Raw genomic sequence first — 55,834 nt, 5'->3', positions numbered from 1 at the left:
CTTCGCTATTTAGCGAAGGACGCTTCGCAAATTATCCGAAATACATGCGCATCTGAGCTGGACTTCAGTATTAGCGAACTTTGCTTCGCTGTTTTGCGAACCAGGTTCGCTAATGAGTCATTTGAGAGCGTAAGGAGGTACGTCCATGACTTTCCTTTGCTATTTGCGAAGCAGGTTCGTTATATATTGCCCGAGAGCGTAATCGGACGCGTTCATGCCTTGATTCATTGTTTCGCGAACCAGGTTCGCTAATAAGTTACTTGAGAGCGTAATGCAACACACGTTCATGGCTTTCATTGGCTGTTTTCCGAAGCAGGTTCGCTTAGCGGTTCATACCAATCATGCGTGTTCGCCATTCTACTGTGTCTTTATACGCAAAAACTATCAGAGTACATCCTCGCGAAAGTATGCTACTCCCCTCCGGCGCGCCCGAGTGACCGTGCTGCGTCCAGCAGCGATTGCGTGTAAGGATGATGGCCGGGGGAATGAATGGCGGAGGAGGCGAAACGCTCGACCAATTGCCCTTCCTTCAACACCGCAATCTCCTCGCATAACCCGGCTACGAGCGAAAGGTCGTGGGTAATGAAGAGAAGCGACAAGCGCTGCTCGATTTTTAGCGTATGAAGCAGTTCAATAATCTGATGCTGGTGAAGCAAATCTAGATTCGATACGATCTCGTCGCATACGAGCAGCTTTGGCTTCACGACGAGCGCTTTAGCAATGCACGCCCGCTGATATTGTCCGCCGCTCAACCGTCCGGGCTTCTCGGCAAGCAGATGCAGCGGCAATCCAACTTTACCGGCGTACTCCGCTATCCGCTCCTTGCGCTCGATTTTACCCATGTCCGTAAATCGGGACAACGGCTCTTCAAGGCTTTGCGCGATCGTCATTCGCAGGTCCAGCGATGCCGTCGTATTTTGGAACACGAACTGAATTTGCCGGTACCAGTCCTTAAATGCAGCAGTCCTCTTATAAGGAGCCGCGCAGCCATTGAACCGAACCTCCCCCGTTCCGGGACGCTCCAGCGCCATAACGATGCGGGCGAGCGTGGACTTGCCGCTGCCGCTTTCACCAACAATGGCTAATGAACCGCCGCTTGGGATAGACAACGAGATTCCGTCCAGCACGGTTTTGCTTCCGATAACCTTCGATATTTCATCGATTTCCAGCATGTACGTATACACCACCATCTCCTGCAGTGAAGCGAAATGAGGACCGGCACTCCAGCAGTTGCTTCGTGTACACATGCTTAGGCTTGCGCAGCACTTCTGCCGCCGGGCCCTGCTCGACGATCTCCCCCTGCTTCATGACCGCAATCGTATCCGCCAGCTCACCCGCCAGCAATAGATCATGAGTAATGAACAACATGCCTAACTGTTCTTCCTCCACAAGCTCCTTCAGTAAAGCGATGATCTCGGACTGCGTCGTCAAATCCAGCGCACTCGTTGGTTCATCTGCTATAAGCAGCTCCGGCTTTAATAGAAGCGCCATCGCTATCATGACCCGCTGGTTCATGCCGCCGCTTAATTGGAACGGGTAGCTCTTCATCAGCCGGTCTGCGTCTTTCAGCGACACTTTGTCCAGCATTGTTCTGGCGCTGATCTCCGCGGCATGCCGTGTTACAGACAGGTGGCTGCGCAGCAAGTCAGTCAGCTGCCTGCCAATCGGAATAGCCGGGTGCAGCGCCTGCTCGGGATGCTGATAAATGACGCCGATCCGCCTCCCCCTTACCTGCCTCCACTCCCGCTTGCCATACCCCGACATCGCTTCACCTCCAAATGAAAGCTCTCCTGACATTTGCAGTCCGGACGGCAGCATGCCGAGCAGCGCTTTGCCCGTGAGTGTCTTACCGCTGCCGCTCTCGCCGATCAGACACAGCGTCTCCCCCGCATCCAACGAGAAATAACTTTCCTTGACGAGCACGCGCTTATTGTCTTTTGTACTAATCGTAAGCTTATGGACTTCCAACAACTCCGCCACTCCCATCATCCGCTAATTCATTTATAACCGGCTCCGCAGCTTTTCTCCGCAAATCTGAAACGCAACAGCCGTCATAAAGATCATCAATCCCGGAAAAAAGCCCATCCAAGGCGCAATCTGCAAATAGTTTTTGCCGTCCAGCAGCATCACGCCCCATTCCGGCGAAGGCGGCTGAGCGCCCAGCCCCAGAAAAGATAACCCCGACAATGTCAAAATAACCCGGCTGACGTCCAAAATAATGAGCGTCAACACCTGCGGCATAACGTTCGGTACAACATGTCGCCATATCGCATGAAAATCGAAGGAGCCGCTGACCCGGCTGGCTAGCATATATGGCTCCTTTTTCACATCATGAACGAGGCCTCTGATGATCCGCACATATTTGGCCCACCAGGACAACAAGATGGCGGCATAAACATTTTCCATCCCAAAGCCTAAAAAACCGATAATAACAATCGTCAACAGCAGGTTGGGAACGGCCGTGAATAGATCTGCAACGCTCATCAGCAGCATATCCAGGCGGCCTCCGTAAAACCCGCTTACCGTACCAAGAACGAGGCTAATGATCATAACCAGTCCAAGAACGCCGAGCGCAGGAAACACCGAATACGGAATACCCGCAAGCACGCGGCTCAACAAATCCCGGCCCAAATAATCTGTTCCAAAGGGATGATCATGGCTCGGCGGCTGCAGCTTGGCATCATAATGCGGCTCGTAAGGATCAAACGGCTGCAGCCAAGAAGCCAGCATACCAACGACAAGCAGCCCGGCTAGAAACAGCAGCGCCGTCGTTGTCCATTTATTTTCAAGCGCAAACGAAGTAAACCTCTTCACAGCTCCCACCTCTGTTTATCCAGCCTTACACGCGGATCGGCCGCATAATAGCCAAGATCGGTCATGAAATTCAAGATGAAGATCGCCGCTGCCACCAGCAAGCTGCAGCCCTGTATGGCTGGAAAATCGCGATTGTAGATCATGTCCAGCATATAAGTTCCGATCCCTGGAAAGCTGAACACGTTCTCGATCATGACGGCCGCGCCGAAAAAGCCGGAAAAGCTCGTTCCGACCACCGTCATTACCGGAATCAGCATCGACCGAAGCAGATAGGACGGGTACAAAATGCGCCGCCGCAAGCCGCGTGCCCTCGCCGCCTCCATAAAGAAGGCATGCTTGTATTCCAATGTGAAGGAACGGACCATCCGGACAAAATATGCGCCTTGAACGAGACTAATCGCCGCTACAGGCAGCACGTAATGATTCGCCGAACCGCTTCCGATAATCGGAAACAAGGGCCATATCACGCCAAAACCGAGCATGAGCAAAATCGCCAGCCAGTACAGCGGAACGGAAAGGCCTAGTATGGAGCCTCCGTAGACGGCGCGGTCCAGCAGCGTATTTTCCCGGATGGCGCTGACAATCCCAAGTGGAACCGAGAAAAGAATGGTCACGATAAAAGAACAGGCAATCAACAGCAGCGTCGGCTGAAGCCGCGATGCGATTTCCTCCATAACGGGCTGATCCGTTACAAACGAATTGCCCAAATGGCCCTGCAGCAGTTCAAGCAGCCAAGTGACGTATTGCTGGACAAATGACTGATCCAGGCCCCATTTATGCTCGTAGAGTGCAACCAAGCTCTCGTCGGGAACGGCCCCGATCCCCTGCAGCAGCAAAGCTGCAGGATTGCCGGGGGCAAGCCGCATAAGCGCGAATACGAATAACGTCAGCAAAAACAAAGTAAAGACCAGCAGACCCAACCTGCCAACCGCATAGCGCAGCATTTCTATTCCTCAATCGTCAGCTGATGCCATTCGACCGGATTGTCTTCAATATCGCCAAAAATGAAGTTACCGATCTTTTTGTTATGGATAAACGTCTGCTTCGTATAATAGATCGGCACCGTCATCGCTTCCTCATGCAGCCGCTTGAAGATCCGGTCGAAGATCGCCTGCTGCTCCGTCTTCGAAGTTGTTTTTGCGATATCATCCAGTTGCTGCGTCAGAGTTGTATCCTGATAGGCGACGCCTGGCGTTTTATCCGTATGATAGAACAGCGATGTCAGGAAGCGGTATGGCAGCTGCGCATCCGTATACGTCCGATAGAGAAGCAGATCATACTCCTTGTTGGTCCACAGCGTATCATAATAGGCCGCACGCTCCAGATTGGCGATCTCCACCTTGATGCCGATATTTTTCATCTCGCTTTGGAAAATCTCGGCCATCTCTTTCCACTCCGGATATTCCTCGGTCTGAATGACCAGACGAAGCTGAATCGGCTTGCCGTCTTTTTCATATTGCTTGCTGCCCGCATTCCATTGGTACCCGGCAGTCTCGAGCAATTGCTTAGCTTTATCAGGATCAAAGCTATAAGTAGGCTGATTAGCAGGCGTAACGAAAGCGACCGTACTTTGGAAAAGGCCGGACACATCAGCGCCTTGTCCGTTCATCATTTTGCTGGTGTCAGTACCGAGATTAATGGCCTGACGGACATTTTTATCCGCTAGGAAGGCGTTTTTCTGGTTGATGACCATGAAGTAAGACATCGTGCTCGCATGCTGCTCGATTGCGTACTTCGCGTTGTTTTCGAAAATAGGCAGACTCTCATACGGGATGTTCCCCACTTCTCCCCCGGCAATGTCGATCTCGCCATTCTGCAGCGCAAGCACGCGGGCCTGCGGGTCGGTAATGACCTTGAACACCAGCTTGTATGGAGACGGCTTCTCCTTCCAATAATGCTCGTTGGCGGTCAGGACGGTTTCCGCTCCCTCCTTGAAACTGTCTAGTTGCCATGGACCGGTGCCGATCGGCTTCACAAACTCTCCATCCGCAGCACCTGCAGGATTAACCGCATTGGGACTCATGATCCGAAAAGGACGGGCTTGGCTAAGCTCCAGCAGAGCCTGCGTCGCCATCTCCTTGAAATGGAGCACAACGGTATGGTCGTCTGGTGTTTCGACTTTATCCAGCTTCCTAGCAATTTCTAGTGATGCATTCTCCTCATTTGCCACGGTTCGTGCCAATGAGAATTTCACAGCTTCAGCATTGAACGCGCTGCCGTCGGAGAATTGAACATTTTCCCGCAGGTGGAAGGTGTACGTCTTGCCGTCCTCCGACACTTCCCATGCTGTTGCCAGTCCCGGCTCGATCTTGCCGCCTTCCCCAAACTCAACGAGCGGGTCGTAGATTGCGCTATGGACGGCTCTCGCTCCGTTGTAGGTGGAGGCGTCGATTTTATCCCCTTTAGAATCCTGAGTAACCGCAACTGTGATGCGCTTGGCGGCCGTTACCTCCGGTTTATTCGTCGATGCTGCTGTACCCGGCTCCTTACCCGATTCCGTCTGCGACGAGCAGGCCGCCAGCAATAGAAGGAGTATTGTACTGATTGTAATGGCCGATCTTCTGAATGATTTTGACATGATGTCCTCCCGGAAAATAGATATAAAATGCAGCTGAACAAGTAGTGCTTGACTTCGATATCCAACTGATGATAGATTTTAATCGTAATAATTACTATTAGCAAGCTTTATTTTTTATAACGGATTTATCTGAGATTTTTACATGAGGAGAGATTCTATGACGATCAGCAAAGAGCAGCAATTGGAGCATCAGCAATATTGGGATAAGGGAGCCGATATCTACGAGGAGATCGTGGAGCAGGAATTTGCGGATGAGTCGGCTGAGAAATGGACGGCGATTCTGAGCAAGCTGCTTAAGGATAAGCAGGGGCTTCGAGTGCTGGACGTTGGCGCTGGGCCGGGCTTTTTCAGTATTTTATTGACGCGGTTGGGACATCAGGTCACCGCTATTGACTCCTCCTCAGAGATGATAGCCAAGGCGAGAAAAAATGCAGAAAAACACGGCTGCGATATTCGCATCGTCCAGACAGATATTTTGGAATATGAGCCGGATGGTGAATTCGATCTGATCATATCCCGCAATGTTACGTGGTTTTTGCCGAATCCCGTTGGCGTCTACCGGAAATGGCATCAGTGGCTGGATGAGGACGGGCAGACGATTATTTTCGATGGCAACTGGAACTTGTTCTTGACTGATCCGAAGGAAGCTGCCTTGTTCCAAGCGGCCAAACAGGAAGCGGTCGCGGCAGGCTATGTGCCTTATCGTTCGGAGGAAGAAATCTCGGAGGGCGATCAGATTGCCTTAACACTGCCGCTAACCTATGTGAAACGCCCTGCCTGGGACATCGATATACTGAGCCATATCGGCTTCGCCAATGTGACTGCCTGGCATGGATTCGATGCCGGGCTGTATAGTCCGGCAGAACAGGTGCTGAACCGCCATCGGCCGATGTTCGCTATTGTGGCGAGCAAGTGATGACAGGTAGTGACATCATAACTCTCGCATAGCGAATGTTGATTCACTCTTTTGCGAAGCAGGTTCGCTATATGCCCCCTCCTGACGAATCAAAATGCAAAAGTGCAGGTTGTCAGCCGGTTTTTTGGCGATTTATCGCATCTAAATGCAAAAGTGCAGGTTGATTGGCCGAAAACGCCCCAAATGGGCGAAATATAGGTGTTTCAAATGTACTTTTGCATTTTGAGGGGCATTTTAGGCGATTTGAAGCTTATCAAAATGTACTTTTACATTTTGTTCCTTGCTTTGCGCAGGAAGGCGTGCATTGGGGGTTAGTTAGTTAGTTCGTTCGAGTAAATCGCGGACAGCGAGCTTCTAGAGGCAAGTTCGCTCGGGCGCACAAGGCGAGACTAATAAGTTAGTGTGTTCGAGCTGGTACGGACAGCGAGCATCTAAAAGACAGGCTAGCTCAGACGCGCATAAGCGAGCAACTGAGTTAGTCTGTTCGAGCTGGTGCGGACAGCGAGCTCCTAGAGGAAGGGTTACGGGAACGCGCAAAGGGCGCCAGCCAAAAAAGCCGTCAGTCCACGGATGGACTGACGGCTCTTCGCTGTTAGGCAACTGTAATTGTATGCGTCTCGCCTGACGCGACTTCTACTTCGGCCACGAGATATGTGCGGCCGAGCTCGTCACGTTCTACACTCGTCTCTATGGCATGGCCGTTATGGCTCAACGCCTGCCCTTCTGCTGCTTCCGTGCGGAATTTGGCTTTCCAGCGCAAAGGTGCTCCGGAAAGATTGCTAAATTCCGAATGAGCCGCGCCCTGATGCTTGACTCCAATTACCCTGCCAAGCACCGGGACATTCGACAGCTCTGCCCAGGCCAGCTCTCCTGCCAGCTTAGCCTCGGTCGTCACGCCCGAAATACCGTCTGCCGAGATGCCCATCAGGCCGGATACCACCGCGCCCACCGCTGAGTAAGATACTTCAGGATACTCGCGGCGGTCAAGGCCAGGCTCCATCAACGCTTTCAAGCTGCGGAGCGCCTCTTGGTCCTTGCCTCCACGGTGATACGTTTCCGGCAAGTAGGACATGCCCTCCACATTGGAAGCGCCTCGCGCGATCGCTTCACGCAGCGCGCCTTCCCGCTTATCCGCATTATCGATAACGCCGTAGTAGAGCGGCAGGAATTGGCCTTCTCCAGCTTCAGATGCAATGAAGTCGCCCTTCTGGCTCAGAGCAATATAGAAGCAGCCGTTGCTTTCATCCCACCATTGCTCCTCAAGCCGCTTCCGCAGCTCAGAAGCTTTGGCCGAATATTCGACGGCACGTGCTTCTCCTTGCCCCGTTAACTTCACAATCTCGGCATACGCTTCATACCCGGCGATCATGATGGCAATCAGATCGGCACCAATTCTCGCATACTCGCCCGCTTCATTATAGGAAGCCAAGCCGCGGCGTCCATAGGCCGCCTCGTATTCAAGAATGCCGTCTCCGTCTTTATCCCAAGTCTTCACGTATTCCGTTACGGACAAATCGTAAAACTTGCGCAGCACCGGGTTATCCAAATACGAACGGTCGCCCGTCCACAAATATTGGCGGTAGCAGGCATCGATCACATCGAAGTTCGCCGGCAGGTTGTACCAGAAATCCTGGTCATTCTCATAGTCGACCGGAGCCGGGATATTGCCGCCCGTAATCTCCCAGTACGTGCAATAGTCTCTCGTCTCGCTAATATTTTCAGCGAATTTCTGCATCATATTGCGAGTGTGCGCCTGCAAGCCCAGAACTGCTGCCCCGAGGCTTTGATGGGAAACGTCCCGCATGCAGAACGCCTCTCTGCCTGGCAGGGCAGCCTCATACCAGAGGCCGACAGGGTCTTCGCCATGATGCGCATAGGATAGCGCCTGATCTTTCGCCCATTCGAATCCGGCATTCAGCGCTTCATCATCCGACTGGAATGCAATTGCGCCTAAGGAATTGTTCATGTTGTTCGTCATCATCGATTATCCTTTCACAGAGCCGATCGTCAAGCCGCCGATAAAGTATTTTTGCAGGAACGGATAGACAAGCAGGATTGGCACCGTAACGAAAATAGTTGTCGCCGCACGCAACGTCAAAGGCGTCATGCTCTTGAACTTTTGGAACAGCAGCTGCTGATCCATAATTTGCTGGGATGCTTCCACTTCGAGGAGCAATCGCCGCAAATAGACTTGAAGCGTATCGAAATGGCCGCTGGAATTGTACAGCACAACATCGAACCACGCATTCCAGTGACCGACCGCCGAGTAGATCGATACGGCAGCAAATACCGGCAATGACATCGGAATAACCAGGCTTAGATAGATTTTCATCTCCGAAGCCCCGTCAATTCTCGCAGACTCGAACAGCGCATCAGGCAGCTCGGAAATATACGAGGACATCAACAGCATGTAGTAAGCGCTAATTAGCGAAGGAATCCAGTAAACGTGAAAGGAATCCGTCAGCTTCAAATTGACCATCAGCAGGTAGATTGGAATCAGGCCGCCGTTAAAGTACATCGTAACGAGGAACAGAATCCGCATAAACTTGCGGCCGGAGAAATGACGGATGCTTACGATGTAAGCAAGCAATCCTGTCACGAACAAACAAGTAACTGTTCCTACAGCAACCCGAAGGACAGACCAGCCGAAGCCTTCCAGCAGTTTATCGTTCTGAAGCAGAAGCTTGTAAGCATCCAAGGAGAACTCCCTCGGGAAAATGTAGATCCCGCCTCTTGCCGCATCCGCCCCGTCATTCAGGGACAAAGCCAGCAAATTCAAAAACGGGTAAGCCATAATGATGCCAAACAGCAGTAAGACAACGACGTTCACGATGTCGAATAGCCGTTGAGGAATAGTTGTCGAACGTTCGCTCATCCTTATTGCTCCTTTCTAGAAAATCGCAGTTTGCATATAGCGTTTCGAAAGCTTGTTCGCCACGATGACCAATGTCAGTCCGATTAAGCTCTTCATTAAGCCGACCGCCGTACCGTAGGAATAGTTGCCGAACTGAACGCCGAACCGGTAAACGTACGTATCGATAACCTCGTAGTAGTCTCTTGTTGTCGGACTGCCGAGCAAGAGCTGCTGCTCGAAGCCTGCGTTTAGAATGCCGCCAAGCGCCAAGATGAACAGCAGGACGATCGTAGAGCGGATTCCTGGCAGCGTGATATGCCAAGCGAGTCCAAAGCGCCCGAGTCCGTCAACCTTGCCTGCCTCATATTGCTCTCTGTCGATGCCCGCTATTGCAGACATATAAATGATGGAGCTGAAGCCGACATCCTTCCAGACATTACTGGAGGTCAAGATCGCCCAGAAGTACTTGCCTTCTCCCAGAAACTGAATCGGATTGTGAATAAAGCCGAAACGCTGCAGCAAATCATTGATAATTCCGTCATTGCCGAGCAGCGTAAACGCGATGCTGGCGACAACGACCCAGGAGATAAAGTAAGGAATGTAAGAAAGCGACTGAATCGTTTTCTTGAACGCACGGTTTCTCACTTCATTAAGCAGCAAAGCGAGAATGATCGGCGCAGGAAATCCGATGAGCAAATTAAGCATACTAATAACAATCGTATTGCGCATAATCATCCAGAAATCAGGTTCCTGGAAAAACCGAATAAAGTTGTCAAGCCCTACCCAGTTCCCGAACATCGTCTGTCCGGGAACGTAGTTTTGAAAGGCAATGATCAAACCGTACATCGGGAAGTAAGAAAAGACGAGCACCCACAGTATGATAGGCAAGCTTATCAGCCAAATTTGTCTCTCTCTGGAAAAGCGTCTAAGTTGGTTCATCATTCGGCTTCCCTCCAGCTATCCGTTTATTTCAGCTTTGCAAGATTCTTTTTATATTCTTCCGTGCGGTATTTCTCGATGTCGCTCAAGCCGATTTTTTGCGCTTTGCTGCGCAGGTCTTCGAAGTTTTTAACCGCTTCTGCTTCGGATTTCGACATTACGATCTTAGCGAAGCCAGTTTTGATCAGTTCTTCGATCTGCTGATTTTTAATCGTCAGCGGGTTGTCGTTGGCAAAGATTACGCGGCGCTCTGTGCTTTCATAGATGGTGTCGCCGACATTGTCGAGCATAAGCTTTTTCCACTTGTCATCTGCGTTAAAGTTCTGGTCATACCAAGCCGTGCTCTTGTTGTCGTCGCTGAGCAGTCCTTGCGGATACGCCAGCCAGAAAATGTTGCTGCCGTTAGCAGCTTCCGTTTTCTCATAATCCAGATCTCCAGCGAGCAGAGCTTGCTTCGCCGTATCATTGAACGACCATTTGCCGCCTTCTTCATAGTTCCAGTAAGAATCGGTGATGTTCGGAATACCCCAGCCCATCAGGCGAGTACCCATTGGCGTCATCGTGAAATCAAGGAATTTAATGATGTCTTCAGGCGATTTTGCTTTATCCGTCAGGACGGTGTAGTTCCAGCCATGCGTATCTTTAGGCGACAGGTATGCTTTTTCTGCACCTTCCGCTTTGAAAGCAACTTGAACATAACGTTTGTCTTCCTTGTAGTTCGGATCAGTTGTACGCCATACTTCATGGCCCGCATTCCACGACTGCCACCATGGACCGATATGTCCGGCAATCCGCTCGTTAGAGAACTTCGTTCTCCAGTCTTCGAACTTATTGACGAATGCATCAGGATCCATCAGACCTTCAAGGAAGAAACGGTTGTAGAAAAGAACAGCCTGCTTGCCTTCTTCCGTATTCAGCCAGTGCGTCAGATTATGGTCGGCATCTTCTTTGTAGCCGTCTTGCAAGCCCCAGAAGCCGATCGCATTGTTGACCTTCACATCCGCGTTCCACGACAAAGCGTATGTTTTCTCGCCGTTGGCGTTAGTCGGATGCTTCGCTACCATTTGTTTCAGCACATTGTAGTAATCTTCCGGCGTTTTGATCTCCGGCGCGCCCATCTCTTGGTACCAATCCCAACGGATATGAGCCGTGAAGTCCGGGATCGGCAGGTAGCCCCAGCCGCGTGGAATGCCCCACAGCTTGCCGTTCTCATCCAGGTAGGAAGCATAACGGTCGCCCAGCGCTTTCTTAATGTTTGGACCGTATTTGTCTACGAGAGGAGCCAGGTCCATAATTTTGTTTTGCGCTTTCCATTGCGTAATCGCAGAATCATCGAGCCCTGCGATCACTTCCGGATAGTCGCCGGATACAAGCATCAGGTTCAACTTTTCCTTCGGTTCCACATCAAGCGTCGTCCGTTTAATATCAACGTTGAACTCCTTCAACAGGTAATCGTGAAAAGCAGCCTGCTTTTTCTCGATTTTATCCGGATTGCCTTTCTCCGCTTGATAGAAGTGGATTTTCGTCGTTTTGGCCGGAAGCTGCCAGCCGAATGCGTTTACAGAAGTTTGCCCGGTCGAGCCTTCTCCCGCTCCGTTATCCGATTTTCCTTCATCGTTTTGCGCTGTGCCGCATGCCGATAAAATCAATACGGTTCCAACTATTATGGTCATCAGAAGAGCGACTTGCCGTTTCATAGATGAATCCCCCTAGTTAAATAGATATGTCCTTGCAAAAGCTATTGTAGTAAACGAGGAACCCCATGAGAATGGCATTTTCGTTCTGTGTATGTCGTTTTCATTAGGAATGTTAGCGGTTTCATAAGTGCTGCATATTTTTACGATATTCTGTTGGCGTGAGTCCGATCTGCCGCTTGAACCTCTTCGTAAAATGAGGGTAGTCGGGATAACCGCAGCGCTGACCCACCTCATAAGTCTTCAAATCGCTGTACTGGAGAAGCTCTTTGGCATGCTCCATGCGGATGTGCGTCAAGTAGGCGATGTAAGACATCCCGGTCTCCTCCATCAGCATATGATAGAAGTGAGTCTGTGAGATGCCAAGCGGCGTCAGCACCTTCTCCAGATTCAGCTCGCTGTCGGAAAAATTCTCCTTCAAATAATCGATCGCTTGCTGAATCACACTGCGTTTTCCCCAATTCCGCTTATCCCGAATCTCATGCAGCGCTGCCTCAAGCCAAGCCGAGAACGATGCCGCAGCTTGTCCGTAATCGGAAGCATCGAAGGGAAATGCCCACGCATTAAGCTGATATTGCGGCTGCAAGCGAGTCTGAATCAAGGAAGCGGCATCACGAAGCAGCGAGACTCTCTCCTCGGCTGCAACGTCGGAATCATCGAGCAGCCGCAGCAGCCCGCTCACATCCTCGCGGACGCCTGCTTCGTTAACCATCCATAGCTCGTTGCCGATGCGCTCCGCCGCCAAGCTGATCGGAGCAATCAGCTTGTTCTTGATCATGGCCGACTGGCGCGACTTCATGAAACGATTGTAGCGCTTCTCCACGAGCCGCAGTACCTGCTCCTGGCGCATTGGCTTCAGTATATAGTCAACTACACCATGCCTCAGTGCTTCCTGCGCATATTCAAACTCGCCATAACCGGACAAAATAATAATATCCATCTCAAAGCCGTCTTGGCGGAGGTGCTGAATCAGCTCGATTCCGTCCATAACCGGCATGCTGATGTCGGTTATGATCAGATGGGGCTGCTCGCGTTCCGCCGCTTGCAGCGCTTCCGCACCGTCAGAAGCTTCTCCCACAATCCGATAATGCGGGCTTGCACCCGTTAGAATTTTTCGCAAGCTTTTTTTGCTCATCGCTTCATCGTCAACGAGAAGAATTCTGTAGATCATCACTGTCCGCTCCTTTGCTTTCATTCTGCTCTGATTCCAAAGGCAATAAGATATCGATACAAGTGCCGTCTTCTCCGGATGTTGAGATAAACAAGCCGTAGGGCTCGCCGAAAAGCATCCGAATTCTAGTATGCACATTGATCAGCCCGATAGACATTTTGCCATCCTGCGGCGGTTCATGATTCATCAATTTGTCGAGCGGCAGATCGAACAGATCATTGTATGCTTTGAGCACAGACTCGTCCATTCCCTTGCCGCCGTCCTCGATCGAGATCAAGCTCCCGGCCGCAACGTTCATCTCGGATATCCGAATATAGTTCGGCGGTATTTTATGCTTCTGAAAGCCGTGCTTGAAGCTGTTTTCCACGATTGGCTGCAGCATGGAACGAACAGCCAGCGTACGGCGGGCATACCGCTGCTGAATGTCGATTGTATAGTTCAAGGATTCGAAGCGTTCGGACTGGATCGCCAAATATGCTTCGATATGCTGCTTTTCATCCCACAAACTGACGATGTCATTCGGGTTCTGAACGTTGTAGCGGAACATATCGCCAAGCGAGACGATCATCCGGCTAATTTTATCGTTGCCCTCCACTATGGCGCTAGAATTAATGAATTCCAGCGTATTATATAGGAAGTGAGGATTAATCTGCGCCTGCATGGCATGAAGCAGCGCTTCCTTCTGCTTGACCTCCAACTCCTTCTCCCGCAGCTCAGAGACATGAACGATTTCAACGAGCCGCTTTAGCTCCTCTACCATCTTGTTGAACCCGCGGTACAGACTGCCAACCTCGGCGCCTTTGTTCTCCGGTGCCCGCACGCTAAGCTCGCCAAGCTCTGCGCGCTTCATGAGGCGCAGCATCGTCAGCAGTGAATTGCTTAATGAATACATAACGGCGCTGGCAATGAGCATGACGATAAAGAACAGCACCAGAAATAAAATAGTGGAGAGCCGGCTAACCTTCAACAAGGATTCATTGAGCTCACTGAGCAGCACTTCTGAGAATAGTGTCAGACCGGTGCTGCTGGAACGGAAGAAGACGACAAGCTTATTGCCTTCATCCGTCGGCATCGTGAACGTGCCACGCCACTGCTCCCCCATCGCTTCCTGATAGGCTTCGGGAATCAATCGCTCCGCGCCATAGCCGTTCGGGTGGTAAGCCGTCTTTTGCTCCGGATCTGCAATCCAGATAAAGCCGGTTTTGCCGATGCGGACGTTTTGCGTAATATTGATCACTTCCGTCAGCTTCAGATCGACAATGAGCATGCCGCTGCTGTCCTGATTGCCGTTCAAGCCGTTGAACTTAAATGCCATCGCCAGAAAGGTCGGCCCGCCTTCTTCCTTCTCCAGCCCCATAATGGTAAACTTGCCATTCTCTTTAATCCGGGAATTATATAAACTGAACCGCCGTTCCGCGGACATGTAGCTGGAGGAAGATACGGCGATCCCTTTGCTCGTGACGAGCGAAATACCGTGAATATCTTCCCGGTTGGTCATAATCGGATTGAACAGCTTTTTTTCAACTTGTTCAGATATCTGAAAACGTTCGAATGATTCCGTCAACTCATCATTGAGAAAAGTCGAGGTCAGCTCATTGACCAGCAGCGGATACGTCCATCGCTGTACTTCTTTGAAGTACGTGTCCAGATGATCGTTAACCTGATTAACAAGCTGAAAGCTGGAGTTTACCGCATTTTCCTTAATCGCCTTATACGATTTCTCGTACCAGAATTGGCCGAGCAGCGGCAGCGGGATATATAGAACCATCATTAGAATAATTATTTTTTTACGCAGCGACGCTTGTTTGAATATGGACATGCTTGTCCGTCCCTTCGTGCAGAAATTCATGCTAGCCCTCCTATTATAGAGGATATTGCTGCAGACGAAATTGGATTGGAATCGTTTGAAAGCGATTGATAATGATTTTGACATATTCGTGATGATTTAGACATATCGGGTGAAAAAACATTTTCAGCCTTGCAAAATCGCATGAAAAAGCCGGACCCCAGCGGTCCGGCTTCGTGTTTCCGCCGTAAGGGCGGCTTCTATAGAAAAGCATAAAAACTATATACATTCCGATTGCAAACCGCTCCGTGTATGCTGAATGCCGGACATCTCTTTGACTCCTTACCTTCCTCGTAATTAAGATGAGCCCAGCATTGCAATGGCAAGCGCAACAAATGCAGCCGCTTGGCAAGCTAGCAAGACGAGCAGAAAGCTTCTTAGCTTTATTTTCCAATGAAACAATGCAACCGTTTGATGTTCATTTCTCTCTTTTGCTCTTAATTGGTTCCCTATTATAAGCAGCCCCGTCAAACCAATGAATAATGCTGCAATCCCCATTGTACCAACCCCCTAAGCTTCTAAATCCATAATTCATAACTACTTTATAGTACTAATAGTTAATTCCGCTAAAATCCATTTACCCCTGCTTTCCACAGCACTCTTTTCAATATAAGGACAATAAAAGAGGAGCCTCATCAGGCTCCTCACTCTCACTGCCAAACCTATTACTTCGAAGCGGCCCACTCATCCAGCTGCTTCTGCTTCTCCGCGATCACTTTTTCGATGCCCGCCTTCTTCAAGGCATTGTTGAACTTCGGCAAGTTTTCCGCAGGGTCCAGCGTACCTGTCTCCAGTCCCATCGCATATTGCTGGATGACGTTCTCGATCGCCGCCAGCTCCGTCTTCACCGGCTCCGGGTTGTACATGAAGCCCAGTGCCGCTGATTTCTCTGCCCCCCGGTTGAACTCATCCATCTTCTTCCAAATGTCAGGGCTGTCGGTTTTCCAAGGATAAGCCAGCAGCTGGTTGCCGAACATCCAGCCCTGTCTCAGGTTATACCCGCTATTGCTGGCATCTACGCCATCCGCAAAATCAATCGTGCCGTTCTCATTCACCTTGTAGTGCTTGCCTTCAATGCCCCAGTGAAGCAAATTAACGATTTCCTTATCCGTATACAGCAGGTTCAGAAACATCATCGCCCGCTCCGGGTCCTTGGACGTCGTAGCAATGGCCAGCATCGCATTCGTAATCGTCAGCGTATTCATCTTGGCCGGTGCGAGCTTCACTTCCGTCAGTTCCGTTCCGACCGCGTTGCCTGTCTGCGTCGTAATGCCAGGCTTGCCTTTATTCGGCGTGGAGAATCCGATATTCGCCTTCATATAATCCCGGCCGGTTTGCGAAGTAGTAGCAATATCCTTCGGAATATAGCCGGCCTTATACCATTCATGCAGCGTGCTGACAAACTTGGCGTACTCATCGCTCTCATACAGATTGACCACGTTGAGCTTGCTCGTATCCGTCAATACGCCGATCATATCGCTTAACGGATCAATCGTAGTCAGCAGCAGCGGATACGCAATCGATGCACCGCCCGAGGCCTTGCCGATCAGCGACAGCTCCGGCCGAGCCGCCTTCATCTTCTTGTAGATCGGCTCCATCTCTTCGAGCGTCTTCACGCCGCTGACGTCGATATTGTTTTGCTCCAGCATATCCTTCCGGAACAGCATCGTTGGATACGAGGCAAAGTCCCGGATACTTGGGATGCCGTAGGTCTTGCCGCCGATCTTGGAAGCGGCCAGTACGTCCGGATCAAATGCCGCAACAATGCCCTGCCCCGCCGTCTGCAGCAAATCGTCCATCGGAATGAGCTTTTTCTGCGCGACTTCAGAGATATACTGATTTTCACCCGTGAAAATAATGTCCAGCTTATCATTGCCCGAGAACATCAGCACCTTCTGCTGCGTCCAAGCCGCAGGCTCGATTCGCTTCAGCTTAATCGTAGCATTGATCTTTTCCTTCGTAATTTTGCTGACAGCCTCCTCAACCAGCCCGAGATCACGCTGATTGTCTCCCCAGAACGCCAGTGTAATTTCATAAGGCTTCAGTCCGCCTTCCTCTTTTCCTTTCCCGGGCTTCTCTTCGCTTCCATTAGAGGATGAGCTGCACGCGCTCAGAACCAAACAAACCGACAGCATGAACAGCAAAGCGTGAACCGTTTTCTTCTTATACATCATGTAAGACCTCCCTTGGATTTTCATAACAGGTGTTGTTGAATATCCTTGAACAATGGAGATGAAACTTGCCGATTCTCTTGCTCTTGCTTCTCTCTTGCTGCCTGAAGGGGCGGCGGAAGCAACCCCAACTCTTACAATGAAATGCCGCTACCCGCCTTCTCCCCTGCTCGTCACGTTAGCTGAGGCTGTTTCCTCATTCTCAGCCACATGAACAAGAACCCAATGACGCCGGCTACCGAAATAGCCGCGCATATTTGATACATCATCTGCGGCCCCAGATTGTCGAACATCCATCCGCCGAACAATCCCGCCACGATGCCGGAAATGCCGCCCCAGGTCAATGCGTAAATCGCTTGGCCAGTCGCCCGGTGTTCGCCCGGAATAAGATGTGCGGATAGACTTGTTCCGACATAGTAATAACCGCCAAACGTAATACAATGAAGAATTTGGATGAAAATGATGTGAATCGGCCCGCCGACTACCGACATCAGCAGCCACCGGATAACGAATAGGATGCTGATTAAGACCAGACAGCCGAGCATCATCTTCGTCGATTTTTTCAGAAAGCGGTCAAACAGCAGAAAAACAGGAATTTCAAACACAGCCGATAGAAACACAGACCAGCCGATCAGCTCATTCGAGCCGCCTAAATTGGATATATACAGCGACACGAAGGTCTGATTAATGGAGTTCGGCACCGAGATCAAGACACCCAGAATAACAAAGACGAAAAACACTTTGCTCGAAATCATCACCTTCCAGTAGCTTTGCCGCTCCCCCTTTGGCTTCGTCGTCACTCTGCCTCGCGGCAGGCCAATCGTGAACAGCAGGGTCACGACCATCATCGCACCGTACAGCACCCATAGATTGAGCAAGCCCATCCAGCTCAGCACCGGCCCCGCCAGCACCGCGATAATCGCCCAGCCGAGCGAGCCCCACAGACGGAAAGCGCCGAATTTATGCTTCGTATTCTCGATAGCGTTCAGAATGAGGCTGTTGCTCTGAGAAAAAGTCGGGCTGTTGAAAAAGAAGAAAATAAGCATCAGTACAAAGATCAGCACATACGACCGGGTCTGAAAAACGATCACCGTTGCGATCAAGTTGCCGATCAGCAGCATAATCAGAATGCGCTTGACGTTCTGCGTCCGGTCGCTCCAATAGCCCCAGAACGGATTCGCAAAGATCGAGATGAAAGGCCCGCCGGCCATGATCATGCCGATCTCAATTTTGCTTAAGCCGATCTCTTGAAAGTACAGCGGGAAAAAGGAGGTCAGAATCGCAATCGTACCGTATAAGAAGAAATTAAATCGTTTCAGAACTGCAAGCGACTTATTATTGCCTTCAATTGATTGTTCCGTCATCGGATGAATCCTCACCCCTTTCTTGCACGGATATTAGAGCGTAATCGCTGTCGTCAAAGAATGCTCTACGATCTCGTCGCCGCTTACTTCTCTGCCCAGCCGGTCTGACAAGTAGATGCCTTCGCTGACCAGCATCGTCTGCAACGCGATATGCGCCGTCGGCAGCAGTTCCACACGCCCTTGCAGCGCCGCCACCCAATGATGCTGCGACGATTGATAAGCATCATAATCCGGCTTCAAATGATTCCAGCGTCCGTCCATTTCATCGAGATTGACCATACCGTTAATATCGATATCGCAAAGCGTCGTATGGAAGCTGAACGGAGCGAGCACCGCTTGGTCAGAGTAAGCCGGCAGCTTTACGCCGCCTTTGTTGCCGACGATGCTGCAGCCCTCAATACTGCCAAGATGAATACTCCAAGCTTCATAGATGTCCAGCGTGGCGCCGCCCTCGAACTTCACGAAGCCAAGGCCAAGCTCCTCCACATCGAATACCGCCTGACCGGCTCTCGCCGCATCCATATCCATCTCGCGATAGCCCTTGCCGGATATCCGTGCTACTTTAGGCGTATCGAGCAAGTACAGCATTTGGGCAATATGATAGACGCCCATATCGATAAGCGCTCCGCCTGCGGCGATATCCTTATTGAGAAAAGCCGGCGTACCGTAGCCGTCGATGAAGGGACGGCCTCTCCGGCGATGGCCGGTCGCCCGAGCGTGATACAGCTTGCCGAGCATCCCTCCGTCAATTAGAGCCTTCGCCGCTTTCGTTTCCTTGCGGTACAGCGTGCCCAGTTGAATATGCAGCTTCTTGCCGTAGGCTTTCGCTGCCTCCAGCATCTGAACGCCGTCGCTGTAAGAGCCGGCTATCGGCTTCTCGCAATAGACATCTTTGCCAGCCTGGAAAGCCGCAATCGTTACCGGCGAATGCAGGTTGTTGTGCAGACAGACATCCACCGCTTCAATATCGTCCCGCTGCAGCATCTCCTTGAAGTCGGAGTAAACATTCGGAATACCGAACTGCTCCGCTACCCTTTGCGCTTCCTGCACATTGACGTCACAAATCGCTACGATTTCAGCATCTGCAATATTGGCATAATTCCTCAAATGTGCTTTGCCGATCAAGCCGGCTCCCACGATTCCGATACGTACTTTTCTGCTCATTCCACTCATCTCCTTTAGTTAGTTAGGCTTGCGGCTGCGGCTCGCGTACACTGGCCAAAATCCGTTTCACGGATGCAATCGCCCATTCCATTTCCATATACTGATTCGCCGGGGAGTTGTATTCGATGCCCCAATAGCCGTCATAACCAGCATCCAGCAGCGTCCGGACAAGTGACTCCGCTTTATCAGAGGCCACCGTTTTGCCGTCGAAATGCGTATGATAAACCCATGGCGCTACCAGCGCATCGCCAACTTCCTCATCCACTGCCCAGCGGCCCATATGCAGCAGAATGCCAAAACTCGGATGATTTACGCCCTCAGCCAATTGCTTCAAATAGTTCGGATCCTTCGAGGACCCCATATGATTTTCCGGTCCAACGATCATGCCAAGATCAGCGGCAAGCTGGCTAAGTACCCGGAACTGCCTTATGTTATAGTCAAGCTGCTCTTCCGTTGCCGGATCGGAGCTTTTATCTCCCGTATCAATGCGGACCGTTGCAGCTCCAAGCGTAGAGGCAATTTTCATATAAGCCTCGGCGTTGCCGAAAAGCATTTTCCGCTTCTCGGGGTCAGCGTCCCAGAGATGAGCGCCATCGACTGCGATGTTAATAACCTTCATGCCCTTCTCATCAATCGCTTCACGAACCTTCCGGATATACGAATCGTTGGGCAGTGTAAAGATATCCTGACGCGCCTTGTCGAACGTTCCGTTCCACAGGTCTACCGTGTCGAGCCCGTACCTGTATTTCGAGGATTCCAAATAGCCGAACGTATCCATCTTTCCTTCATTCATCGTGTTGTTAAAGGAATAGCCGCCAATGCTGATTTTCATATGCTTACCCTCCCTGGTCTGTTGTTGGAACAATCTTGCCGTTTATATGTGCTTCCTTTCCCCGGGCCGCCCGCCCCACCACCTCCTCTCCAAGCTGCCGCCACTTTCTCTGGCTAGCCTTTAATTGCGCCAACCGTTAAGCCTTTGACGAAAAACCGCTGGAAGAACGGGTAGGCAATCAGAATCGGCAGCACGCCGATTACCGCAATGGCAATACGCACCCCTTGTGTTGGAATCGCCGCGCCTTCCACTCGCGTTGAATACTCGACATTTTCGAGCAAATACTGGACATTGAGCAAAATCGTATTAAGCAGTACTTGGATGCTGTACAAGCGGCTGTCCGATACATAGATCAAGCCATTAAACCAGTCATTCCAGTAATTAATGACCTGAAACAATCCGACTGTCGCAATAACGGGCAGCGACAGCGGCAAAATCATTTGCAGAAAAATTCTGAATTCTCCAGCCCCGTCGATATGCGCCGATTCCAGCACCGCACCTGGAATGGATACGGTAAAGAAGGTTCTTAGCAAAATGACGTAAAAGGCGCTGACCAGCAACCCGGGAACGATTAAAGCGAGCAAGGTGTTGTCGATGTTGAATACGTTGGCGTAAATGAGATAGGTCGGTACGAGCCCTCCGTTAAAGAGCATCGTGAAGAAGACGAGAAAGGAGAAGAAGCCGCGAAACGGCAAATCTCTCTTGGAAAGCGGATAGGCCAGCAGCGTCATAATCGCAAGGCTTGCGAACGTGCCGACGGTCGTCACGAGGAATGAAATGCCGTATGCATTGAAGATATCGCTTGATTTTTCAAAAATAAACTTATAACTTTCCAGACTGTACTGGCTTGGCAAAAAGGAGTAGCCCTCCCGGATAATGACCATTTCGTCCGTAAACGAGGCCGACACCAGCAGCAAGAACGGGATCAGGCAGAAGCCGGAGATCAATGCGAAGATGACATTGATAATGCTTTGCTCCACTTTGTTGGATCGCAAAGGTTACGCCTCCTTAGAACAATGAATTGTCCGGGTTTATTTTTTTGACCACGTAATTGGTGAAGAGAATGAGCGCAAAGCCGACGATTGATTGATAGAAGCCGGCAGCCGATGCCATTCCGATATCTCCGTTTTTCAGCAGCGCGCGGTAGACGTAGGTGTCCAGAACATTCGTTGTCGGAAGCAGCGGACCGGAGTCGAGCGGTACCTGATAGAACAAGCCGAAGTCAGCGTGAAAAATTCTTCCGATCTGCAGCAGCGTCATAATGACAATAACTGGCGTCAGGGCGGGCAGCGTAATGTGCAGCACTTGCTTGAGCTTGCCGGCGCCGTCGATCTTGGCGGCTTCGTAATATTCGTGATCAATCCCGACAACAGCGGCGAAGTAAATAATGCACAGGTAGCCGACGCTATGCCAGATGTTCACGATCGTCAGAATAACCGGCCAATACTTGGGCTCCGTATACCACATGACTGCATCCTTGCCGAAGAGCGGCATAATCGTATTGTTGACGAAGCCGGTCTCCATGCTGAGCAGCGAGAATACGAGGTAGCCGACAATGACGGTTGAGATCAGATAAGGCAGCAGTATTGCGCTTTGATAGAACCGCCGCAGCAGCTTGTTCTTCAGCTCATTCAAGAGAATGGCGAGCCCGACGGAAATGATGAGATTCAGCACGATGAATACGGTATTGTACAAAATCGTATTTCGCGTAATGATGTAAGCCTCCGACGTCTTGAACAGATACTCGAAATTGCGAAAGCCCACCCAGTCCCCGCCGAATACCCCCTTCGAAAAATCGATTTCCTTAAATGCGATGACGATGCCGAACATTGGAATGTAGTTGTTGATGAGCAGATACACGACACCCGGGAGGAGCATGATGTACAGCACTTTGTATTTTTTTAGCTTGCGAAAAGCTGCCTGATTCAACCTTGGCGTCATGGCTTTTCCCTTCCCCTCAGTTTGATGACTGATTTGAAAACGGACGCTTTTTGCGTTGAAATGCACCCCTAATAATTAATTGTTCCACCGGACAAATTAATTACTTAAAAATTTTTGAAGCGCTTTCTTTTATTTGAGTTCATTATATTTTCGGCGAATGTCGCTTGTCAATGGCTATTTTAAATTTTCAGATAATTTAGTTTTTATCTCATTTTCGACATTTATAAGACCTCCATTTCTATCAAAAGTTGACAGTGAGCCCGGCCATTCAATATAATCGCTTTGATATCTGTTTACAATTACCTATCCCCCTGCCGCGGAATTATATTTGATTGAATGGCCCTATCCTCCATAGGCATACCTACCATCATTTCTGTCCGCCTTCCGGTCCATGGCCGCGGGCAGATTCCAGACTGGCTTGTTCAGGCCGTTCTAGCACGCCATCTAAATAGAATATGGAGAATTGATATGATCAAAATAGGAAATCAGCAAATGCTGCGGGAAATCAATATTTCGACGCTGCTCCATGCCATATTCGAGCACGGGCCGATATCCCGGGTCGAATTGGCACGAAAAACGAAACTCAGTCCTACAACCGTGTCGGTCCTGATTGAGGACATGATTCGCGAGAAGCTTGTGCACGAGACGGGCACGTCCGGCAGCGGCGTTGGGCGCAAGATGACGCTTCTCAATATTCGCGCTGACGGCGGTTATGTAATCGGCGTCGATCTGTCCAGCTCCCCTGCCCGCTGCGTGCTTCTGAATCTGAATGGCGAGCTCATCGCCAACCAGACCTTCAAGCCGGTTATCGGCGAGGAGCAAATCCGCTCGGAGCTTGCTGCTACGATCCGTACCTTTATCCGCAATCAGCAAATCCCGTACGAGCTGATCAAACGTATCGGCATTTCGCTGCCGGGAAGGCTTGACGACACGCAGAGTGTCGTCATCATGTCCAATTACTTAAAGCTGGAACGCTTCCCTTTGCTGAAATTGCTGGAAGACGAGCTGTCGATTCCGATTCTGCTGACGAACGACCTTGATGCAGCCGGCTTCGCGGAGCGGTTCAGCGGCGCAGCCAAAGGCGATCATTCGATCATCTTTCTGATGATTGATTACGGAACGGGTGCAGGCATCGTCATTAACGGTCAAATCTATCATGGTTCAGGAGGATCGGCGGGCCGAACGCCCTTTTTCTCCCCTTACTGCACACCGGTGCTGGCAGAACGGTTAAGGCGGGAAAATCCAGAGACGTTCGAGGGGCAAACGCCCGAAGAGGTCATTCGGACCTTTGTCGCTCTGGCCTTCGACGGTGTTCAGCCGTATCACGATCTAGCCGAGCATATGCTTCACGAAATCAGCGATTACTGCGGCAAAGCGCTGCTGCTCGTCAATCCGCAGAAAATGATACTCGGCGGATGGATTACAGACAACAAACTGTTTTTCGACCGTCTCGTCACGTTGATTCATCAGGCTGAAAGCTCGCCTTACGGCGATACGCCGGTGCTTCCGTTCCATTGGAAAATGTACGGAGCGGCAATGGGTGCCGCCACGCTTGGTCTGTATGAAATTTTCAAGCAAAAGACGGTGCAATAACAGCAAAAAATAAAGAACGCAACGTTTCCGGTCATGCCGGTCGTTGCGTTCTTTGGCGCATATGCCTTTGTAATTATTTCGTCAGCAGCTCAACCGCTTCATTCAGCTGCACTTCAATATCATGCGGCGTGTAGCCGAGCCACGTATCCATGCTGATTTTGTACACATGATTATTTTTAACAGCCTTCAGGTTTTTCCATAGGGAGCTTGCCTGAATTGTATCAAACCGCTTGCTTGTCTCTTCCCCTTCCAGCAAAGTAACAAATACGTAATCGGCATCATAGTCCGGCAGCATTTCCAGCGAGATCGGTATGCCCCAAAGATTCGGGTCTTTGTCGATCTCCTTCTGTACGATAGCCGGCGGCTGCAAGCCTAACGCGTTGTAGAGTGTAAAGCCGATGTTCCGGACGCCGTAAATGTAAAACTCTTTCGGATCAATACGATAGATGGCGACTGTCTGGCCATCTGTTATTTTATCCGCGATTTTTGCCTTCGCCACAGCAAGCTTCTCATCAAATGCGGTCTTCCAGGCGGCAGCTTCCTGCTGGCGGTTCAGAATATCGCCGATTACTTGAACGTGGCCGAACAAATCATAATCCATCCACGGAATAACTACGGTTGGCGCGATCTTCGACAATTTATCATATACGTCCTGCTCGACGTCACCGGCGATGATCAGTTCTGGCTGCAATGATAAAATTTTCTCGAAATTAATATCATCAGGCGGTCCTACATCTTCAATGCCTTGAAAGGCCGGATCGGTTGTCTCCAGCAGATGGCTGGCTGCGCCGATTGGCTTCAGGCCGACGGAAATCATCTGGCTGGCATATTGCAGTGTAACGACCTTCTCTGGCTTGGCCGGAATGCTCGTCTCCCCATAGAAATGCTTGTACACCCGTGTTGCAGGCGCTGCGCTTTCCGTTGACGGAGTCTCGGTTTCCTTAGGCGCGTTATTCCCTGCGCCATTCGACTTCGCGTTCCCGCAAGCTGCGAGCGTTAGCACAAGCAGCAATAAGCTTATATTGAGCAAATACTTCTTCAAGCCATACTCCCCCAATGGTGAAATTCTGATTGATCTGACTGCATGAAGCAATCATTGATAAAGATTATCATTATTAATTAGGGTCGTCAAGATAAAAAAAGCTGCAAAGAGACAGTCATTCGTCCCCTTGCAGCCCGCTTCTTTTCCTTTATCCAAACCATGCCAGCAGCAAGCATAACAAACACGCTGCAGCCGATAATGGTGTCATAACCAGCTTCTCCTTTTGGCTTTTCGAAACCATATTCCCCAGCGTATTGAGACCCAGAAAAACGGTAAAGATCCATAAAATCGTACGCGTCGGCCATTCGGCAATGACACCAAATCCAACCCCCGCATGGGCCAAACAAACGACTCCCATCAGCAGCAAAAAAAGAACAGATACCAGACTCATCACCCGCAGCCGTAACGGCAAAACACCAGTATGCCTGCCTCCCCAACTGTATTCCGCCAGTGGGAAACCTAAAGCTAGAAGCACTTGAAAAATAGCGACTGCTGATAAAATAACTGCCGCCGCAATAGCCGTCAGTTGGATAATGATCACTCCCGCCCGGTTATTACTCAGAACCAGTAAGTATACCAACAGGATAATCAGATTGGATGATTTTGTAAAGTGTATACAGCTGTATTCCTATCCTTTAATCGCACCGATCATCACGCCTTTAACAAAGAACCTTTGAATAAACGGATACACAAACAGAATCGGCAGTGTAGCAACCATGATCGTTGCATACTTGATCGTTGCTCCAATCTGAAATTGTTCGCCTGCAGCCGAGCCGCCGGTCATGGAATCTGTTGAGCTTAGAATCAGTACCTTGCGCAAGAAAATTTGCAGCGGGAACAGGTCGTGATTTTGGATGAAGATCGATGCATAGAACCAGCCGTTCCACTTCTCCACTGCATAATAGAGTCCCATGACCGCAATAACAGGCAAGCACAACGGCACGATAATACGAAACAGAATAATAAAATGGTTCGCGCCGTCCATTTTCGCCGATTCCTCCAGATCCTCCGGAACAGCTGCAAACGAAGTTCGCATAATGATCAGGTTAAAGGTTGAGACTGCAAACGGGAATATCGTCGACCAGAGTGTATTGGTTAACCCGACACCTTTGACGACCAGATAAAGGGGAACCAATCCGCCGCTGAAAAACATTGTGAACGTAATGATAAACATGAACATATTGTTCCAATACACCTGCTTGCGGGACAGCACATAAGCGCCAAGCGCCGTTAACAACAAATTTAGCGCCACCCCGACGATAACGATAAACAACGTATTCCGGTACCCGATATAAATGCTGGGATCGCTAAATACGAGCCGGTAAGCCTCCAGGCTGAAGCCAAGCGGCTTCCAGAGCAATCCTTTATGCGCGATTATAGCGCTTGGCTCACTGAAGGAAGCCCACAGCACATGCAACAGCGGATACAGCGTAATGATGACCAGGATGAACAGAAAAACGTATAAGACGGATACAAAGGTTTTTTCGGATAACGTGGTTTTCATTCGTAGGATACCTCCTCAATCTGCAATGCTTCACAGTTCTTTTACCAGAGACTGCTGTTCGTGACTCTTCTGCTAATCCAGTTCGCCAATATAAGCAGAGTCAGATTAATAACCGAGTTGAACAGACCTACGGCCGTGCTGTAGCTCCAGTTAAACTCCAGCAGCCCTTTCCGGTATACGAATGAGGAGATAACGTCTGCCGTTTCATAGATAACCGGGTTGTATAAGAGAATGATTTTTTCAAAGCCGACATTGAGCAAATTGCCCATTCGTAGAATAAATAGAATCACAATGGTCGGCAGCAGACCCGGGAGTGTGATGTACCATATTTGTTTCAAGCGTCCGGCGCCGTCAATACGGGCTGCCTCGTATTGTCCCTGGTCGATTCCCGCAAGTGCGGCCAAATAAATAATCGACTCCCAGCCTGCCTTCTGCCAAATTTCCGACAAGATATAGATGGGGCGGAATAAACCTTCATTTTGGAGCATCGAAGTGCCGTCCCCGCCAAAATACATATAAATCGAGTTGAGTACGCCGCCGCTGTCGGTGAAATCCCGAATCAGTCCGGCAATAACGATCATGGAAATAAAGTAGGGCATATACGTAATGGACTGAACGATTCTTTTGTACGACCGGCTTCTCACTTCGTTAATAAGCAAAGCCAAAATTATCGGTGCCGGAAACTCAAAAAGCAGCGAGTACACGCTGATTAGCAGCGTATTCTTAAGCACTCTCAAAAAGTAGTAGCTGTTGAAAAAAGTTTCAAAGTGCTTGAAATCAACCCAAGGGCTGCCCAATATTCCCTTCATCGGCGAATAATCCTTGAAGGCGATCAGCACCCCGTACATCGGTGCATAGTGAAAGATCAAATAATAAGCAAGAACAGGCAGCATCATCAAATACAAGTATCGATTCCCGACCAGATCCTTGATCAGAAACCGTCCAAAGGCATGTTTGTTCATTCGTCTCACTCCTCGTGCGGCAACAATGAGGCGCAGCAACGCGCTGACGCCTCATTCGCTTGTTGTCTATCAATCTCACCGATTAACGGCTATTGTAACGATCCAAAGCCGCTTGCTGAATTTCAATTACACGATCAATGCCAAGGGATTTCAACTTGGCCATATAGCTGTCGTAGGCATCCACGGGCTCGTTGCCCAAGATGATTTTGAGTGTCATCTCATCGACGAGCGTATTCACATCGTTCATAATTTGCGCCAGCTCCGAGGCTTCTTCCGGTGTCGGCGTAATTTGCGGCAGCTTATGGTCGCTGACATTCGTTTTGGTCCATTGCTCAAGCGCTTCCTTTTGCTCCGGGAGTGCCAGGTACTGCGTAATATAGCGCTTATCTTGTACAAAAGGACCACCGTAGTTGGCACGGATGTACAAGGTCATAGCTTGGGAAGGGGACAAACCTTCAGAGTTTTTCAACAGAAGATCGGTATAGATGGGCTGGTTGCTGCTATCCAGCGTATAGCTTACGCCTTCCTGTCCGAAGTTGAAGTACATATGTCCCTCCTCGCTGTAACCCCAGTCCAGCATACGCACGGCAAGTTCGACATTTTTGGCTTTGCTCGTAATCGCGACATTCGTTCCTGTCGTGTAGATCGGATCCTTCTGACCCAGCATCGCGACCTCTCCCTTATTGAGCACCGGGTACGGAGCGCCAACAAGCTTGGCATTCGGGTTCTTCTCCTGCAGCAGCGGCGTCCATTTGCCGATGCCGTTGCCGGAGTTCAGAACACTTGCGCCTGTAAGATTATTCGTAATGTTAGCGTCAAGCGCTTTGCCGTCGACATTGGCAATGTTTTTATCCAGCAGTCCTTCCGTACGCCATTGACGGAACGTGGACAGAAACTCTTTGTAGCCAGGCTCCATTGGCCCATATTTGACGACACCATCTTGCTGGAACCAAGTGCGGCTTGCGCCAAAAGCGCCAATGAACGCGCCATTGTTCAGAAATTCAGGCGAGAACATGTAGGAAAGGGGAGCTCCGGCACCTTTTTTCTCCTTAAATGCTTTAAGCATGTCATGCCATTCTGCAATCGTCTCCGGTACATCCAGACCCAGCTCGGTCAGCCAATCCTGACGAATGATCGGTCCTTGGTACACTTGCAGCATCGGGTCTCCGCGCAGAAACGGAAACGTATAGTAGCTGCCGTTATCGGTCTTAATCATCTTGTCGACTTCCGGATGCTCCGCCAGGTATTTCTTCAAGTTTGGAGCAAATTGATCAATATAATCGTTGAGGCGCAAAATGTAGCCATCTGCTATCGCTTTTTCCGGTCCGCCCGGGAAATTGAACCAGTCATACTCAATCAAATCAGGCAGGTCGCCCGATGCAAGCATAATGTTCAGCGAATCCGTAGCTTGACCGGATGGAGGACTAATGAAGCGGAGAGGTACGCCTGTCCGTTTTTGCCACTCTTGGAAAAATGGAACTTCGCCGATTGAAGACTTTGAGGAATTGTATTCAGCCCAGTAAGTCAGCGTATCTGTAGTTTGCAATGGATAGGACGCTTCACCGGCCGACCCCGAGTTATTCGAATTCGCAGGTGATGGCTGGGAAGCCCCCTTATTGGTTTCATTGCCGGCTGAGCCGCTGCAAGCAGACAGTATAACAACCAGCATCATAATCGCAATTGCAGATGCGGTATAACGAATCGTGAACTTGCCTCTTTTTACTTTCATAATGATGTGTAACCCTCCTAGTATTGTTTATAAGTTATCCCTGCATTTTCAATTCGGTCATGCATCGTACTGGTGGATAAGGGGCGCCCTTCACAATTTCGATTATCAGGCCTGAACAGCCCCTTCTCAATCCTCAAAACCGGGAAACGCATCGTGAAAGCCGTAAATGGCATCATCAAATTGCGGAATCGCGTCATCAAATACGAAAAAGAGGCTCTAGGAGCCTCTTTTCAGCATAATCTATATCATTTTTTGATATTGCCCAGGCGTCATGCTTTCATACTTTTTGAAAATACGGATGAACGTATTAATATCATGAAAGCCGACTTGGCCGGCAATCGACTTGATGCTGTTGTCTGAATCGCGAAGAAGCTGCTTAGCCTGCTCCAGGCGAAGCAGGTTGAGCGTATCCAGCAAACCGCTTCCCGTCTGCTCCTTGAACAGCCGCGATAAGTAGGTTGGCGTCAGACCGAATCGCTCGCCGATCATGGCAATATTTAAGTTGGGATCCTGATAATGCTCGCCCAAGTACGATTTAATTTCCGCGGATAGCTGCTGGAGTGTCCGGTTTCGGGAGCTTTGCTGCAGCTGCTTTTGCTTGTCCGCTGTATAGGCGCATACATCACTGACAATGATCAGCAGACGCTGTTCCATTTCCTTGATCGACTCGCCAGCCATAATATGTGCAATCCAGTCCGGACTATTAACCGGCAGTACCTCTTCATTGCTTCCAACCTCCGCGATGATGCGCACCAGTGTACTGATCAGATTGAGCATCAAGCATTTGAGCAAATCGGGTGTGAGCTGCTGCTCCATGCTATCTGTAATTATCGCATGAATCATCGCCTTCGTTTTATCGCCGTCTCCCGATTTAATGACGTTAATCAATTGCTGCTCTAATTGAATCGGATAGGTGTACTGCAAACCGGACTCCGGATTGCGTGCGATATCATCTATCATCAATATGCCCGGCTGTCCGACGACCATCATATATTCCATCGTGTCCAGCGCCTCGCGGTAAGCGAGTGCGATACCTTCTATAGAACGCTGAATGCGGCTGATCGAAATCTCGGACTGGATATTGAAGTGCTGACCCAGAAACTCGCGTGCCTGCTCAGCAAGCTCCCGAATCTCCTGCTTATGCCGCTCCGTCTCACCTTCATTCAGGCTGATCAAGCAAGCGATATGATCGTCAATCTCACTCACGTAGCCGCGATGCGCAGCACCCGCCATATCCTCTACAATATTAGTCACAATGAACTGCATGAGCCTCGATTTATCATGAATGCCGGGCAGCTCGTCCAGATGCATGCTAAACCGCTCATAATCGACATGGAATAGCAGCACCGCAAATTGATCGGATAGAAAATGGACATCGAAGGCGGATAACGATTCATCCAGACCGATCTGATGCTCCATCCTTCCCTTGAACAATCTTGAAAGCATATTGGAGCGGAGCAGATTGGACTGCTGCTTCATCTTGAACTGCGTTTTCTCCTGTTCATTTAGCGTATCGGAGATGGCCTGTTGAATATAGAGAAACTCATTGTCGGCGTTGGCCGTCTTGCCCTGCGAATGTTTGAGCATGCGCAGCAGCGAACGCACCGGACTATAGTTGCGGTACAAAAAGACAAGTGCAAGCACAAGGCCGCCAATAACGCTTATACCGAGGCCCAGGTACGTTATTTTGCGCAGGTAATCCGTCTTGTTCCAGAACAGATTGCTTGGGATGACCGTGGCGTAAATCAGCTCGGAATTTTGCGATTTGATGTAGAGAAACTCCGACCTTTGTCCATTCACTTCGGTGAAAGAGGTTCCCGAATCACCCGCCAGCTCCGGGCCTGGCAGGAAGCCTGGTCCATCTGTCTGCTGCGTGGACAACAGAATTTGGCCATCGGGGTTGAGCAGCATCACTTGCCCGCTGCTATACTCGCTTACATTCTGGATAACCTCCATCAGCCTCCCGGTATCCAGCAGTACAACAGCTGTTCCCGGCGGCGGCTCCTGACGATTGCCAGGGAAGGACTGGATATAGGCTAGTGTACTGCCGGACTGGTCCCGATTTTCCAATTTAATAAACTTGCCCGCATTATTGCTTTGCATAATGTTGAGCCAGACTGGATAAGAAATCGTCTGATGCTCATGGACCGTTTCATAGGACAGACGGCTGCTGCGGTAGACACCCGGCTCCAATACAAGGTCCTGGTCTCTGAAATAGACATAATAGGTTTTGAAGGAAGGATATAACGATTGATAGATCGCCATCTCCTGAACGGTCTTATGGAGGCCATATAAGTCATTATCAAGACTATCGGGCGTCTTGTATTGATTGGAATAGAGATAACCCCTGATGCGGACATTCCAAGTCAGTTCCGTCGTCAGCCTCTCCGCAAGCTGGATTTGATTATCTATCGTTTCCCGCACTTCTTTCAGCAGGACGTTGTTGGCGCGATAAATCTCGCTTTTCAGAATAGCCTGTGACTGTACATAAACAAAAATGCTTATTAATACAGGAACAGTCAGGATCGCCAAATACGATAGCAGCCATGTCATCATCACGCTTCTACGATGAACGATAAAGCGTTTCCACAACATAAGGCTCCCCCTTTTATATCAGCATAGTGTATTCGATTATAGCACAGGAAAACGATATTGAAACCGCTTCAATCCATGTCGTGAATATCAGGAAAGTATTGCCTAAATAATGGATCGAATCTATAATTGTATGAATTTACAAAATCGTACATTTCAAGGGGGTTCAACATGCTACAGGCCTATTGGTACATAACAAAGATGAGAATGCTCACCAATCTGGCTTACCGGTTTGAGGTATTCACTTCTGTCGGCACTAACCTGATCATTATGCTGGCGTCTGTCTTCCTATGGCAGACTGCTTACGGAGGCGGTATCGGACAAGTCCAGTCGCTTAGCCTGCAAGATCTGACTACCTATACGATTCTATCGATTATTCTCTCATCGATGTTCGTATGCGATGTTCAGGACACGATCTATTACAAAATCAGAGAGGGTCAAATCGTCACCGATTTCTATCGCCCGATCCCGCTGCTCGCCTGTTATTTGGCCGACGATATCGGGGGCAGCCTCAGTTCGCTGGCTAATAAAGCGCTTCCGCTCATCGTATTCGCATCGCTATTTTTCGGAATACCATGGCCCTCATCCTTCCTGAACTTCCTGCTCTTCATCCCCAGCTGCCTGCTTAGCTACGGCATTCTATGGCTGCTAAGCGCCTTGGTTGGCCTAATCGCATTCTGGGTGATGGAGCTTGGCAACATGGGGATGGTCAAGGACAGTATCGTGCGCGTCTTGTCGGGCAGCATCGTGCCGCTCTGGTTTTTCCCTGAAAGCGTCCAGACAGTCTCCAAGTATCTGCCGTTTCAGTATACCTACCAGACGCCGCTTGGCATTTACATCGGCAACATAGGAACGAAGGAAGCTCTGACGGCATTGGCCGTTCAAGCCGTATGGGTCTTTCTTCTGTTCCTTCTGCTTGCGGCAGGCTGGAAGCGTACGAAGAAAAAAACTTTAATTCAGGGAGGATGAGACAGCAGCCATGATGTCATCAATCCGGCACTATGTATCCGTCGCATCCTGCTTCGCACGCCTCGCCGTACAGCGGCAGCTGGAATATCCGCTGTTCCTGTTCAGCTGGCTGCTCATGATTCCGATTCAATATTTCTCCGGAATATGGATGCTCAAAATTATCGTCGACCGTTTTCAACCGCTTAACGGCTGGGACTTTCCCGAGCTTACCTTTCTGTATGGGCTCGCACTAGTCAGCCACGGCATATTCGTCGTCTTTTTCATCAACACCTGGCATATCGACAATATGGTCATTAACGGCGGCTTCGACCGTCTGCTGCTGCGCCCGATGAATGTGTTCTTCCAGCTCGTCGCTAGCTATGTCAATTTTATCGGATTAATTGATTGTATTCCCGGCATCATTATCTTTCTGTACGGCTGTCAGCTCGTCGGCTTCGAGTGGTCGTTCTTCAATATTGTGAAGCTGGTGCTTGTCTTGCTGGGAGGCGTCCTGCTGCGTGCTGCGCTGTTTATCAGTCTGGGCACTATTGCCTTCTGGACGAAACGAAACGGCTCGATGGTCGGCTTCGCTCTCTCCATGCTGGAGCGCGCCACGATGTACCCGCTTAGCATCTATCCCTTTGTGCTGCAAGCGTTGTTCACCTTCCTGATTCCGATCGGGTTCATCAGCTTCTATCCCGCAGTCGAGTTTCTCGGCAAGGATAGCGGTATGGTGCAGCTGCCGCTCAGTTTGGCATTATGGACGCCTATTATCGGTCTGGCTTGCTTCCTGCTGGCGCATTGGATTTTCAGAATCGGAATGAAAAATTACGAGAGCGCTGGCTCTTAGACAAGTAGGGAGTGATCTGGCATGGAAACCGTTATCGAGGTTAATAATCTAGTGAAAGAATATACGATTACGAAGAAAGAAAGCGGCCTAAGAGGCTCGCTCAAGAGCCTGCTCTTCCCTCAGAAAACATTGGTGAACGGCGTGGACGGCATTAGCTTCTCAATCGGAAAAGGAGAAATCGTCGGTTATATCGGGCCAAACGGCGCAGGGAAAAGTACAACGATCAAGATGCTGACCGGCATCCTCCATCCGACCTCAGGTTCGATTAAAGTATGCGGCATATCGCCGCAAGCGGACCGCAAGTCAGTCGTTCGCAAGCTCGGCGTCGTCTTCGGTCAACGGACGCAGCTGTATTGGGATCTGCGGCTGGGCGAATCCTTTGAGCTGCTGAGACGGATTTATCAGATCGAGATGGCGGCTTACGAGGAGACACTTGCTATTCTGAGAGATGTGCTGAAGCTCGATGAATTTATCGATACACCCGTACGCCAGCTGTCGCTCGGACAGCGGATGCGAGGCGATCTGGCAGCGGCCATGCTGCATGCGCCGTCGGTGCTGTTTCTCGATGAGCCAACCATTGGTCTTGATGCCGATGCGAAGCATGCCATCCGCAATTTCATCAAAGAAATTAACCGGACCCGCGGCGTAACCGTCATCTTGACGACCCATGATCTGGATGATGTAGAGCAGCTGTGCAACCGTCTCGTTGTGGTCAACCATGGCAAAATCGTCGAGGATGGTCCTATCGATTCCATCATTCACAAGCTGGCGCCATACCGTCTGCTTGTCGTTGAGCTGAAGCAGCCTTGCGAGGATCTCGTTCATCCGTCTGCAACCATCATCAAGCAGGATGGGCTGAAAATCTGGTATCAGTTCGAAAAGAAACGGATATCTGCCGCGGAGCTGATCTCCGATCTGTCGCAGAAGCTGCCGATTCAGGATTTAAGCGTAAAGGAACCGGATATTGAAGACGCAATCCGCGAAGTGTATAAAACGACGTCCGCTGTCTAGCATTATCCGGCAGCCCTATTATTCTCTTGAACAATAGGGCTGTCTTTTTATTTCATAGAGCCGCTATTCATCTGCCATTAATTAGTATATTCTGTAAGTGATTCACCACTTGTCCTTCAAAGGAGGCATTATGATGAAATGGTTACGAAGAGGTGTTCTGTTAATGGCAATGCTGCTGGGGTTCAGTTCGCTTCCGGCACTCGGGTTCGCGCTTCCCGGGGAAATTTCGTATTACAGCGGCTCCACTCTCTTCACCCGCTACACCGGATCAGAGACGTTCAATGGCAGCTCGTATACACCTCATTCACCTAACCGTTACAACAGCTATGAGAAAAGGTTCAAGCTTCATTTTGACAAATACCGCTATAAATTTAGAAGCTCCGGCAGCACCACCTTTTATTTTGCCATCGCCAAAATCACCCCCGACTTTCCAGACGGTCAATCCATGTACGAGCAGCAGCTAAGCAGCTTTGGCTCCTATTCCAATTATTTGGACGGGGACTACTATATCTACATGTATGACTTCTCGGGGGGAACTTCCAACCTGAATCTCTCTCAGCTGGAGGTTAGCGCAGTCACTCCCGGCGAAGTGAGGATTTACAGCCCCGGTTCCTTCTCCTACACTTCCGGATATTTCGCTGGATTGGGTTCGTCCTATCTGCTCAGAGGCAGCACGCATACCATTGATACTTATGTAGAGGGTACACCAACCTCCGTTGTCGCTTCCGTCACAACAAGCACCGGCACGACCGTACTCGGCAATTTGTCCTATGTTCCCGGTACAATCGGCCGTTATAAGCTGGACTATACGTTCAACGAGCACTATGACACCCGAAACGCGCAGAAGCCTACGCTCAAAATAACGGCGACCTACCCTAACGATATTCGCGGCGCATCTGTCGTCGTTGCCTCTCAGCCCATCTACGTAACGGAGATGGATTACAACTACTACCAGCGCAACGACTCCACATGGTATTACAACTCGCCTACGGATAACAGCTTTGCAGGTGCTGCGACGAGCGCATTTACGTGCTATCATTTTGTTGCAGATATTTCGGATACCTCTTACACGGGATCCCCGCAGCAGGGCAATGATGCTGATATCATCAACTTTATGAAAAAGCAGGGTGCTCACGTTTCCCGCCCTGGCATTAGCTATTCAACGTCATCGATGACGCCAATCGCCTTCCCGGATGCGATTTATTACACGAATTATCATTTTGCAAAGGTAACGAACTGGGATGCAAGCGGCAATCCGACGGAGATCGTCTCCAAATGGGGCGGCTTGGAGCTTATCAAGAGTACCTCAGCGGCACCGTTCTCCAACTCGATTGCCACTTACGGCGCACCGCGCATTTACTTTAAACGTTAATTTGATCCGCTGACGCGAAAAAGCCAGTACCGGTAGTGAACTGTACTACAGTTCACATCCTTGGTACTGGCTTTTTGTTAACTATCGTTCGTTAATTGGGATTACTCTTTCCAAGGCGAGTGCAGGACACATTCGCAGAAGTTAGTTGGCTTGAAGCCAGGCAGTAGCATCGCGCATACATCCGCTTTAATATTGCCGAACGTCGTCTCCGGCTTATGCTTGAAGCCTTCCAGGAAAGCAGGCAAAATTTTGTTCTTAAATCCGTTACGCGGATAGGCAGTGACCACTTGCCCGCGCACTTCTTCGGTCAGGCTTTCGAAGTTTTCGCCCATGACGTCATAACCGACGCCAGAGTAGATCAAGGCCACCTCAGGTTCTTTGTATTGCGCTACGCCAATTGTGGTATGCAGTGCAATCGCATCCCAGACGAGACGGGACGATTCCTCAGGAACGCCGTGGCTCCGCAAATAATCGCGCGCAGCGTTCGCACCGTCCACCTCGAAACGCTTGTCCGGGCTGCTGTAATGTTTCGTCAGGCCGAGATCGTGAAACAAAGCGCTAATGTACAGCAGCTCGCTGTCATATTTCACTCCGTTGTTAGCACCCTGCAGGGCTCCAAACAAATAGACGCGGTGCGAATGGTTCCAGAGCAGGTCATTTCCGTGCTCGCGAAGCAGTTCAGCGGCGCCCAGCGCCAGCTTGCTGTCCGGGATTTTAATATCGGCGATAGTAGTAGTCATTGCAATTTCCTCCCTAGATTTCAAATGGTGTAGCTCGTTAATCTTAGTGTTGCTGCTTGATGAACAAAGTATAATCCGGAGGGTGTTATAAGTAAATATTATTGTTTCTATTGTAATGATAGATTACATCGATGATATGGAAGTGAAAAAACAGGACCCGGTTAGAGCCCTGCTGTAGTGACGAGCTGTATACGGGATCGCTGCGCATTTTGGTTCATGCTGCTATTCTTGATTCCATTTGCCTCATCGCTACATGATGATAAATGGCTAGAATCTTCAAAAAAGCATCCTGAACTCAAAACGCTCCGCTCTCCCCCCTCAGCCGTGCATCGTCTCAGAGCAAGAAGGTTCAGTTCAGATACCAAACAAGACGATCGCAGCTATACCTCACTCTTGATGACACTACGACCGACCTCATTGGCACTCGCATCAATCTCGTGCAAGAAAGCAAAAATACGCTATTTGATGCCTGCTACATTAGCAACGACTATCGAATGAGTCAACCATTATCCTATCCTGCACCACCACACCGCTCCGCTAATCTACTACCTGCTGAAACAACAGTACGATTGGTCGGCCGTCACTCTATCCTGTAACGTCACACCACTTACTGGGAACAACAAAATGTAAATGTGCAGGTTATTAGCCGCTTTTTCGGCAATTTTTCGCTTCAAAATGCAAATATGCAGTTTGATTGGCTCGAAAAGGCGCTATAGCGTGAAATAGAAGGATTTCAAATGTACTTTTGCATTTTGAGCGATGATTTGGACATTTTAAGGCTGATCAACATGCACTTTTGCATTTTGATGTTCATGTAGCCATAAAGGCCGGCGGATGGAATTGCATGCGTGAGCCAATCTCACAGCTTGGAGCTGTGAAAAGCGATATGCGCCTTCTGCAGATGCAGAAGGCGCATATCGCATCTTAACTAGCTGCTCGTACAGTCGTCACAGACCCATACTGCGACGATTAGCACCAGCTTCCCTAAAAGTTACTTAGCAAACAGCTTTTCCGCGTCTTCCAGCGCCATGAAATGGCCGATGGAGGAGTAGTCCAGCCACTTTTGCCCGTCGAGCACATAGACATGCTGATTCTTAACGGCTTTTAGATTTTGCCAGATCGGATTTTTGGCCAATTCATCGAAGTTGGCTTTGGCTTCATTGCCTTTGCTTATAATGACAAAGATTGCATCCGCGTCGAAGTCCGGCAGCACCTCATGCGAGATGACAGCGTATGGTTTATCGACGATTTTTTCTACACCAGCAGCTGGCGCAAGCTTCAGATCTTCAAACATAATCGGTCCTAGCGGACGCTTCATGCCCATGACGCGCAGCTCCTTCGCCGTCATCCGGATCGCCATCACTTTGGCATCGGCGCCAAGTTTTTCGTGAATCATTGTGCTTACATTAGCAGCTTTGGTCTCGTAGTCGGCAATAAACTTCTCAGCTTCCGCTTGCTTGCCTACTTGCTCGGCAATTCTTCGCAAATGATCACGCCAGGTTCCCTCGTCCATATTGATGCTGACCGTCGGAGCGATTTTTTCAAATTTGCCCACATCTTCGCCCGTATATACTTCATCGATAAAAATGACATCCGGCTTCGACGCCAGAACGGCTTCCATGTCGGGATCAGTTACGACACCATATTTCGCTGCGCCCTCCAGACGATCTTTTACATGGGGGAGAAAATCCTTGACGTCGCCGCCAATAACCGAGCCGATCGGCTTAATGCCGAGTGCAAGCAAGTTGTTCGTAATATGTATTGACATGGAAGCGATTTTCGCATCGCCGTATTGCCCCGTTTGCTCGACCCCGCTGGTATTCGTATTTGAACCTTCTTTCGAGCCTGTACCTTTATTAGCTGCTTGTCCGCATGCAGAGAGCAATATGACGAGCATAACGACCGTTAGCATAAACAAACCTTTTTTCAACTTCATCCATCTCCTGTTCCATCTTCTCTAAAATTTCGTTTTAAACAGCATATACAAAAAGTACGGTCCGCCTACCATCGCAACGACGATTCCCGCCGGTATTGCAACAGGCTGCAAAATAGACCGGCCAATCGTGTCCGCCGTGACTAGAATAACAAGCCCTGTAAGGGCGGCTACCGGCAAAAAATAACGATGCTGCGGCCCGGCCAGCCGTCTGGCAATATGTGGCGCAACCAGCCCGATAAAGCCTATCCCGCCTGCCATCGCAACGCTTGCGCAAGACAAGGCTACTGCTGCGGCCAGCATCACAATCCGATTGCGGGTGACTCGGCTGCCGATTCCCGAAGCGAGCTCATCCCCCAGTGCAAACAGATCCAGCTTCTTCGACTGGCTATAGAGGAAGGGGATCAGCAGCACGATCCAAGGAAGCAGTGTCCAGACATGAATCCATTCCCTGCCCCAGACGCTTCCCGCCAGCCATCGCGCAGTGAAGGAATAGGTATCCTCGTCCAGCCGCAAGGAAAGAAACAGCGTAAAAGCGCTAATTCCCGCCTCAACGGCGATGCCAACCAATATAAGCCGGATCGGCAGCAGTCCTTTAAACCGGTCATAAGCAAACAGAAAAATGATGACGGCCGTCACTACGCCGCCTGCGAAGGTAAAGATCGGAATGAGCAGCGCTGCTGGTCCCTCCATCGTCCTAAAGAAAGAAACGAACACGATGAGGCCAAAAGCTGCGCCCGCATGCAGTCCGAAAATTCCGGGGTCAGCCAGTGCATTCCGCGATACGCCTTGCAGCACGGCACCGGCTACACCAAGCCCCATTCCCGCCAATGCGGTAATGACAATGCGAGGCAGACGATATTCGAATAAAATCAGCACCTGCTCACTCGTCCCATTGCCCCATAACGTATTCCAGACCTCTGACGGCGACAAACGAATTGATCCTGTATTGAGGGCGATGGTCACGACTGCAATCGCTAATAAGAGAAGCGTGAAGGACGCCCATAAAGCATTCCGAAGCCGGTTGGCTTGAATCCGGTCCATCTACAGCTCCCTCCTTTCCTTGCGAGCCAGGTAGAGAAAGAAAGGAACGCCTACCATCGCCACCATGCCGCCAATTGCGAATTCACGCGGCGGGTGAACCATTCGCGAAGCGAAATCTGCCCAGACCAGCAGGATAGCGCCAAGCAAAGCGGCGAACGGAATTGTGATCCGATAATCTACGCCAACTAAACGGCGAGCCATATGAGGGATAACGAGGCCAACAAAGCTGATCGACCCTGCGACTGCTACCGAGGAGCCGGCAAGCACAACTGCAGCCGCCATTCCGAAAAAACGGATCCGCCCGACGCGAACGCCAAGACCCGCAGCCGTCTCCTCGCCGAAGGCCATGGAAGTAATCGACCTTCCCATTGCCATAGAGCCGCCAATCGTGAGCAGTACAACAGGCGCGAGCCACTGCAAATGCTCCCATCTGACCCCTGCCACACCTCCTGCATACCAGAAGGCCAAATCCTGGCTCAGGTCATAATAGATCGCGACGCCGCTGCTTAATGAATGCAGGATAGCAGCGACGACCGCTCCGGCGATCGTAAGCTTCAATGAAGTCAGCCCGCCCCGAGTGGCGGAGCTGAGTGCGACAATAATTAACGTGCTTAAGGCCGCTCCAGTAAAAGATAAAATCATCAACTTTCCATAGGCAAGACCCGGCAATAGCGCAAAGGAAAGCGCGACGACAAACGCCGCCCCTGCATTCACGCCAAGAATACCGGTATCCGCCATCGGATTCCGCGTAACTCCTTGCATCAATGCACCTGCCACGGCAAAAGCCATTCCCGTTAACACCGCGCCGAGGACGCGGGGCAGCCTTAGCACATGAACAATCTGATGCGCCGTATCTTCTTTGTTATAGTGAAAAATCGCGGACCATACCGTCCGCAATGTCAGCTCTTTAGCACCATAGGAGACCGCCAGAAACATGGAGAGCAATAAGGCCGCAATTGCAGCCGCAAACCATAGACTTATTTGCCATTTTTTATTCCCGTTCATCTGCTTCGCGCGAGGATGCCTCCATTTCTTAAAGATAATATTGATAATCATTATCATTATCTAATTATAACCGTCCCTCTTCCTCCGTCCATGACATATTCCAAGCTTCCTTCATGGACAATTCCAAGATTTCCGGCTCTATTCCATATGGATTTATTCTCCTTATCGTAAGGATGCCTCACCTGACAGCAGTAAATACGCCTCTTCCAGCTGCCAATTGATCATTTGCGGCGAATAGAGAATCCACTTGTCCCAATCCACTACAAAAACACGACCATTCTTGACTGCAGGATGCGCAGCCCAAGCTGGCTCCGAGACGATCCATTGCTGTACCCGCTCACGATCCTCGCTCGTCTCCGCTGCAACTAACAAATAATCAGCTTCATAATCTCCGATCTCATGCGGTGCGATGCCCGTCCAATTAAAGCCTGTCCCTTCAGCATAGAGACTCAACTGCTCCTGAATTCGCTGCGGCGGCTGAAACCCCAGCGACCGGTAAAAGACATGTCCGATATTTCGCGATCCGTACATGCGAAGTCCTTTGGCGCGCACGCTGCATACCGCGACGGTCGGACCCGCAACAGCAAGCTTTCCTTCAAGCTTGCGGCGAAGCTGTTCGGCCTTGCTTTTATGCTCAGCTATCCATGCTTCAGCAGCCTGCTTCCGGTCAACGAGCTCCGCAATGGCGGTCAAATGGGCATAGATATCCTTCGTCGTCCATGGAATGGCGATGACAGGGGCAATATCATTCACGTTTTCCAGCGCTTTCCCGTGAACATTATCCTTGCACAAGATCAAGTCCGGCTTCACTTCCGCGAATGTATCACGGCTAATTTCCCACAATTCAGTACCATGCCGCGGCAAGCGAAGCGATTGCTCCAAGTCCGGCAAATAAGCATGAAGCTGCGCTGCGCAAGGCATAATGCCAAGGGTTAGCAAGTGGTCGGTATAGGGATATGACAGCGAGACGATCCGCACATTTTTGCTGCTGGCAAATAAAGCCGGCGGATAACCGCTGATCTCCTTAAAACGGCGGCTGAAATAAAATTCATCGCTATAGCCGACATCCTGGGCAATTTCACGTATCGACCTGCCGGTCTGAAGCATCATTTCTTTGGCTTTATTCACACGGAGATGGGTAAGGAAGGAAACCGGGGTTTTACCCAAACGCCGCTTAAATAGCTGGGAAAAATAAGTCGGATGCAGGTCTGCCAGACTGGCAAGCTTGTCTACCCGAATTTCTTCACGATAATGGCTTTGCATATAGTGGATCGCCTGCTTCAACCGCTCCTCGATATCGTTCATCGCTACCGGTGCGGCCTGCTGCAAAATGCCTCTCAGCAAGTCATGCAAATACTGCTGGGCTTGGAAACGGTTATGCGCCTGCATGCGCTTGCCTTCGGCCGCCAGCAAATAGAAATACCTTTTGAACAGATGGGTGCTGGAGAGAATTTGCCCTTGCAGCGGGAATGCAGTCTCCCTAATGAAAAACCGGCCTGCATCCTTCTGCTGCAGACGCCCGTTTAAACGGAAAATATCGAAGGTCAGCCAGCTTAACTCGACTTGTACAATCGGTTCTTGCCGGAATTCAAGAAGGGTTCCAGGCGCAAACACATGAAGCGTATTGCTTTCCAGTCTGGCTTCAATCCCATCCACTTGAATAAAGGCATCCCCCTTCGCCACATATAAAAGGGCATGATGCTCTAGTGGCAGACTGCCGCTCGCCCAATCGGGTCGTCTATCGGAATTTCGAGCTTCTATTAGCTCAAATATCGTGTCGTTCAAAAACTGCTCGGCATTCATGTTATCCGCGTCCCCTTGTCCAGCCAGCGCAGCCTTATGCCGCCCGCGTAATTATTTTTTCATTGTAGTCAACGCGGAGCTCTCCTGCAATAGATCGTCTCCCTGCCGCTAAAGGCTGCCCCGTATCGCATACAATCTGCGGTAAGCTGTAGGCGTCATCCCTTCATGCTCCATGAATCGTTTGTTGAAATAGCTCACACTGGGGTATCCGGCCTCCTCTGCAATTTGCCCGATCGTAACATCATCCCGCTCCAGCAGCCATTGCTTTGCCGCCTGCAAGCGGCAGCGGGTAATGAATGCCATCGGCGTCATCCGCGTCGCACTCTTGAACAGCTTGCAGAAGTGATACGTCGTAACGCCAAGCTTATCTGCCCATTCATCCAAAATAAAGGGTTGGCATGCTTCTTGCTGCATCAGAGGAAGAAGCTCCATAATCCGGTCGGCAGAGGTAGCCGCCTTGCCCCGATTGAGCACGGCAGCCTGTTCGACGAATGCAGTTAGAACCGCGTACGTGAGCAGGGACAGACGACTGGGATGAAGCATGCGATGCGTCTCAGCTTCCGTCAGCAGTTCTTCATGAGCCTGCACGACAAGGGCAGGCTGCCGAAGCGTCCACAGCGGGCTTTTGTGAAAGCCCTGCTCCAGTAAATAATCGCGGAGTCCGCTACCTCCATAGAAGTGCAGCCAGCGGACATCCCACGGCTCATCTTGGCTGCTGTAATACCGCTGCTTCTGCAGCGGGAAATACAGCACCGCTTCTCCTGCGCGCAGTTCGTGAATGACTCCGTCCAGCTCCACAAATCCTTTTCCGGAAACGACGTAATGAATATTGAAATTGTTAAGCGCCCCCGCTTCCCTCGATACGGTATGCTCCGGATTTTCGCGATATTGACCAACCGATTCCGGGAAGCAAAAGTATGGCATCGCAGGTAACGTAAGCAATAAGCTATGACGCTGCATCTTCAAACACCTCAATGACAATATTCTTTTAATGGGAGGCAAAATAATATTATTTTAATTTTAATTCGCATCGCCTATAATCGCAATATAATCATAAACCAACAAACAAAGCGAGGGTGAATCATGAGCAAAAAGTTGAAATGGGGCATTTTGGGTTGTGCCGGAATTGCAAAGGGAGCCGTTATTCCGGGACTGCAATTATCGGAATTGAATGAGGCAGCAGCTATCGCAAGCCGCGATGGAGATAAAGCAAAACGGACAGCCGAGGAAATGCAAATTCCAGTCGCATACGACAGCTACGAGGCGCTTCTTGCCGATCCTTCAATCGACGTGATCTATATTCCGCTGCCGAACCATTTGCACAAGGAATGGGCCATTCGGGCGGCGGAAGCAGGCAAGCATATTTTATGCGAAAAACCGCTCGCTTTAACAGAAAGCGAAGCGGCAGAAATGGTCGAAGCCGCCGACAAAGCAGGTGTTCTGCTTGCCGAAGCTTTCATGTACCGTTATCACCCTCGCTATCAGACAATAAAAGATTTGATCGCCTCTGGCGCTATCGGCGATGTGCGGGGCATAAGCGGCGCCTTTACGTTCAACAATGCCAAGGATGCAGCGAATGTCCGCTACCGCAAAGAATGGGGCGGCGGCTCGATCTATGATGTCGGCTGCTACCCTATTAGCGCGGCTCGGTTGCTGCTCGGCAAAGAACCCGAAGCCGTTACGGTGAACGCCCAGTTCTCGCCTGAGCATGATGATGTCGACATGATGGCTTCCGGCCTGCTCGAATTCGAAGGAAACGTATCACTGACCTTCGACTGCGGCATGTGGTCTGCCTTCCGCAACCCGCTCGAAGTGCTGGGCAGCGATGGCATCATCGAGATTCCTTCTGCTTTCGTAACTCCATCGCAAGAGAGCGGCACCATTTATTTGAACGCAAACGGAGAACGCAAAGAAATCGAAGTTCCTTATGTGAATGCCTATACCGCACAAGCCGATCATATTGCCCGCTCTATTACAGAAGGTACGCCGCTGCCGTTCCCTGCTTCCGACGCCATTCTCAATATGAGAGTCATTGACGCCTGCTTGCTGTCCGCACGTGAACGGACAAGAGTCGTACTGAAACCGTAAGCGCTAGCAAATAGACATAATCGCAACTATTTAACGGGAGTAATATTTAACGAGGAGGCTAGCATGGCTATGGATTATTTACATGTACAAGGACTCGATAAACCGGTGTCGCGCCTGATGAAGGGCTCTGACTATTTCTATCATAGCGCTTACGACAAAGCGGCAGCGAATTTGGATGCTTTCTTTGCAATCGGAGGCAATTCCATTGATACCGCTCATATTTATTGCGGCGGGCAAAGTGAGGAAGTGATCGGCCGATATATGAAGGAAAGGGGCAACCGGGAGCAGTGGGTTGTACTGACCAAAGGCGCGCATCATGACCAGAACGGCCCGCGCGTCAGCCGCGAAGCGATCCGCAGCGACTTGAAGGACAGCCTGGAGCGTCTGCAATTCGACTATGTCGATATGTATGCGCTGCACCGCGATGATCCCTCCGTCCCTGCAGGTGAAGTCATTGAAGCACTGAACGAGCATATCGCATCTGGGGCGGTGAGAGCGATCGGCGTATCCAACTGGAGCTGGCAGCGGATTCAGGAAGCCAATGAATATGCTGCTGCCAACGGCTTAGTCGGCTTCTCCTTCAGCAGCCCCAACCTCAGCTTGGCGAAAGCCAATGAGCCTTTCTGGGCCGGCTGCATCTCCGCCGACGAAGAGACCTGTGCTTGGCATGAGGCGAACCAGATTCCTTTGTTCTCATGGTCTTCCCAGGCCAGAGGCTTCTTCACCGGAAGATTCTCGCCAGAGGATCGGTCGAACGAAGATTTGGTCCGTGTCTTCTACAGCGAAGACAACTGGGAGCGTCTTGAACGGGCCAAGCAGCTGGGTGAGCGCAAGAACGTATCAGCCATTCAAATTGCGCTGGCATACGTGCTGAACCAGCCTTTCCCGACCAGCGCCCTGATTGGCGCCCAATCGCTGGAAGAGCTTCGCTCTTGCGATGAGGGGTCACAGATTGTGTTGACCAAGGAAGAGCTGGAGTGGCTGGATCTGTCATCGGATAGCAAGTAACAGCAGGAGCTGCAAAAGGTCAATAGAGGAGGCTAGGCGAATGCCGGCATCTCTATTGACCTTTTTTTATTATGAATATTAAGAGATGTTCTTCGTTAATATAATTTCAAGCGGCTCGTTCTCCAGCAACAGACATCCGGCATCCTTGTAGCCAAGCTTCCGGTAGAAATGCTGCGCTTCTTCATTGGCCAGTGTCGATGTCATCACGAACTTATGGCCATTCCGCTTCATTTCCTCTTCCCAGAACAGAACGGCTTGCTTGCCTAGCCCCTGCCCCCGGAATTCATCGTCGAGCCAGAGCATATTCATAAAAGGCGTATTGTCCCAGAAATAGCCGTATCTCAGCCATCCGAAGCTATTGCCTTCCTTGCTGCGAAGCATATATATTTCTTGGGCATTGATTTTGGTTTCAATTAAATGCTGGAGCAAATGTCTGTCTCTCTCCAAAATATAATCATAATCCGCCATAGTGGCCTGCTCTATTATCATCGGCTATGCGTCTCCATTTCCGCTTCTTAAACTGGTTTACTGAAAATAAAAGAAATTGGATCTTTTTGCTGACGGTCACTCGCTTCTATACTGTTCATTAACGATATAAAACAAGAGGTGTATACGGATGGCTACAGATACTTTGCGGCTACAAGGAAAACGAGTCGATTTGCTGCGAATGGACGAGCACCATGCCTGGCCTTTGCTTGAAGCGGCACACGGTATGGCAGACTGGTCTCTTTACATGAAGCCTCTCCAAACGCTTGACGACGTGCAGCATTTCATTGACAAAGCCAAACAAGAGGAAGCTGCGGGCACCTGCATTCCTTATGTCATCTGGGATCATACAGAACAAAAAATCGTCGGAAGCACCCGTTTATTCGATCTGTCCGCAGAGCATCGCGGTCTGGAGATTGGCAGTACGTGGCTGAACCCTTCCGTCTGGCGTACCCGCGTTAACACGGAGTGCAAATACTTATTGCTGCGCCAAGCCTTTGAACACCTCCATATGCTGCGCGTGCAGATAAAAACTGACCTTCGCAACCTTCAATCCCAAGCGGCCATCGAACGTCTTGGCGCCGTCAAAGAAGGTATTCTTCGCAATCACCGCATTCTCCACGACGGCTATGTGCGGGATACCGTCATGTACAGTATTACGGATGAAGAATGGCCGGGAGTTAAAGCAAGGCTGGAAGCGATGCTGGCGCAGTACGAGCAATAGCCCAGTTGACTGTACTCGCATTTCAGATAAATGCCTCCAGTACCTGACTTAACTGTCCTGCTATTCACCTTTTGCCTTTTGCCTTTCCCCTTTCCCTATCAAAATGTAAATCTGCAGGTTGTCAGCCGCTTTTTCGACGATTCGTCGCATCAAAATGCAAAAGTGCAGTTGATCGACCTAAAAAGCGGCTATAGCGCGAAATTCGTGGATTTCAAATGCACTTTTGCATTTTGAACGCTATTTTGGACCTTTTAAGACTAATCAGCATGCACTTTTACATTTTGTTTCTTAATTGGCCTGGAGAGACAGCCTGTGGAGCATTATCTCTTCCGATCTGCCACTTCCGATTGGTCGCTTTACTCCGTGGATTGACGCGCTTGAAGTCAGCCTGAGAGTTCCGCTCAATTCGTCAATTCTATTTGCGAGTTTAGGATTAGCTAGAGATGATCATCCACAGCACGCAGGTTACTGAAAAGAATAGGCCGCTCAGCATGTGCTAAGCGGCTTTTTTAGGTTGACGCTAATTTTGTTTAACGGATGTTGCTACAGCTTGAGACCGAGATCCAACGTAACATTCAACAAACGGAGAATCATAACGACCGACTCTGCACGAGTGGCTGTTGCATTCGGATCAAACTTGCCATCGCTTTTTCCGCTGATGATTCCGGCTTCTGCAAGCTGGTTGATCTGGGCTTCCGCCCAGCTTCCTGTTACATCTTTAAACTTGGAATCGCCTGTGGCCTCACCCAGCTGCAATACCTTCGAGAGGATAGCAACCATTTCTGCTCGGGTGATCTCATTGTTTGGTTTGAATGAACCATCCTTGTAACCGCCAATAATGCCATTGACTTTCAGCGCATTAATTGCGCTTGCTGCCCAGTGACCTTGGGTATCTTCAAAAGAAGCATCTCCCGTGGACTCGATTCCCAGTGCCTTGACCAGCATACTCGCAAACTCGGCTCTTGTTACACTTGCATCCCCTTGGAAGGTACCATCCTCATAGCCGCTGACAAAACCGATTTTGGCAGCCAGTTCGATTGCAGAGGCGCTCCAGCTATTCGCCTTCACGTCTGAGAATGATATCGTGGAGTCGGCGTCAACAGCTGTTTTCACCTTTTCTTTCACCGCTTCTGCTTTGACAAGCTTCTCATCAAGAGCAGGCTTTTCTGGCTTCTGCGTTGGCGTTGGTGTCGGGCTTGGACTTGGACTTGGTGTCGCTACTGGCGGCATACCGCCGCCAGTGCCACCTCCGCCACCGCCAGGACCGCCGCCGTTGCCTCCGCCATTGTTACCGCCGCCGCTTCCTGCAGCAACCATGCGAAGTATGTTCAGATTGTAGGAATTGCCTTTCTCCACAGTGAATTGATCCGTAGTCAGATCTTTATAGCCCGGCTTTGTAATCGTTAACGTGTACGTACCATCCGGGATATTAATGAGAGAGAAAATGCCGCTACGCGGTAAGGTTGTCGTAACAGTATCTGTTCCGTTAACTCTAACAATAGCATTGTCTATTGCTTCATTACTCTCATTCTGAACTGTTCCTAATACTTGTGAATAAAAAACATTAAAATCCGGTATTAACGTCACTTCATTCTCGTTAACCACATTGTTATCTGGTGTAGTATGAAATGAAACATAACCCGCTTTCTCTACAGATAAATGGAATATTCCCGCAGGCACATTTTCGCTTACAAATACGCCATTATCATCAGTTACTACCGTTTCAAACAGTGTACCAGGATATTCACCAATATAAATACTTACCGAAGCACCGGATAATCCCTCTCTCGTTGCCAAATCTCTAATCTTCCCTTTTACGGAGCCAGTCTTCTGTGATTCAGCTGCCTTTGTTACAACAACCGGAATAGAGATGGTTCTAGCTCCATCGTCCACAACTTTTCCATCTTCCAGTGTTGCTGTTATAACTCCTTCCCCTTCACTCACTCCAACAATTACGCCAGTACTAGAGACCTTCGCAATCGAAGAATTCGAGGAGGTCCAGCTAACCTTTGATGTCACATCACCATAGGTTGCAGTAATATAGAAAGCCCTAATCGCTGCCGTTGCCGTTTGACCTACTTGGAGCTCCAGTTGACTCGGATTGGCTGTCAAAAAGAGAACTGTCTTGGGATCCATTTCTCCCTCTTTTACAAGAACGAGATCGCTCGGAGTAGTAGACTGACCTCTAGTAACTGAAAAATTTTCTGTAACCAAAGGTTCATACCCTTCCTTGGTAACAGTCAGCGTATACGTTCCAAGTGGCACATTCTCCAGCTTAAAAAAACCTGAGTCTTCTGATGTAGTCAATTGATATTCAGTACCTGTAACGTTTACCGTAACGCCTCCGATTTCAAAACCCCATTTGTCCGTGATCTTACCAGTGATTTGAGAGAATGCCATGTTATACGGTTCAATAGTCAAGATCTCATCGTTTACGGACATCTTATCAGTCATCCAATTTACCGGAACATAATTATCTTTTCTAAGCATCAAAAAGATTGTTCCTTCGGGTACATTGTTGAACGTATATTTACCAGCCGAATCAGTGACAGTTGAACCGACTTCAATTGCCCCATAGAAGAGTCTCACTGCAACTCCACTTAGGGGAGTATTGGTTGCCAAGTCATTAACAAGCCCTGTTACGGTTCCCGTTGCTACAGGCACAGGTCTTGCTGTCACAACGACGGGAATCGATACTTCCTTGCCATCAAGCGCAGCAGTTATATTTGCACTTCCTTTTTGCAGTCCAAAGACTCCACCGTAATTAGTTACATGTACGATTGCAGGGTTAGAAGAAGTCCATCTTACAAGTGACGTCACATCAGCATATGAACCATTGCTATAATGAGCAGTGATATAGACCGATGCCAGTTGACCAGCCTCAACCTCAATAGACTGCCGATTCGCAATTAATTCGACAACTGTCTTAGGAGGGGGAGATGTCTCACCATCAGCTAGAAGCGTGATAATCCCTAATGAGGCACTTGCGCCTTGACCTGGAGACACTGTAAAACTTTCTGATACCAGAGTCTGGTATCCAGGTTTTGAAATGGTCAACGTATATGTTCCATATTGAACATTTGAAAAATGAAAATATCCTGAAGCTTCAGGTGTAACCGTGAAATACGGCTGACCCGTTACTTGAATATCAACACCGCCGAGTTCAGCTCCTTGTGAATTTTTCACTATACCATCTATAAGAGAGTGTTTCATGAAGAATGGCGAGACTGTAACGACTGCGCCCGCAGTTACCGTATTACCAGTAGGAGCTACATTTAAGGATACATATCCCTCTTTCACAAATTTCAAATAGAACTTGCCCGCAGGTACATTGTTGAATGTATACACGCCGTTAATATCGGTAACAGTCGAACCTATTTCTTCTCTGTATATTCCATCACTGCTGGACAACAATATTTTAACTGTAACATCGCTGAGGATATCGTAGGTTGCCAGATCTTTAATAACCCCCGTAACCGTCCCCGTATCAGAAGTTGGAGCTGCCGTTACCGTGCTACTGCTAAATAAAGAAACTAGAAGAGCCACTAAAGTAAGCATAGAAACAAATACTTTTTTTGAAGTTTTTTTGAACTTCAGTCTCATATTGTTACCTCCGAATTTTTTTAGTTTTTAAACCAGGATAATTGGCCTATGCAATAATCTTTTCGAACTATAACATTAGCAAATTATTCAATATTACATTCTACTATAATTGTAAACATATTGAAATGACATTTCCGAATTGAATAGAAACAAAGTTTTACGTTAATTAGCTATCATGCTGATCGAGCAGTAATTTTGTCATCTAAAGCATAAAATTGCAACTTTCTAGCATGTATGCGTATTTATTTTTATGATTTTCCAACAAATCGACAAGATGATTCTCCCAATTTCGAGCTTTTCCGATATAATACAAATAAGAAATATGCTTATTAATATTTCATCTACTACATTCACATGGTTAAAAAGGAGATACATATGACCGAGAACATCCTCGTACGCAATAACGTAAACGTGATAGGAACAGGTGCGAAAACGATTGTGTTCGCGCATGGCTTTGGATGCGATCAAACGATGTGGCGCTATATCGTTCCTAACTTTATAGACGACTACAAGGTTGTATTATTCGATTATGTAGGCTCCGGACAATCTCAAATTAATGATTATGATCCTGTAAAATATAGTAATTTGCAAGGCTATGCGCAAGATGTGCTTGAGATTTTGGATGCGATGGCGTTGAAAAATGTCATTTTCGTCGGGCATTCCGTCAGCAGCATGATCGGCCTGCTCGCGTCTATCCGCGGCGGCTCCGATTATTTCGAGCGCATCGTCATGATCGGGCCATCGCCGCGCTATATGAACGACCTCCCCGACTACTATGGAGGCTTCGAAAAAAGCGATATCGAAGAGCTGCTGACGATGATGCAGCTGAATTTTATCGGCTGGGCCAGCTATCTGGCGCCTATCGTCATGCAAAATCCGGAGCGTCAGGAGCTCACAGAGGAATTGGAGCAAAGCTTCTGCTCCAGGGATCCGCGTATTGCCCGTCAGTTTGCCGAAGTGACCTTTCTGTCCGACTGCAGAAGCAGCCTTCCAGAAGCAACGGTTCCGACGCTTATTCTACAATGCTCACAGGATAGCATCGCCCCGGTGGAAGTCGGGCAATATTTGCACGCTCATCTTAAAAACAGTACGCTCCAACAAATGACGGCAAAGGGCCATTACCCTCAGCTAAGTCATCCTGAGGAGACGACTCAGCTCATCAAAGCTTATTTGGCAAGCAAGTAGCATCTGGAGGATCGGCATATGGATATTCAATTAGATACAGCTCCCTGCGGCTACTTCTCCATTTCGGACAGCGGCATCATACTAACCGTGAATCAAACCTTGCTGGATATGCTGCTTTATGAACGTCATGAATTGCTGGGCCGGCATATTGAATCCGTAATGTCGGTGACGAACAAGCTTTTTTTCCATACCTATTTTTATCCTTACATTCAGATGCATGGCCATGTCAACGAGATGTACTTCTCGCTCCGAACGAATTCACAGCAGGATTTACCTGTCCTTCTGAACGGAGTTCGCCACCAACGCGACGGACAGACTGTTATGGATTGCGTTGCCGTCGTGATGCGCAAGCGGATCGAACATGAGCGTGATATTCTTCGGACGAAAACAAAGCTAGAGGAGCTGTATCAGGCTACTAACGAGGCCAATCATAAACTTGAAGCTTTGCATGAAGAATACGAGGTTAAGCAGCAGGAGTTGATGCGAATCAATCTGCAGCTCGAAACGATGGCCTCCACCGATCCGCTGACCGGATTGCATAACCGTCGGTTTTTCCAAGTCAGCCTGCTGGCTCTGCTTCTGTCCTTCCGGGAAACCGGGAAGCCGTTCTCGCTGCTCATTATCGATATTGATCATTTCAAGCGCATCAATGATACGTTCGGGCATCCGGCCGGCGATGCCGTGCTTGTCCATTTGGCGAGGCTGCTGAAGTCGATGGCCCGTGACACGGACATCATCGCGCGTTTTGGGGGCGAAGAGTTCGTCATCATTCTTCCGAGTACCCGTGAGGAAGATGCCATTTTGACTGCTGAGCAATACCGGTCTGTAATCGCTAGCTCTCCATGCGGCGAACATACGATTACTGTAAGCATTGGCGCTTCGACGGTTGGCCCCGGAGACAATGATGAAACGCTGCTCCATCAGGCGGACACAGCCCTTTATGTCTCCAAGAGCAGCGGCCGGAATCGGGTGACTCACTCCAATCATCTGGTGCCTGCCCAAGACTGACGTGCTACGGATTAAACAGCCGTTCCTGCATAGAGGAGCGGCTGTTTTTTATGTTTTTTTACCGTTATAAGAAGCACTTCACTATCTATTAAAGATAATCATTAGCCGATACAGAAATGGTAGTCATTCAATAAATAGGAAATAACTTTAGTTAATTGAAAGGATGAACGTAGTCTCATGGTGAAGAAGCATCTGCGTATTGCCGTATTTTTCATTGTAATTACCTGTTTATTCAGCGCTTCGGCCGCCTATGCCGAGCCACTCAACCAAAGCGTGATTGAGGAGGAGGATGACGACGACGATGAGGTTTTCGTATATGTTCCGGAAACGGATATTACAAACCATCCTGCAGAGCGTCTGTTCCAATGGGCTGAACTAGAGCATATCATTGACGGATATCCAGACCTCAGCTATAAACCCGATCAACTCGTTACCGAAGCTGAATTTCTTAAAATGCTGTATAGAGCCTTCGGTATCGCTATACCAACGGCAACCAGACCGAAACCCGGCACTGATTGGACCGAAGGCCCTTATCGAGTAACAACTTACTTCAATCATGCTACTCAAGGTGCGTCAGATCAGAAGCTTAGAGCGGAGCCCATTACCAAACTGCACGCTGCAGAGATCATTAGCTCTGCCAACGGGGTTCATTATAACGGCGAAGACGCTATAGCCTATTTGATCGGATACGGAATGGCGAACAGCAGCGCCAAAACCCCAAACGACTTTCATGGTGACGATACCTTTACCCGAGCAGAGGCGCTCCAGTGGATTCGGCAGCTTGCGCTTAGAGGCATGCTGTCCATCCAAGTACGGCCGGAAGCTCCCAGTGATCCTCATTTGCTTCCTTCTCTGCCAGCTTCAGCGATAGGAACCTTACCGGATTTCAGTGAAGTCCCACTTGAAAGCGAAGATTTCAATCTGCTGGGAGCCGATCCATTCCCGGCCGTGAATTGGGGAGTTTCCAAGCAATCTATCGATGATCTTTTTGGAATTTCTAATGAAAAGGATATGTTCTCACTATATCGTTATCCGGATTTCTCTGCCCACTTCAATAAAAAGGGTCAACTGGACGCGTGGTTTGCCAAATATTTAGAGGATGATGACGAAGAGGTCTCACATACAAGCCCGCGCTTGCGTACAAATAGAGGAATTATTGTAGGCGAGAGCACGTTAATTGACGTTTTAGGGCAGTACGGAACGTTCGGATATATGGATAGAGGATTGGCAAGCTATTATTATTCAAAAAACGCAGACGGATCGTTCACACCAATTGACTATTACTCCTCTGCCAACCAATCTTCGGGCTTTGAAAACAAGTATGTACTTTCTTTTGCTTTCGATCACGACAGCCTTGCCGTCAAATTCATATTCGCCTCTACTGTTGCCTATGCGTCTAGTTCATTGGAACCGTAATAAATCATCTAGACCAGCCTACTAAGAAAAATTGCATAAAAACAATAAACAACGAACAAAACGACTGCTAAATTGGACATCCCATTCTATGGATGGTAACCTTGCTATGTACGCTGCTTATCTTATGAAGGAGGACTACCTGATGAAAAAGAGATCTATTGCTTTTCTATCTGCTGGCATCGGGTACTCTACCGCTGTTTTTTTTCTAGAATTCATTTCGACGGGATAGGTCTGTCCAAAAAAGAATGAAAACTACAAAAATGCAGTGGAATCATAGCGGCACTGCCGTTGTGTGCTTCCTAATCGATAAGGAGACGTTACTACATGACAAATTCAGCACATACGACCGTTCAACGATACAACCCAGAAAGCCTGGCCAAGCCTGTAGGCAGCTACAGCCATGTTACCAAAATAAGCAGAGACGCCGAGATGTACGTTTTTTCTGGTCAAATCGGCATCGATCCCAATAATGTTATACCCGATGATTTCAATGAGCAGGTTACCTACGCGATGGACAATATTGTACAAATTCTTGCTTCGCAAAATTTAACGCCCGATCATGTCGTTAAAGTGAATATTTGGGCCACTCAAGAAATCCACTGGGACCACTTTTATGACATTTGGAACCGTGTATTCGGCCCTACCCCGCCATCCATGACGGTCGCTTATATTACAGCACTGGGCCTGCCCAAGCTGAAAATCGAGCTGGATGTCTGGGCTGCTGGCTGATCTCACACATACTAATATGTAGAGGATTATTCCTCTACCAAGGAAGAGCCTCGGAACAATAGTCCGAAGGCTCTTTTTTTCTTTAATAGCTGCTGTATAAATTATTCGGCTGTTCCATAGTTTTGAATGTACATCCCCCTGCATGCACAGTACACTGTAGATAACCATAATCTCTCAGCATTTGCCCTGAAAAGAGGACGCATGTCATGAACACTATGAACGCAATACGGCACGGTGCCGTTAAATCACATCCCTTGTATGCATCCTTCTTCAAGCAGCTGCTGCGCAACTATTTATTTGGATCAACAGTAGCCGTGCTAGGCTTCGGAGGCGTCATTCTATTCAACACCTTAAGCATACCGATGCAGCAGCTCGGGCTGCTAAGCGGTGTACTTCTTGCTTCTCTTACCATTATGCTCCTATGCGAAATCTCCGTGTTCAATCGGCATCTGCAGCCGATTCGTGTGATTTTCCAAACGGGTACGCCAACTTCTGAGCAATTGAAGGCCGCTTACCGGCAAACTCACCGGTTCCCCATTCTTTCCGTCAAACGGACGTTTGGACCTCATTTTCTGGGGATGTCATTCCCGGCTATTATTCTATGCCTTCTGTTGATCCGGTTGGAGCTAGTATCCATCCCCTACCACTATCTATTGATTGCAGGGGCCGGAGCGTTAATGGTCGCCAGCATGCATGCGATGATTGAATTTTTTCTGACAACGACCGCCATTCGTCCTGTCGTTTCTTATATCCGCACCCGCCATATGGAGCTATATGGACAGGATCTGTCGTTAGGCGGCGAGATGCTGGTGTCCATACGGACCAAGTTCCAGCTAGGCGCATTTCTGATCGGTACACTTCCATTGATTCTGTTCACCTTGGCCTCCCAAATCCGTCTTGACGGAACGATAGGCGCAGGTAACGGAACGTACTGGCAATGGGCCGTCATTATTTTGATAATCGGCATATCCTTCTCCATCCTGGGAGCTTCGCTGCTGTCCCGCAACATCCAAGATCCGATACATACAATTCAGACTGCCATGAGCAGCGTGCAGGCTGGCAATTTGAATACTCGCGCAGACGACATTTACTCGGACGAATTTTCCAAGCTCGTTGCAGGCTTTAATCATATGGTCACGGGGTTAAAAGAACGCGAAGAGCGCAACAATCAGCTG

At 49.5% G+C, this 55,834-nt stretch carries 46 protein-coding genes (1 of these 46 cut by a window edge); 14 read left to right on the top strand and 32 right to left on the bottom strand.

Annotated elements, in window-relative coordinates; translation table 11 throughout:
* Positions 1 to 410: 410 nt before the first annotated feature.
* From ACFVVF_RS21405 to ACFVVF_RS21385, 5 genes are read right to left on the bottom strand one after another with little or no spacing between them, the layout of a single operon-like run.
* The gene (locus ACFVVF_RS21405) at positions 411 to 1,172 is read right to left on the bottom strand and encodes an ABC transporter ATP-binding protein (RefSeq protein ID WP_387814029.1); all 762 of its coding nucleotides are present in this window, start codon (positions 1,170 to 1,172) and stop codon (positions 411 to 413) included.
* Positions 1,156 to 1,989 carry an ABC transporter ATP-binding protein gene (locus tag ACFVVF_RS21400; RefSeq protein ID WP_387814027.1) on the bottom strand — a complete coding sequence of 278 codons (834 nt, stop codon included), beginning with the start codon at positions 1,987 to 1,989 and terminating at the stop codon, positions 1,156 to 1,158. The genes ACFVVF_RS21405 and ACFVVF_RS21400 overlap by 17 nt, the downstream gene beginning before the upstream one ends.
* A gap of 12 nt (positions 1,990 to 2,001) precedes the next feature.
* Positions 2,002 to 2,814, bottom strand: a complete 813-nt coding sequence (locus ACFVVF_RS21395) for an ABC transporter permease (RefSeq protein ID WP_387814025.1) — start codon at positions 2,812 to 2,814, stop codon at positions 2,002 to 2,004.
* Positions 2,811 to 3,758: an ABC transporter permease gene (locus ACFVVF_RS21390; protein ID WP_387814023.1), complete on the bottom strand. Its 948-nt coding sequence runs from the start codon at positions 3,756 to 3,758 to the stop codon at positions 2,811 to 2,813. The genes ACFVVF_RS21395 and ACFVVF_RS21390 overlap by 4 nt, the downstream gene beginning before the upstream one ends.
* Before the next feature lie 2 nt (positions 3,759 to 3,760).
* Entirely contained in the window at positions 3,761 to 5,392 is a 1,632-nt protein-coding gene (locus ACFVVF_RS21385; RefSeq protein WP_387814021.1) for an ABC transporter substrate-binding protein, read from the bottom strand.
* 157 nt (positions 5,393 to 5,549) lie between these two features.
* Between ACFVVF_RS21385 and ACFVVF_RS21380 the strand changes: the two genes are divergently transcribed.
* Complete coding sequence (locus ACFVVF_RS21380) at positions 5,550 to 6,308, top strand: class I SAM-dependent methyltransferase (protein WP_387814019.1); 759 nt, start codon at positions 5,550 to 5,552, stop codon at positions 6,306 to 6,308.
* A gap of 592 nt (positions 6,309 to 6,900) precedes the next feature.
* Here ACFVVF_RS21380 and ACFVVF_RS21375 read toward each other — a convergent pair.
* The 13 genes from ACFVVF_RS21375 to ACFVVF_RS21315 form a co-directional block, all read right to left on the bottom strand.
* Positions 6,901 to 8,289: an MGH1-like glycoside hydrolase domain-containing protein gene (locus ACFVVF_RS21375; RefSeq protein WP_387814017.1), complete on the bottom strand. Its 1,389-nt coding sequence runs from the start codon at positions 8,287 to 8,289 to the stop codon at positions 6,901 to 6,903.
* 3 nt (positions 8,290 to 8,292) lie between these two features.
* On the bottom strand, positions 8,293 to 9,183 hold the full coding sequence (locus ACFVVF_RS21370) for a carbohydrate ABC transporter permease (protein WP_387814015.1): 891 nt from the start codon (positions 9,181 to 9,183) through the stop codon (positions 8,293 to 8,295).
* A gap of 15 nt (positions 9,184 to 9,198) precedes the next feature.
* Positions 9,199 to 10,104, bottom strand: coding sequence for an ABC transporter permease (locus ACFVVF_RS21365; protein WP_387814013.1), 906 nt, complete (start codon positions 10,102 to 10,104; stop codon positions 9,199 to 9,201).
* 23 nt (positions 10,105 to 10,127) lie between these two features.
* Positions 10,128 to 11,798 (bottom strand): type 2 periplasmic-binding domain-containing protein, encoded by a 1,671-nt coding sequence (locus ACFVVF_RS21360; protein WP_387814011.1) that lies wholly within the window; start codon positions 11,796 to 11,798, stop codon positions 10,128 to 10,130.
* A 121-nt stretch (positions 11,799 to 11,919) separates the two neighbouring features.
* Entirely contained in the window at positions 11,920 to 12,966 is a 1,047-nt protein-coding gene (locus tag ACFVVF_RS21355; RefSeq protein ID WP_387814009.1) for a response regulator, read from the bottom strand.
* Entirely contained in the window at positions 12,941 to 14,815 is a 1,875-nt protein-coding gene (locus ACFVVF_RS21350; protein ID WP_387814007.1) for a cache domain-containing sensor histidine kinase, read from the bottom strand. Before ACFVVF_RS21350 ends, ACFVVF_RS21355 begins: the two co-directional genes overlap by 26 nt.
* A 294-nt stretch (positions 14,816 to 15,109) precedes the next feature.
* The gene (locus ACFVVF_RS21345; RefSeq protein WP_387814005.1) at positions 15,110 to 15,310 is read right to left on the bottom strand and encodes a hypothetical protein; all 201 of its coding nucleotides are present in this window, start codon (positions 15,308 to 15,310) and stop codon (positions 15,110 to 15,112) included.
* Between the two features lie 167 nt (positions 15,311 to 15,477).
* Complete coding sequence (locus tag ACFVVF_RS21340; protein WP_387814003.1) at positions 15,478 to 16,986, bottom strand: ABC transporter substrate-binding protein; 1,509 nt, start codon at positions 16,984 to 16,986, stop codon at positions 15,478 to 15,480.
* A gap of 170 nt (positions 16,987 to 17,156) precedes the next feature.
* Entirely contained in the window at positions 17,157 to 18,347 is a 1,191-nt protein-coding gene (locus ACFVVF_RS21335) for an MFS transporter (RefSeq protein WP_387814001.1), read from the bottom strand.
* Between the two features lie 33 nt (positions 18,348 to 18,380).
* Positions 18,381 to 19,511, bottom strand: a complete 1,131-nt coding sequence (locus ACFVVF_RS21330) for a Gfo/Idh/MocA family protein (RefSeq protein ID WP_387813999.1) — start codon at positions 19,509 to 19,511, stop codon at positions 18,381 to 18,383.
* 22 nt (positions 19,512 to 19,533) lie between these two features.
* The gene (locus ACFVVF_RS21325) at positions 19,534 to 20,343 is read right to left on the bottom strand and encodes a sugar phosphate isomerase/epimerase family protein (RefSeq protein ID WP_387813997.1); all 810 of its coding nucleotides are present in this window, start codon (positions 20,341 to 20,343) and stop codon (positions 19,534 to 19,536) included.
* A 113-nt stretch (positions 20,344 to 20,456) separates the two neighbouring features.
* Entirely contained in the window at positions 20,457 to 21,338 is an 882-nt protein-coding gene (locus tag ACFVVF_RS21320; protein ID WP_387813995.1) for a carbohydrate ABC transporter permease, read from the bottom strand.
* 13 nt (positions 21,339 to 21,351) lie between these two features.
* Entirely contained in the window at positions 21,352 to 22,284 is a 933-nt protein-coding gene (locus tag ACFVVF_RS21315; protein WP_387813993.1) for an ABC transporter permease, read from the bottom strand.
* A 468-nt stretch (positions 22,285 to 22,752) separates the two neighbouring features.
* Between ACFVVF_RS21315 and ACFVVF_RS21310 the strand changes: the two genes are divergently transcribed.
* The gene (locus tag ACFVVF_RS21310; protein ID WP_387813992.1) at positions 22,753 to 23,877 is read left to right on the top strand and encodes an ROK family transcriptional regulator; all 1,125 of its coding nucleotides are present in this window, start codon (positions 22,753 to 22,755) and stop codon (positions 23,875 to 23,877) included.
* 73 nt (positions 23,878 to 23,950) lie between these two features.
* Here the strand turns inward: ACFVVF_RS21310 and ACFVVF_RS21305 are convergent, their stop codons facing one another.
* From ACFVVF_RS21305 to ACFVVF_RS21280, 6 genes are all read right to left on the bottom strand, one after another.
* Positions 23,951 to 24,919: an ABC transporter substrate-binding protein gene (locus ACFVVF_RS21305; protein ID WP_387813990.1), complete on the bottom strand. Its 969-nt coding sequence runs from the start codon at positions 24,917 to 24,919 to the stop codon at positions 23,951 to 23,953.
* Positions 24,920 to 25,067: 148 nt separating this feature from the next.
* Positions 25,068 to 25,460 (bottom strand): hypothetical protein, encoded by a 393-nt coding sequence (locus ACFVVF_RS21300; RefSeq protein ID WP_387813988.1) that lies wholly within the window; start codon positions 25,458 to 25,460, stop codon positions 25,068 to 25,070.
* An 87-nt stretch (positions 25,461 to 25,547) separates the two neighbouring features.
* Complete coding sequence (locus ACFVVF_RS21295; protein WP_387813986.1) at positions 25,548 to 26,423, bottom strand: carbohydrate ABC transporter permease; 876 nt, start codon at positions 26,421 to 26,423, stop codon at positions 25,548 to 25,550.
* A 41-nt stretch (positions 26,424 to 26,464) separates the two neighbouring features.
* Complete coding sequence (locus ACFVVF_RS21290) at positions 26,465 to 27,385, bottom strand: ABC transporter permease (RefSeq protein WP_387813984.1); 921 nt, start codon at positions 27,383 to 27,385, stop codon at positions 26,465 to 26,467.
* Positions 27,386 to 27,467: 82 nt separating this feature from the next.
* On the bottom strand, positions 27,468 to 29,114 hold the full coding sequence (locus ACFVVF_RS21285) for an extracellular solute-binding protein (protein WP_387813982.1): 1,647 nt from the start codon (positions 29,112 to 29,114) through the stop codon (positions 27,468 to 27,470).
* A gap of 240 nt (positions 29,115 to 29,354) precedes the next feature.
* Positions 29,355 to 31,709 carry a helix-turn-helix domain-containing protein gene (locus ACFVVF_RS21280; protein ID WP_387813980.1) on the bottom strand — a complete coding sequence of 785 codons (2,355 nt, stop codon included), beginning with the start codon at positions 31,707 to 31,709 and terminating at the stop codon, positions 29,355 to 29,357.
* A 168-nt stretch (positions 31,710 to 31,877) separates the two neighbouring features.
* Between ACFVVF_RS21280 and ACFVVF_RS21275 the strand changes: the two genes are divergently transcribed.
* The 4 genes from ACFVVF_RS21275 (at position 31,878) to ACFVVF_RS21260 (ending at position 35,887) form a co-directional block, all read left to right on the top strand.
* Positions 31,878 to 32,675: an ABC transporter permease gene (locus ACFVVF_RS21275; protein WP_387813978.1), complete on the top strand. Its 798-nt coding sequence runs from the start codon at positions 31,878 to 31,880 to the stop codon at positions 32,673 to 32,675.
* A gap of 10 nt (positions 32,676 to 32,685) precedes the next feature.
* The gene (locus ACFVVF_RS21270; protein ID WP_387813976.1) at positions 32,686 to 33,504 is read left to right on the top strand and encodes an ABC transporter permease; all 819 of its coding nucleotides are present in this window, start codon (positions 32,686 to 32,688) and stop codon (positions 33,502 to 33,504) included.
* Positions 33,505 to 33,525: 21 nt separating this feature from the next.
* Positions 33,526 to 34,515: an ABC transporter ATP-binding protein gene (locus ACFVVF_RS21265; RefSeq protein WP_387813974.1), complete on the top strand. Its 990-nt coding sequence runs from the start codon at positions 33,526 to 33,528 to the stop codon at positions 34,513 to 34,515.
* A gap of 130 nt (positions 34,516 to 34,645) precedes the next feature.
* Positions 34,646 to 35,887 carry a hypothetical protein gene (locus tag ACFVVF_RS21260; protein ID WP_387813972.1) on the top strand — a complete coding sequence of 414 codons (1,242 nt, stop codon included), beginning with the start codon at positions 34,646 to 34,648 and terminating at the stop codon, positions 35,885 to 35,887.
* Positions 35,888 to 35,988: 101 nt separating this feature from the next.
* On the opposite strand, the gene ACFVVF_RS21255 is transcribed toward ACFVVF_RS21260, so the two are convergent.
* The 6 genes from ACFVVF_RS21255 to ACFVVF_RS21230 all read right to left on the bottom strand — a co-directional run bounded on the left by ACFVVF_RS21255 (position 35,989) and on the right by ACFVVF_RS21230 (position 43,372).
* Positions 35,989 to 36,627 carry an HD domain-containing protein gene (locus ACFVVF_RS21255; protein WP_188888734.1) on the bottom strand — a complete coding sequence of 213 codons (639 nt, stop codon included), beginning with the start codon at positions 36,625 to 36,627 and terminating at the stop codon, positions 35,989 to 35,991.
* Positions 36,628 to 37,618: 991 nt separating this feature from the next.
* Complete coding sequence (locus ACFVVF_RS21250) at positions 37,619 to 38,557, bottom strand: ABC transporter substrate-binding protein (protein WP_387814302.1); 939 nt, start codon at positions 38,555 to 38,557, stop codon at positions 37,619 to 37,621.
* A 27-nt stretch (positions 38,558 to 38,584) separates the two neighbouring features.
* Positions 38,585 to 39,604, bottom strand: a complete 1,020-nt coding sequence (locus tag ACFVVF_RS21245) for a FecCD family ABC transporter permease (RefSeq protein WP_387813970.1) — start codon at positions 39,602 to 39,604, stop codon at positions 38,585 to 38,587.
* A complete protein-coding gene (locus ACFVVF_RS21240; protein ID WP_387814300.1) occupies positions 39,605 to 40,609 on the bottom strand; it encodes a FecCD family ABC transporter permease in 1,005 nt (334 codons plus the stop codon).
* Positions 40,610 to 40,771: 162 nt separating this feature from the next.
* Positions 40,772 to 42,412 carry an ABC transporter substrate-binding protein gene (locus tag ACFVVF_RS21235; RefSeq protein ID WP_387813968.1) on the bottom strand — a complete coding sequence of 547 codons (1,641 nt, stop codon included), beginning with the start codon at positions 42,410 to 42,412 and terminating at the stop codon, positions 40,772 to 40,774.
* Positions 42,413 to 42,520: 108 nt separating this feature from the next.
* Positions 42,521 to 43,372, bottom strand: a complete 852-nt coding sequence (locus ACFVVF_RS21230) for a helix-turn-helix transcriptional regulator (protein ID WP_387813966.1) — start codon at positions 43,370 to 43,372, stop codon at positions 42,521 to 42,523.
* A gap of 123 nt (positions 43,373 to 43,495) precedes the next feature.
* Between ACFVVF_RS21230 and ACFVVF_RS21225 the strand changes: the two genes are divergently transcribed.
* Positions 43,496 to 44,500: a Gfo/Idh/MocA family protein gene (locus tag ACFVVF_RS21225; protein ID WP_387813964.1), complete on the top strand. Its 1,005-nt coding sequence runs from the start codon at positions 43,496 to 43,498 to the stop codon at positions 44,498 to 44,500.
* 69 nt (positions 44,501 to 44,569) lie between these two features.
* On the top strand, positions 44,570 to 45,508 hold the full coding sequence (locus ACFVVF_RS21220) for an aldo/keto reductase (RefSeq protein WP_387813962.1): 939 nt from the start codon (positions 44,570 to 44,572) through the stop codon (positions 45,506 to 45,508).
* Positions 45,509 to 45,586: 78 nt separating this feature from the next.
* Here ACFVVF_RS21220 and ACFVVF_RS21215 read toward each other — a convergent pair whose 3' ends face one another.
* Entirely contained in the window at positions 45,587 to 45,997 is a 411-nt protein-coding gene (locus ACFVVF_RS21215; RefSeq protein WP_387813960.1) for a GNAT family N-acetyltransferase, read from the bottom strand.
* A gap of 127 nt (positions 45,998 to 46,124) precedes the next feature.
* Between ACFVVF_RS21215 and ACFVVF_RS21210 the strand changes: the two genes are divergently transcribed.
* Positions 46,125 to 46,718 carry a GNAT family N-acetyltransferase gene (locus tag ACFVVF_RS21210; protein ID WP_387813958.1) on the top strand — a complete coding sequence of 198 codons (594 nt, stop codon included), beginning with the start codon at positions 46,125 to 46,127 and terminating at the stop codon, positions 46,716 to 46,718.
* Between the two features lie 543 nt (positions 46,719 to 47,261).
* On the opposite strand, the gene ACFVVF_RS21205 is transcribed toward ACFVVF_RS21210, so the two are convergent.
* Positions 47,262 to 50,321, bottom strand: a complete 3,060-nt coding sequence (locus ACFVVF_RS21205) for a carboxypeptidase regulatory-like domain-containing protein (protein WP_387813956.1) — start codon at positions 50,319 to 50,321, stop codon at positions 47,262 to 47,264.
* Between the two features lie 375 nt (positions 50,322 to 50,696).
* Between ACFVVF_RS21205 and ACFVVF_RS21200 the strand changes: the two genes are divergently transcribed.
* The 5 genes from ACFVVF_RS21200 to ACFVVF_RS21180 form a co-directional block, all read left to right on the top strand.
* Positions 50,697 to 51,506 (top strand): alpha/beta fold hydrolase, encoded by an 810-nt coding sequence (locus ACFVVF_RS21200; RefSeq protein WP_387813954.1) that lies wholly within the window; start codon positions 50,697 to 50,699, stop codon positions 51,504 to 51,506.
* A gap of 18 nt (positions 51,507 to 51,524) precedes the next feature.
* Positions 51,525 to 52,514 (top strand): sensor domain-containing diguanylate cyclase, encoded by a 990-nt coding sequence (locus ACFVVF_RS21195; protein ID WP_387813953.1) that lies wholly within the window; start codon positions 51,525 to 51,527, stop codon positions 52,512 to 52,514.
* A 177-nt stretch (positions 52,515 to 52,691) separates the two neighbouring features.
* Positions 52,692 to 53,930, top strand: coding sequence for an S-layer homology domain-containing protein (locus tag ACFVVF_RS21190; protein ID WP_387813950.1), 1,239 nt, complete (start codon positions 52,692 to 52,694; stop codon positions 53,928 to 53,930).
* 324 nt (positions 53,931 to 54,254) lie between these two features.
* Positions 54,255 to 54,659, top strand: a complete 405-nt coding sequence (locus tag ACFVVF_RS21185) for a RidA family protein (protein WP_387813948.1) — start codon at positions 54,255 to 54,257, stop codon at positions 54,657 to 54,659.
* Between the two features lie 206 nt (positions 54,660 to 54,865).
* Positions 54,866 to 55,834, top strand: partial view of an HD domain-containing phosphohydrolase gene (locus ACFVVF_RS21180; RefSeq protein WP_387813946.1) — the 5' portion only. Its footprint extends 576 nt past the window's final position; 969 of the gene's 1,545 nt are visible here — the first part of the coding sequence; its start codon is at positions 54,866 to 54,868; the stop codon falls past the right edge of the window.

It is taken from the genome of Paenibacillus sp. NPDC058174, from assembly GCF_042883865.1.
Taxonomy (GTDB): Bacteria; Bacillota; Bacilli; order Paenibacillales; family Paenibacillaceae; genus Pristimantibacillus.
Note: the sequence above shows the minus strand (reverse complement) of the source record. Positions and strands in the feature narration are given on the sequence as shown.

Coding starts and splice junctions, on each gene's coding strand:
- ACFVVF_RS21255 (WP_188888734.1), bottom strand. CDS start 36,627: ATGACTACTACTATCGCCGATATTAAAATCCCGGACAGCAAGCTGGCG.
- ACFVVF_RS21280 (WP_387813980.1), bottom strand. CDS start 31,709: ATGTTGTGGAAACGCTTTATCGTTCATCGTAGAAGCGTGATGATGACA.
- ACFVVF_RS21365 (WP_387814013.1), bottom strand. CDS start 10,104: ATGATGAACCAACTTAGACGCTTTTCCAGAGAGAGACAAATTTGGCTG.
- ACFVVF_RS21220 (WP_387813962.1), top strand. CDS start 44,570: ATGGATTATTTACATGTACAAGGACTCGATAAACCGGTGTCGCGCCTG.
- ACFVVF_RS21310 (WP_387813992.1), top strand. CDS start 22,753: ATGATCAAAATAGGAAATCAGCAAATGCTGCGGGAAATCAATATTTCG.
- ACFVVF_RS21185 (WP_387813948.1), top strand. CDS start 54,255: ATGACAAATTCAGCACATACGACCGTTCAACGATACAACCCAGAAAGC.
- ACFVVF_RS21295 (WP_387813986.1), bottom strand. CDS start 26,423: ATGAAAACCACGTTATCCGAAAAAACCTTTGTATCCGTCTTATACGTT.
- ACFVVF_RS21380 (WP_387814019.1), top strand. CDS start 5,550: ATGACGATCAGCAAAGAGCAGCAATTGGAGCATCAGCAATATTGGGAT.
- ACFVVF_RS21215 (WP_387813960.1), bottom strand. CDS start 45,997: ATGATAATAGAGCAGGCCACTATGGCGGATTATGATTATATTTTGGAG.
- ACFVVF_RS21195 (WP_387813953.1), top strand. CDS start 51,525: ATGGATATTCAATTAGATACAGCTCCCTGCGGCTACTTCTCCATTTCG.
- ACFVVF_RS21370 (WP_387814015.1), bottom strand. CDS start 9,183: ATGAGCGAACGTTCGACAACTATTCCTCAACGGCTATTCGACATCGTG.
- ACFVVF_RS21240 (WP_387814300.1), bottom strand. CDS start 40,609: ATGAACGGGAATAAAAAATGGCAAATAAGTCTATGGTTTGCGGCTGCA.
- ACFVVF_RS21360 (WP_387814011.1), bottom strand. CDS start 11,798: ATGAAACGGCAAGTCGCTCTTCTGATGACCATAATAGTTGGAACCGTA.
- ACFVVF_RS21350 (WP_387814007.1), bottom strand. CDS start 14,815: ATGAATTTCTGCACGAAGGGACGGACAAGCATGTCCATATTCAAACAA.
- ACFVVF_RS21275 (WP_387813978.1), top strand. CDS start 31,878: ATGCTACAGGCCTATTGGTACATAACAAAGATGAGAATGCTCACCAAT.
- ACFVVF_RS21260 (WP_387813972.1), top strand. CDS start 34,646: ATGATGAAATGGTTACGAAGAGGTGTTCTGTTAATGGCAATGCTGCTG.
- ACFVVF_RS21205 (WP_387813956.1), bottom strand. CDS start 50,321: ATGAGACTGAAGTTCAAAAAAACTTCAAAAAAAGTATTTGTTTCTATG.
- ACFVVF_RS21285 (WP_387813982.1), bottom strand. CDS start 29,114: ATGAAAGTAAAAAGAGGCAAGTTCACGATTCGTTATACCGCATCTGCA.
- ACFVVF_RS21270 (WP_387813976.1), top strand. CDS start 32,686: ATGATGTCATCAATCCGGCACTATGTATCCGTCGCATCCTGCTTCGCA.
- ACFVVF_RS21385 (WP_387814021.1), bottom strand. CDS start 5,392: ATGTCAAAATCATTCAGAAGATCGGCCATTACAATCAGTACAATACTC.
- ACFVVF_RS21245 (WP_387813970.1), bottom strand. CDS start 39,604: ATGGACCGGATTCAAGCCAACCGGCTTCGGAATGCTTTATGGGCGTCC.
- ACFVVF_RS21330 (WP_387813999.1), bottom strand. CDS start 19,511: ATGAGCAGAAAAGTACGTATCGGAATCGTGGGAGCCGGCTTGATCGGC.
- ACFVVF_RS21390 (WP_387814023.1), bottom strand. CDS start 3,758: ATGCTGCGCTATGCGGTTGGCAGGTTGGGTCTGCTGGTCTTTACTTTG.
- ACFVVF_RS21405 (WP_387814029.1), bottom strand. CDS start 1,172: ATGCTGGAAATCGATGAAATATCGAAGGTTATCGGAAGCAAAACCGTG.
- ACFVVF_RS21210 (WP_387813958.1), top strand. CDS start 46,125: ATGGCTACAGATACTTTGCGGCTACAAGGAAAACGAGTCGATTTGCTG.
- ACFVVF_RS21335 (WP_387814001.1), bottom strand. CDS start 18,347: ATGACGGAACAATCAATTGAAGGCAATAATAAGTCGCTTGCAGTTCTG.
- ACFVVF_RS21340 (WP_387814003.1), bottom strand. CDS start 16,986: ATGATGTATAAGAAGAAAACGGTTCACGCTTTGCTGTTCATGCTGTCG.
- ACFVVF_RS21225 (WP_387813964.1), top strand. CDS start 43,496: ATGAGCAAAAAGTTGAAATGGGGCATTTTGGGTTGTGCCGGAATTGCA.
- ACFVVF_RS21190 (WP_387813950.1), top strand. CDS start 52,692: ATGGTGAAGAAGCATCTGCGTATTGCCGTATTTTTCATTGTAATTACC.
- ACFVVF_RS21400 (WP_387814027.1), bottom strand. CDS start 1,989: ATGATGGGAGTGGCGGAGTTGTTGGAAGTCCATAAGCTTACGATTAGT.
- ACFVVF_RS21230 (WP_387813966.1), bottom strand. CDS start 43,372: ATGCAGCGTCATAGCTTATTGCTTACGTTACCTGCGATGCCATACTTT.
- ACFVVF_RS21345 (WP_387814005.1), bottom strand. CDS start 15,310: ATGGGGATTGCAGCATTATTCATTGGTTTGACGGGGCTGCTTATAATA.
- ACFVVF_RS21290 (WP_387813984.1), bottom strand. CDS start 27,385: ATGAACAAACATGCCTTTGGACGGTTTCTGATCAAGGATCTGGTCGGG.
- ACFVVF_RS21265 (WP_387813974.1), top strand. CDS start 33,526: ATGGAAACCGTTATCGAGGTTAATAATCTAGTGAAAGAATATACGATT.
- ACFVVF_RS21355 (WP_387814009.1), bottom strand. CDS start 12,966: ATGATCTACAGAATTCTTCTCGTTGACGATGAAGCGATGAGCAAAAAA.
- ACFVVF_RS21235 (WP_387813968.1), bottom strand. CDS start 42,412: ATGAATGCCGAGCAGTTTTTGAACGACACGATATTTGAGCTAATAGAA.
- ACFVVF_RS21315 (WP_387813993.1), bottom strand. CDS start 22,284: ATGACGCCAAGGTTGAATCAGGCAGCTTTTCGCAAGCTAAAAAAATAC.
- ACFVVF_RS21325 (WP_387813997.1), bottom strand. CDS start 20,343: ATGAAAATCAGCATTGGCGGCTATTCCTTTAACAACACGATGAATGAA.
- ACFVVF_RS21375 (WP_387814017.1), bottom strand. CDS start 8,289: ATGATGACGAACAACATGAACAATTCCTTAGGCGCAATTGCATTCCAG.
- ACFVVF_RS21200 (WP_387813954.1), top strand. CDS start 50,697: ATGACCGAGAACATCCTCGTACGCAATAACGTAAACGTGATAGGAACA.